Genomic DNA, 57,671 nt, shown 5'->3' on the forward strand with positions numbered 1-57,671 from the left:
AAGGCACACGATCTCGCAATAGAAAACTTCAAACGTTTCAACGGCACACCTCTCGATCTCTTCTATCGTCAGCAACTTCCACATCGACCAGTCGAATGCATGGGTCTTACGTTTAAAAATCCAGTCGGTTTAGCGGCTGGTTTGGATAAAAACGGTGAGTGTATCGATGCGTTTGGTGCCATGGGTTTTGGGTTTGTCGAAGTAGGGACTGTTACACCCAAACCTCAACCGGGTAACGACAAACCTCGTTTGTTCCGTTTGGTCGAAGCTGAAGGCATCATTAACCGCATGGGCTTTAACAACCTTGGTGTGGATCACCTTGTCGAAAACGTAAAAAAATCGACTTATGATGGCATCATTGGAATTAACATTGGTAAGAACAAAGACACTCCAATTGAAAAGGGAAGTGAAGACTACCTGATCTGTATGGAAAAAGTTTACCAATATGCGGGTTATATTGCGGTGAACATTTCGTCTCCAAACACGCCGGGGCTTCGTTCGCTTCAGTATGGTGAAGCACTTGACGAATTATTGTCTGAGTTGAAATCCAAGCAAGCTGAACTTGAAGTTAAACACGGCAAATACGTTCCACTCGCATTGAAGATTGCACCTGATCTCAGTGATGATGAAATCGTTCAGATATGCGATTCATTGGTCAAAAACAAAATTGATGGCGTAATCGCAACTAACACAACGTTAGATCGCACGATTGTTGAAGGAATGAAAAACGCTAACGAAGCGGGTGGGTTAAGTGGTCGACCACTTCAATCACGAAGCACTGAAGTCGTTCGCAAACTTTATGAAGAGCTAGGCGACAAATTACCCATCATTGGGGTTGGTGGTATTGATTCATATGTTGCCGCAAAAGAAAAAATGATGGCAGGTGCTAAGTTAGTTCAAGTGTATTCAGGTTTTATTTACAAAGGTCCTGGTTTGGTCAGAGATATTGTAAAAAACCTATAAATTATGTTCTGAAAATCACATCATATTCACAAAAACGAAAGGGGACTTTTCCCCTTTTTTTTTGTCGATCGCTTTGTAGAATAAATGAGTAAGTGGATTTTGGTTCAGTGAATTGACGGCTAATTTACTGATCACTATGAAGATTGAAGAGACGGAACATGTTGAAACCAAGCGACAACTGGAAGTGGTACTTTGATAAAGAAGTAAGCGCCCTAGTATTAGGGCTTGATGAAGGCATGGCTTTTAAAGTAGAAATTCCTCAAAAGTTTTTAGTGGATTGCGCATTCAAAGATAGCGAGTTTTCTGTCGATGATGCATCCGCATTCCAGCAATTTAAGGAATCCATACAAACTCTTCCTCTTACTGAGCCAAGACAGGCTCAACTTGTACTCAATTGTGTTGCCACACACCGTTATCATAAGCCAGTCCAACCTAAAAGTTGGTTCTTTGACCATCAGGGCGAAGGGCATAACCCCGTGCAAGGTGAATTGGTTTATCTAAAGAATGAGCTAAATAGCGGCTTGTTCGTTGTTGTTGAAGTGTGCGATAACGCCAGCGTATGTACATCAGTGGAGTTAGAAGGTTTTCAACTTACTGCATCAAAATCCCTCAGTTTTTGTCAGTCTGTCAAAGTGATGCATGATCGTATTGCTAGGGCAGAAGCATTTGACAACTATGCGCCGATAGCTCTGGTAGGCTAGTAAGCGTTTTTACACCCTAATGAAATCGTTCCTTCGAGCTGTTGGCATCGCCAATAGCTCTTTTTTTGTCTCCAAACCATCAAACTATCTTGCATTTATTTATCTCATCCCGCTATCGCCAATATCAGTTATGAGAAATTTGAGCGTCGTCATATAAAAAGTGTACTTATTTGAACGGCAGCTTTTACACAAATTCCTGCTCCTGAAGCAAAAAAATTCCCGTTTTAGCCTCAAATGAGGCTTTATTACCGCCAATATTTCAGTCTGGTATATACCAAATTTAGATTGAATAAGTATGCACTATCGCTTTAAGTCCTTTAAAAGCGTCACAAATATTGTCACTAAGTACTTACTGACCAAATGGGGAGCCATTTCTTGAGAGGAACGAAAAAATCGATTGAAAATTGTTCACTTAGACTGTTGAGATTAATCTTTGGAAAGATTGGGTTCGGTTTGTGCTTCTCGCTCAGGTATAATCGAGCTCATTTTTGTTACCAAAAGACCAGTATGAATCAGTATTTAGCCGTTACTTCCAACGGACTTGAAAACCTACTTGCAGAAGAATTGAAAAATTTGGGGATTGAAGACCCAAAACCAGTTCAGGCAGGGGTAAAATTTAAGGCGACCAACGAGCAAATCTACAGAATATGTATGTGGAGTAGGTTGGCATCACGTTTCGTTCGTATCCTTTCCGAATTCAATTGTCAGGATGATATGGATTTGTACTTATCGGTTACGGCGATTAACTGGTCATCGCATTTTACTAGCAGTAAAACGTTCGTAGTGGACTTCAATGGTACAAACCGAGAAATTCGCAATAGCCAATACGGTGCTTTGAAAGTCAAAGACGGCATCGTTGACTCATTTAATAAAAAGAACCTTCCTCGACCGTCGATCCAGAAAGATCATCCAGATCTGCGTGTGCACGTACGCCTTTATAAGGACAAAGCATTGATAGGCTTTGATATGGTTGGTTCTGGACTGCACCACCGAGGTTACCGAACCGAAGCAGGTAAAGCGCCACTTCGTGAGACACTGGCAGCGGCGATTATTTCACGCTGTGGCTGGCAGAAGGGGAATAACTTACTCGACCCTATGTGTGGTTCAGGTACTTTATTGATTGAAGCAGCGATGATGGCAGCCAATATTGCACCTGGCGTTAATCGTAAGTATTGGTGTCTTGAGTCACTTTCTGATTTCGAGCCAGAAACATGGGCAGAGATTAAGTCTGAAGCCAATGTACAAGCACGTAAGGGTGTTAAAAAGGTTGAATCTAAGTTTTATGGATTTGATAACGATGCACGCGTTCTGAAGACTGCCCGTGAAAATGCTAAACGAGCGGGTGTTGAATCACTGATTCGTTTTGCGAAAGAGGACGCTGCGCAGGTTAAACGCCCTGAAGACTTTGATGGCGGCGTTGTTGTTTCAAACCCTCCTTACGGCGAGCGTTTAGGAACACAACCAGGTCTCATCGCATTATACACTGCATTCGGAGCACAATTAAAAGCCGAATTTGGTGGCTGCCAGGCGTCTATTTTCTCTTCTTCTGATGAATTGTTGGCATGTTTACGCATGCGCGCTGAGAAACAGTTTAAGCTGTCTAATGGTGCGTTACAATGTCACCAGAAGAATTACAATATCAGTGAAAGAAGTCACGCTCCTGCGTCTGAATCGAATCAAGAGACGAAACAAGAATCTTCGGTTGCCCCTGCTTTTTCGAATCGTCTGAAGAAGAATTTAACCAAACTGAGTAAGTGGGCGAGAAAAGAGAAATTAGATTGTTACCGTGTATACGATGCGGATCTACCTGAATACAACGCGGCAATCGATATTTACCAAGATCATATTGTTATTCAGGAATATGCAGCACCTAAAAATATACCTGAAGAAAAAACCAAACGCAGATTGACCGATATTATCCGCGCTACTATTCAGGTAACAGGCGTTGAAGCGAATAATGTTGTACTTAAGGTGCGTGAGAAGAAGAAAGGAAATAGCCAGTACCAAAAACTCAGTCAAAATTCTGAGTTCATGCAGGTAACGGAATACGGCGTGGATCTTTTAGTGAATCTTCACGACTACCTAGATACTGGTTTATTCCTCGATCACAAGTTGACACGTCGAAAGCTTGGCCAGCTCGCAGGCGGTAAAGATTTTCTTAACTTATTTGCTTACACAGGTTCTGCGACAGTGCATGCCGCTTGCGGTGGTGCTAAATCGACAACCACGGTAGACATGTCCAAAACTTACCTAGAATGGGCTCAAGAAAACTTGGCTATCAATGGTATCTCTGGGAATGAGCATCAATTTATTCAAGCTGACTGCCTTCAATGGCTAGAGCAAGCAACTGGTGAATTTGATCTTATCTTTATCGATCCTCCAACGTTTTCGAACTCTAAGCGTATGGAGCAGTCTTTCGATGTACAACGTGATCACGTTCAGTTAATGAAACATTTAAAAAGGCTGTTACGCGGTAACGGCACTATTGTCTTTTCTAACAATAAACGGCATTTTAAAATGGATTTAGACGCGCTGGCTGAGCTTGGGTTACAAGCAGAGAATATTTCTTCTCAGACGTTGCCTCAGGACTTTGCGCGTAACAAGCAAATCCATAATTGCTGGATCGTCACTCATCAAGGATAAGGGTGTGATAACTCTCTACAGTACAGAAGGGTGCCATTTATGTGAGATGGCATATGGCTTGTTAGGGCAGGCTGGCGTGACTGAACACGTCGAAGTTGTTGATATTGCATTTGACGACAACCTATATAAACGTTACGGGGTCACAATTCCAGTTGTTGCGATTGCAGGTTCAGAGCCTTCAGAATTGGGGTGGCCTTTCGATTTACAAGAATTACAACAATGGTTAGAGAAACATGGCATTAATTACCATTCATAATGGACAACTTGCGTTCGGTGATCACCCATTGCTTGATCGCGCAGATTTTGTACTTCAGGAAAATGAACGTGTTTGTTTAGTTGGACGTAACGGTGCTGGCAAATCGACACTCATGAAGATTCTGGCGGGTGAAGTCGTTCTGGACGACGGCAAAATGCAAGTCACCCAAGACGTTGTTGTTTCTCGATTAGAACAAGATCCGCCGCGTAATGAATCTGGCACAGTTTTCGATTACGTTTCTGAAGGTTTATCGGGCGCGGGTGAGCAACTTAAGATCTATCAAGATCTTCTTGATCTCGTTGCTGTCGACCCAAGCGAAAAAAATATAAATAAGCTTGCAGCGACGCAAGAGCAACTTGAGCATACTGGTGCTTGGCGATTTGAAGACCGAATTAAGAATGTTTTGGACGCTTTAAAATTGGACGGACATACGCTCCTTTCCAATTTATCTGGGGGGTGGCAACGAAAAGCAGCCCTAGCTAGAGCATTGGTCTGCGAGCCTGACGTCTTGCTGCTCGATGAACCGACCAACCACTTAGATGTAACAACCATCGAATGGCTAGAAGGCTTCCTGAAAGACTTCCGTGGCTCCATCATTTTTATCTCGCACGACAGAGCGTTCATTAAATCCATGGCAACGCGAATTGTCGACTTGGATCGGGGTCAGCTGGCCAGTTTCCCAGGTGACTATGAAAATTATCTGGTTGAAAAAGAAGAAATGCTTCGCGTAGAAGAGATGCAAAACGCGGAATTCGACAAAAAGCTCGCTCAGGAAGAAGTTTGGATTCGCCAAGGCATTAAAGCTCGACGCACTCGTAATGAAGGGCGCGTAAGAGCCTTAAAAGCATTGCGAAGGGAAAGAAGCGAGCGTCGGGAAGTGCAAGGCAAAGCGAATATTCAAATAGATGAGGCGTCGCGTTCAGGGAAGATCGTTTTTGAAGCTAAAAACGTTCACTTTGGTTTTGAAGGCAATACCATTGTTGATGACTTCACCTTTAACATTATGCGCGGCGATCGAATTGCGTTGATTGGTCCAAATGGGTGTGGCAAAAGTACGGTATTAAAACTGCTTTTAGGGACGCTTGAGCCGGATTCCGGCAAGCTTCATTGTGGAACGAAGCTCGAAGTGGCTTATTTTGATCAGTACCGAGAAATTTTGGATCCAGAGAAATCCGTTATCGATAATCTAGCGGATGGTAAACAAGAGGTTATGGTAGGTGGTCGTCAGCGTCACGCATTGAGTTACCTCCAAGATTTCCTTTTTTCTCCTAAACGAGCTCGAACTCCCGTTAAAGCGTTGTCTGGTGGAGAGAAAAACCGTCTTCTGCTGGCCCGTATTTTCCTTCGGCCCAATAATTTATTGGTGCTCGATGAACCAACCAACGATTTGGATATTGAAACTCTGGAACTTTTGGAAGAATTGCTTGCCAACTATCAGGGTACTTTGCTGTTAGTCAGTCACGATAGAGAGTTTGTAGACAATACCGTCATGACAAGCTGGATTTTTGAAGGCAATGGTCGGATAGAGGAATTTGTTGGTGGCTATCATGACGCGCAGCAGCAAAGAGCTCAAGCTAGGTCTTTAAGATCAGCAGCACAACCAACTGAGGGCAGTGGTGCGAAGGTTAAAGATGAGAAACAGGTTGAGGAAAGTCCCAAAAAATCAGCCGATCGCCCCAAGCCTAAGAAGTTATCGTATAAGCTACAGCGAGAGCTTGAAACGTTACCGCAACGGTTAGAAGACTTAGAGCAAAAGATTGAAGATTTTCAGGCGCAGATAAATGATCCGGAATTTTTCTCGCAACCGGTCGATACTACGCAATCTGTATTGGATAAGTTATCCGCTGCGGAACAGGAATTAGAAATTGCTTTTGAGCGCTGGGAAGAGCTTGAAGCAATGCAACAGGAATAAGAATTAACTATGAGTCGTAATAGAGTATTTAAACTTTCGGCAATAACGTCACTGATCATAGGTTCAACAACTGCTCATGCCGCGTTATACAGTATTGAAGTTGTTAGCAGCTCAGAGAATGAGAATTTTGGCTCAGCGATCAGCGAATCCACAGGTGTGACTAACTGCTTCGCAGAAGACTGTGTGAGTAACAACGCGAATCCTATTGTTGCTTCAAGAGGGCGGCTTGGTGAATCAGGTCAGTGGCTCAATGATGAAATGGATTTTCTTTTTGATAACCGCTTTCGGTTTGTTGATCAAGCAAACAGTCGTAGTGAATATCGTAAATATTGCGATTACAATTTACGCTATAACACTTGTGATGCATGGGCTGATCGCTTTTTCTACGGAACGAACGGTTCTGGCGGTAGCCAACGCGTCTTGAACTCCTTTACGTGGTCGACGCCATTCTCTGCGGAGAATAACAATACCAAAGCATTTTTATCCAGTGGTCCGTTGATTTCTGAAGTCCCGGGATATATTTCTGGCACGAATGAAGTTGTGGTGAACAGCTTTGATGGTGAGACGCCTATCGGTAATTCAAGTAGTGGCTATCTTCATACTGGTTCAAGTAATTATGCTCGCCAATATAAGAGCAGAGGATTCTATGGCTCTACCGTGCTTGAGCCTATAGTGACATCCCAGCCACTGGATACAATGGGCGTGACTCGGGCATTCGACTCATTTGAATATAACGGCAAGACATATGTCGTCGGTTCGTCTGCATTTTCTATCTACGGTGATAAGTCGAATTGCGATACGGTATCTGACCCGCATACGCGATCTCAATGCCAAAATCTTCGTTTTAATAATCAAGCGGTGATGTGGGACGTAACCAATGCTTCTTCGGTGAACGTCACTAAAGTTACGGATGCGTCCAGTGGTAACCAATCAAGCCAAGCGAGTGTTAGAGCAGCAGCAGTTGACCCTAACAATTCATATAAACCGGTGCTAGTTGGTTTCTACAATCGTAAAAACTCGTCAGACATGCTCCCGGAAGCCGCGATATTTTTACCGACGTTCAATGCTGATGAAATAGACGGTTGGACAACGAAACCAATCAGTGGCACAACGTTGAACCCTGATGGGTACATCTATCACAGTTCCATTGCGACAGACATTAATCAGAATATGCTGGTTATTGGTTCCACCAAGCGTGGTAATTACGATTACAAGCGTAGCCGAACAGATGTGCCTGTAGAAGAGGGGGCATTAAACAATCGTTTGTGGGTTGCGAATGCTTCTACTAGTAACCCTACCGCCACTTACTTAACCGAAGGCATCTTCTTTGCTGGTTCTGGTGGGGACATGCGCGCCGTGAACGATTTTAATGAAATCGTAGGTCGTATCGATGCTGAAAATGTTCGTGAGGTGGATGGTAAGATCCGACGTAAGCGTGGCTTTATCTACCCATACAACGCAGGAAGCATTGCAGATAATCGTGGGGATATTTTCCAAAGCAAAGCTTGGTGGCTTGATGATCTTACTAACGATGGATCGGTTTCAGGTCACAATAACCAGTTCAGGATCATTGATGCAAACGACATCAACAACGCTGGCATCATTTCTGCTTCTGCAATGATGTGCGTTGGTGGCTATAAAACGACGAGTCACAATGCGTCGTGTCGTGGTACGGAAAAGCTTGTTTCTGTTAAGCTTACGCCTAAAAATGGTGCGACAGCTGCAAATATTCAGCCACGTTCGGCGGATAAAGATCCTGTAGAACGTAATGGTGCAGGGCTAGGGATCCTTATGCTGGCAGCCTTATCACTGATTAGTTTCCGCCGTAAATAAAAATATTGTTAATACTGGGCATGGGTTCACAAAAATGGATCCGTGCCTTTTTTGAACCTTGAGGATCGCGGCGGATTGTACAATTCTTATTAACGGAGTCATAAAAACTCCACGCAACAGTAATAGTAGTAATATAACGAATTACATTGTATGAGGACTGTACTATGAAGAGACAGAAGCGTGATCGCCTTGAAAGAGCTCAATCTCAGGGATATAAAGCGGGTCTGAACGGTAGATCTCAGGAGGCTTGCCCTTATCAGCAGATGGACGCGAAATCGTATTGGCTAGGCGGTTGGCGTGATGCCAGAGATGACAAACAAGCTGGTCTCTACAAATAAATTTATCCACCCATACACTTTACTCTTTATAGACCCCACATTTTGGGGTCTTTTTAATGAGTCTTAATGCACTATAACTAAATTTTTTGACGAAAAAAATACAGTGGGGCAGCCACTGTATTCGAAAAATCAAACGTCAATCTTAGAAAGAAGAGGTGTCTTGGAAAAGACCAACTTTCAGATCTTTCGCGACATAGATTTCCTTTCCGTCTACCAGAACTCGACCATCCGCTAAGCCCATTACCAGCCTGCGGTTTACAACACGCTTCATATCAATTTGGTAGGTCACTTTTTTCGCCGTTGGAAGAATTTGACCGGTGAACTTCACTTCACCGACGCCAAGAGCACGACCCTTGCCTTCGCCACCAACCCAACCGAGGTAGAAACCAACTAGCTGCCACATTGCGTCTAGACCAAGACAACCAGGCATAACTGGGTCGCCAGGAAAGTGGCAGTCAAAGAACCAGAGATCAGGAGTAATATCTAGTTCTGCTTCAATACGTCCTTTACCATATTCGCCTTCGGTTTCAGACATCTTAGTGATGCGATCCATCATGAGCATGTTTGGGGCAGGAAGTTGAGGACCGTTAGGACCAAACAGCTCGCCGCGGCTAGAAGCTAGAAGTTCTTCGCGATTATACGATTCACGTTTATTTTGCATTATTTATTACTCCAAAAATACGTAGAGGCATCTTAGTGAACAGGTGTACGCTAAACAAGTCGGATCAGTTATGGTCGAACCACTGTTTTATTCGATCAATCAAACGATTACCTTGCTCTGGCTTTTCAAAATTTTCCAATCTTTCAATGATTTTTGCCAATATTGTGTCTTCACCGTCACCTCTGAATTCCTTACCAGTCAATAATGGTAAGGCTTGATCAACCGATTCAACGGTCCAAATATGGAATTTATTCTCTTTAATCGCGTCCACAAGCTCATCCTTTAAAACAAGATGTTTAAGGTTTGTAAGCGGTAAAATAACGCCTTGTCCGCCAGTCAGACCTTGGTGAGCGCATACGTTATAGAAACCTTCAATTTTTTCATTCAACCCGCCTACGGCCTGTACGCGACCAAATTGATCAACGGCACCTGTCACAGCGATTTGCTGGTTTATAGGGACTTCTGAAAGCGCACTTAAAAAAGAGCACAGTTGCGCCAGCGAAGCGCTGTCTCCGTCTGTTTCGCAGTAAGACTGTTCAAACACAATCGACGCAGAGTATGGCAAAGGTTCCTCAAGATCCAACGCTCTGCTTACAAACGCTTGCATGATCATCATACCTTTGGCATGGATGTTACCAGCTAAATCTGCTTTGCGTTCTACATCCAAAATGTCGCCATCGCCAAAGTGCATAACACATGAAATGCGCGCAGGTTCGCCGTAAGATGTAGGGTGACCTGCAATGTCAACGACGGTTAGCCCGTTGACTTGCCCAATTTGTTCACCCTCAGTTTCAATAACGACCTGACCATCGAGAATATCTTCAAGTGCGCGTTTAGGTAGATAAGATTCGGAAAAATATTTTGATGCTAACGCGGCTTTAATATGAACACCTTCAATGATGCCTGAATCGGATTCGATAGCAGCTTCGCTGATAAGTCTATTATGCCAAAGTGGGCTTAGTGGGAAAAACTGTTGGTCTTCACATTCGCGGGCACCCGCTCGGAGTAGCTCCTGTATTCCTGAAGGGCTTAGAGAAGGGAGAGAATAGAGTGATATTAAGTACTTGACATAGCCCAGATACTTTTCTAGCGAGCCGTTATCTATACGGCATTCAGGTTCTAACTCGGAAAACATGCAGAAATCACTTCCCATATCTGCGTCCATGTAATCCAAATCACCCATTTGGGTCCTGTCGCCAAGCACTATTAGCTTAACGTCAACAATGCGTTCTGGAGTTTCATTTGGCAAATACTTTGAAGCACAAGGGACTAAGCTAAATGCTTCTCCCAAGAGTGCCGATTTTAATTTCAGCCAACTCGAAGGGTTTGCAAGCAAAAGATTTGCCGAAACCAATAGGTATCCACCATGCGCTTGATATAGCAAACCTTCATTTACGCGCGAGATTTCTCCGTTTATGGACTCAAAAGAGCCAAAAATTGCCTTTGGATCGACTGTTTCTGTTTTTAGGACGGGTTTGCAATCGAAATCTCCAGACTGTTGTAATTCTTGAAACGAACGAACCAATATTTGGCGATAAATCGCGTTGTCTGGACCATTAACTAGAAGGACACGAGTTAAATTGCTAAGTTTATCAAAACGGGCTAAAGCAGAAGAGAAGCGAGGCTGCATTGTTAAAAAAGAGCGTGAGTCTAATGTCTCAAACTGTTTGAACAGCGATTTATAGTTGTCGTATTGTGGGGTGGCTTTCTGCCAAGTTTGCTGCATTTTCTGCTTTTCATAAATTTCAAAAGAGCCAAAGTATATAAAAATTCCCCAGCTCGAGATACAGAAGAATGCCAATTCAAATTAATAAAAGTGTGATCGCTAGAAGATTGTAATTCATTAGGAACTGGGTTACGCTGTAACACGAGTTTAAATTAAGGACAGGTTCATGAAATATCAACAGCTTGATAACCTTGAGTGTGGTTGGAAGTGGCAGTACCTCATCAAGAAATGGAAGGATGGTGAATCGATCACGAAACATCTCGATTCTAGCGAGGCAGATCAAGCCGTTGAGCAGTTGAAACGTATAGAGCATGAACCAACATTTGTTCTGGAATGGATCGATCGACACATGTCTTCTGAGCTCGACAATAAGATGAAGCAGGCGATACGAGCTAAGCGAAAACGTCACTTCAATGCTGAGCAAGTTTATACCAAAAAGAAGTCCATTGATCTTGATTACCGCGTATGGGAAAAACTGTCCGGGCGTGCGAATGAATTAGGCTGTACGCTGTCTGATGCGATTGAATATTTGTTAAGTGAGGCATCTCGCAGTGAAAAAGCGAGCAAAACGGTAAATAGCCTAAAAGAAGATTTAAGTAAGTTATTGTCGGGTTGATATCAAGGAGATAAACATGTTGTGGCTTTTGTTGGTCGCTGCCGTTGTAATATTTTGGTTAATTGGCGTTGACCGCCCAAAACTCAAAGCTGAGTTTAGAGATGGCGAGATAGCTACATTTAAAGGTCATTTCCCCGCGGGCTTTAAACATAACTGCCTAGAAATTGGTCATAAAATGCCATTTTCTGGTGTTGTAAAAGTTTACTCAACTCGTAATGGTGCAAGGCTGACCTTTAGCAAAAATATACCGAATAAAGTTCAACAACGAATTAGGAACGTATTTCCCCATCAAGGTTTTAAGCACGACTCATCAAAAAAATCTGCGTAACGTTTTGTATTGTCTCTCACCTAAGCACCAAGCCGTTTTGGCTTGGTTCAAATCCCTCTCCATAGGCTTAATTCCTTCAAATACAGTTAGATTTAGGTCGTAAAAATCACTCTATTCATTAGGTCAATAACCATTTTAAGCGTTAATTTTTAACCAACGCAAAAGGGGAGAGTGATGAACCTGAGAATATTGTTGCTAGTAAGCTGCCTTGTCACACCTGTTTATGCCGATGATTCACAAACCAACAACGTTGCCGCTAAAATAAAAGCAAAAGTTGAAAAAGTAATACGAAATTACAAGAAGCCACTACAAGGCTATTGCAACTACATGATTGAAATGGAACATAAAGGCAAATATGCCTATATCAAAAGAGTGAGCTATACCGGAGATAGAAAGATATGCAAGTTGGGAAGGCGAGGTATTAAGAAAGGGATGCGATTCAAATACCACGTACCCGAAAAACTGATTAGGATTCACGTTTCAGAGTAGTCACATCCCTAAGCTAAGGGCGCAATATATCAATGGTATTGATTAACGCACTATAACTAAATTGAATGTAAATATAACTCAACCAACGTCTTAAACAGTTTTGACTTCAACAGCCTATAAGATTCAGTTTACCTACTAAAATTAAGCCTTCTTGAAATAACCGTCCAGATAGCAAAAAGGAGCCTTAAAAAGGCTCCTTAACCCCAGTGCAGCAAGCAAAGGTGTGAGGTCGTGGTAATAATGCAATCGATTACATTTGTGTGTAAACCATTATTAACCAATATTGGATATTGATCTCATAAAAATATATATCTTTCATCTAGTTACAACTCTTGTTCTCATCTGATACCAATATTTCGAAAAATACTGTGAACTGAGAAAGATATCGATCAATGCATAAGCCTCATACGCACACTGCCAATTTGTAGAATATGACTGTCTTGATTCAATGCTAGGTAAACGTAGGAATGGTAAAACTTGGTAGGTGTGCTGTGCTTATGTGATTTGCAAATACAGTGAAGAGACGATGGTGTGGCCACCGTCTTTTCATTTCAATTACCGTTATATATTGGCAATTCTTAAGATGCAGCGATGTAAGGTGACATAGATTGAATTAACCCTTTCATGTCCTTATCCTCTCTAACAATAGAGTAATGATCGCCACTCAGCTTTTGTACTTCCATATCTTTAAGGTAAGGAGCCCAGGTTTGTGGGTTAGGGTACCACGCCATTGGGTTTTCAACGCTAGGCTGAGCATGCAAGTAAAGAATTTTGCCTTGAATACTTAAAGGAGTTGGTATGTACCCATGGACGGCATCTTTTGTCGTATTTTCCATAGCCAATAATCGAGCGAAATAGTCACTGGTTAGAGCAGGGGGAAAGATGCCCTTTAATTGTCCTTTGCCCACGATGTAGTTGAGCCTATCCATCTGGTTGTGAAGTCTACGTAACTTTTGGGTTGGGATGTCTAACTTAAACGCGTATTTGAAGAAAAGATGCAAAGTTTCAACAGAGTCTTCTTGCTCTGGTTCATACATAACGCCATTTAACGCATTACGAATTTGAACTTTGTCGTTTTGAGTCACTTTCCCTTGCTGCATCGCATGTTCGAATAAGAGTTCGAATTGTGCTTCGGGATCCTTGTGCTCTCTAAGTTGCTCTGCTGAAATGTCTAAGCTGTACATTTGTTTGAAAAAGGTAGAGAGCCCTTGAGCAATGTCAGTGTTCTCTCGCAGGTGATACCCATTCGGTAAATCGACTAGGGCGAGCATCCCCACTTTTCTATCTGATTTTTCTAAAATACGAGCTATTTCTATGGAAATTGGTGCTCCTGCACAATACCCCATAATGAATACGTCACCCTGTGGTTGTTGCTTCATTATTAGATCTGCGTAGCGTTGTGCATAGTCTGGCACAGAGAGTCGAGCGATTTCTTCTCCTGCTTCAGCACCGGGTGCTCTCAATCCATAGACATTCAAAGTTTCTGGAAGTAATGGCACCATCTTTTGGTACACCTGCACGTGACCATCTCCTGGATGCACCAAGAACAGATGTTCATCGCTGTCAGATGATTTCATCTCAATCAGAGAGTTGATTTCAGAAGGTGCTAATAATGCTTCGGGTTGCGGGTTACTTATAGCGCGTTCAACCGCAGTTGATAAACTCAGCAGCGTATCGTTATGCATGAGCGTGTCCGATTTAATTTGGATAGTAAACTCTCGATTCACTTCCGATAGCATGGATAACAATTGTAGTGAACTACCGCCTAAATCCGTAAAGCTATGTTCCAGATAAACGGGAGCACTCATTGAAAGAATATGCTGCCAAATACTCGCGATACCTAATTGCGTAACGGTTTGCGGTGCCGTTTGAGCCATCTGAACACGTTTGGAATCCTGAGCATTTGATTTGATTAAAACCGTATCTAACTTCCCACCCACTTTTATCGGGAAGCGCTCCAACCAAGCATAACGCTTAGGGAGCATATAAGAGGGAAGCTGTTTCGTTAAATATCGGCTGAGCTCACAAGCGATTCTATCAGCATCTTGCGGGGTTTCTGCGGTGTGGTATGCCGTTAATGAAACGGGGGTACCTTGTGAGTTCCGCTCCACATCTATGTGGATGTCGATGTGACGAGTACTAAAAAGGAAGGCACAAGCTTCTTTTAATTGGTTCGCCACTTCATCGGTAACGACAAGCTGCCCAGCAATCTTGATTTGATTATCCTGCCGACCAACAAAGATCAGTTCATTCTCATTGGAAATCTCGACAATATCGCCTGTTCGGTAAAAGCACTCAATATTATCGGTGAGAGGATCGGGGATATACAGGTATCGGCTTTGGTTGTTTTTCTGATCTTTATACACGTTTTGAAGTCGATTGCTAACTAATAACTCACCTTTTTCGCCTGTTCCGCATAGTTGCCAGTTGCCCGTGATTGTACACAGCCTCATAACACGAACATCGACCCCTCGAACCGGCTTGCCAAGGGTAGTTGGTAAAATTTCTTTCGATAATCCTGAATCGAAAAGTACCGAGCTCATTACCCAAATGCCGGCTTCTGATGGACCATATCCATTAACTACGCGAGATACGCCCGCTTTTGCAAGGCGAGGGGGAAGATCGTCACTAAATGCCTCACCAACCAACATTACAGTATTCAAGGGGGCGAAAATACGCGCCGGGTTACCTTCATGAGTTTGAAGCAAATGGTTAACGTGTGACGGTGTGATTGTCATATGTGACACTTGTTGTTCTTCGATAAACTTCACAAAGCCTTGATGGCAAAACATGGTTTGCTCATCTATCAACACTAAACATGCACCGTTTCCTAGAGATATTGCTAATTCATTAACGACGGCATCAAAGTTACGTCGAGAAAGTTGTATTAGACGGCTTTCAGGGCACAAATGAAGCTCCTCGCTGGCAGAGCGAGTGAGGTTCGATAGTGGAAGCATTGGCATCGCTATCACTTTAGGTTCCCCCGTTGTCCCTGAACTACAGAATACGCAAGCGTTGCTACGAGATCCTACCGCGGCAATACGTGTTTTAGCGGTGTTATCAATATTGTGCTGATGCTCGCTCAGCACGAGTGTTTCAAATTCATCCATACCTTGGGAGAGATGAGCATTGTCTTCGTCAAGGAGAATGAGAGTAGGGGCGATTTTTCTTAAACGTTTGTTGTTAACTTCTAGTCCCAGTTTCGGCTCGACGAAATGAATTGCCGCACCCAGTTTAAGAACCGCTAAAAACGCGGTTGCAACATCTATGTTAACTCTAGAAAAACATACGGCGACAACTTGACTCGTATTCCCTGTAGGCAACTTCCCGAGAACACCTTGCAAATAGTTTGCGAGTTGATTCGCTTTGTTATCCAATTCTTGATAGCTAAATGAGTCCCCTGAAGGGTTTAAAATGGCTTGATGACTGGGAAACTGACGCGTAATTAGCTCGAACTGTTGTAGCCACGGCAAAGACACATGATCGCTTTTAGCAGAGAGTTTGTGGTGATGAATTGAAGCATCCATATCTGAATTGATCCATTGAAGACAGGCGAATTGAAAACGCTCCTCATAGATACCCTTGCGCTCAAATTATTTATGCTTAAGTCAGCAAGGTAAAACAGTCTTTACCCTTTATATAAAGAGAAGAGGCAGCCTAATAAAAATTGCCCGTAACCTATCAAAACATTGTGAATAGTTTTACCGATTAATATTCTCTTAAATGAGATATTGCACCAATTTTGAAAAAATATGAAATGAAGAAATAAGTAAATTACATCAATGAGTTAAGCCATTATTCAATGGCAAAACTATCAATGTTGATTTTGTTATTTCTTGTGGAGAAATGGGATACGAAATATTGATTCGCCTCTACAACGTCGCAAAATTGGTCTGCGGCAAGGCTCCACAGGGCTCACGCTACAAAAAACCACTGGCACAAAATGCTTATGTAAGAAGTCATCATGTCATACAGCCAAGGCAGTGTTTAGCAGTTAAACGTCGGTGATAATCCGCACACGAATTCAGATGATGTTCACTGTATCCGTTCCGTTCAAAGTCAAATAGGATAACGTTGTTGACTCGTTTTGGCTTGGATCGGTGAAGCATATTCTAGGCGAGCGACGTCATGTTAGTTCAATGTCTTGGTCACTCATAAGAGGTATATTGGTTAAGGGGTTTCAAAGCTCGTATGTATGAGAATACTTTTAATTTCTCAAGCTGGATATTAGTATCTGGAATACATACCTTGGTGCGCATTATTTATATTATGTTAAATACGATTTAAGCCTGCGTAAAATCTTCGCCTCTTCTTTGTGGTATTTGTGGTAGCACTGCCGAAATTCGTGCTATTTAACCATAATCCTATTTACCATAAAATAGCTAATAATCATTAATTTAATCAAAGATTAAGACATGATTATTAGCGTTACGATAAGTTCGTATTTCGAGTCTTCGCCATGTAGCTGACATGTAACGCTTTCATCGGTATCTCCTAAGAGTATTCTACCGGACAAATACAAGTATAAAGTATCTGAAGTTAAATCCACCTAATTACTTTACGGCTTTACGAGTACGCCTTTAAAATTTCTTGTATGTCTTTAGCTCGGATGGGTTTGGCGACAAATTTGTCCATGCCTGCTTCTAGACATTTGTCTTTGTCTGTCGTCATTGCGTGCGCGGTTAGTGCAATGATTGGAAGCGTCACCCCTTTTTTTCGCAAAATTTTGGTTGCCGCTAGTCCGTCCATTTCTGGCATGGAGATGTCCATAAATATAACGTCGAGTTTTTCTTGATTCGTTTCAACAAACTCTATGGCTTTTACACCGTTTGGTACGATGTGCACTTTATGCCCTAGATTCGATAACATCAATTTGATGACCATTTGGTTTGCTGGGCTGTCTTCGGCGACCATCACTTCCAAATTTTTTTGTGGCACTTTGCTATGACTGTGTTTGTTATCGATGTTCTCATCAGTTTTTATGCTACCGATCGGCAGTGTGACAGTAAACGTACTTCCCTTATTGGGTGTGCTCGAAACTTTTATATCGCCGCCCAAAAGCAAAGCTAATTGTTTTGAAATGGCTAAACCAAGACCTGTACCGCCAAACTTGCGAGTGATCGAACTGTCGGCCTGAACAAAAGGTTTGAACAGCTTTTCGATTGCTGCTTCATCCATTCCGATTCCGGTGTCTGAGACTTTAATGATCAAAGCTTGGCTATTTTGGGTTGTCACTTCTACGTTAATTTCACCAGTATGGGTGAACTTAACGGCATTCCCAACTAAGTTGAACATGATTTGAGACAATCGAGTTGCGTCTGTATGGATTTCTTCAGGTAAATCTTTACCAAGGGTTATTTTCAGCGAGAGCGATTTCTGATTTGCTAGCTCTTGGTAATGTTGAAGATTACTAGTGACAATGTCACGTATGTTGACGTTCTTAGTATCTAAGTCAAAGCTCCCCGACTCTATTTTTGATAGATCTAAGACGTCACTGATGATGGCAAGCAGCAGTTCTGCGGATGATTCCATCATTCTTAATACATCGATATTGCTTTTATCGGAACACTTGGAAAGCTGGACGTCAATAAGACCTAAAATAGCATTCAGAGGGGTTCGAATTTCATGGCTCATCATTGCAAGAAATTGAGACTTGGCGATGTTGGCTTTTTCGGATTCCATTCGAGCACGTTTTAACTCTAAGTATCTTTTCTTACTTTGCGATATGTCTTTTATCGTGCCTCTGTAGCCAAAGAACTCGCCTTCTAGATCGAATAACGGAGCCCCACTGATGCTTAGCCAGACACCTTTTTCAAGGTCATAGCACCATTCAAGATCCCGCACAGGGGATCGTGTATTCATGGCTAAAATTAAAGGGGTGAGTGCTGCATTGCTTTGAACAAGTTCGTAAATTTTTTTGTTATGAAAGTCTGTTTTAATGGCGTCAATCTGCGAGATGTAGGTGAGATGGAAATCAGCGTCGGTTTCCCATAGACAATCCCCTACACTACTGGCGAAATCTCGAAAACGCTCTCGGTTTTGTTTTAACTCATTGGTTCGTGTTGCCACGAGGGTTTGAAGCTTCTCTTTATAATCAATATCTATGACGGCCCGTTCTATCAAAGGTCGCAAGCGTGCAAGAATCCCTTTACAGTTTATACAGAACTGCCCTTTTTGCTTGCCTATAAACAAGATCACGGACTGGCTGGCTTCAGACTCGACCCCGATAAGCAGGACGGACTGAATTTGGTTTTTTAATATGGAATTGAACTGCTTAAATTGTTGAAGAGATTCTGGTTGATAGACGATGATGCTTTCGCCGCAGAGGGCACGGTTAAATTTGTCGTCGTTAGCCCACACCTTATCTTTAAAGACTTTATTGGTGCTTAATAATGTTTGGAAATTGGAATCACCCAAGTTTCTAGATAGTACGATGGCGTCTTCGAATTTGATGTACTTTCTAAGTACGCACAATAATCCGTTGAAGATTTGATGTTTATTGCTTGCGCCGGTCATCGAAGAGAGCGAAGCAAGGATAGCTCGGTTCTCATCGAGGAGTTTTTGTTCTTTTTCTTTGCTTTTTTGAAGTTCAAAAAGAGCTTCTTGCAGTTGCTCTTTGTCAAATGCGTTCATTAGGCTCTCTTGTTTTCATGGAATACAACCGACGAAATCATTAAATTTCCGTGAGCATTGATGGCGTTTTCGAATCGACCTTGTTCACCATAAGTGAATGGGCAAATAAACGGTTGTTTCTTCAAAGCTAAATGTACTTGTTCACAAACAGTGTCCATTGCACTCTCTATATGCAACATTGATCCGGCACAGAATATGTTGATGGCCCCAAGCGGCTCTCCCATGTCAATGCATGAGTCACCAGTCAGTTGAATGACACGCCCCGGCCTATTTATCAAACGCTCTTTGGAGCCTGTCATTAAATGGATGCGCTCACCTATTGCTATTTCAGTAAATAGCTCAATACCTTCGCCATTAGCGGATCGCCTAACTGGATGAGAGAGTTTGTAGATAGGTTGGTAGTCAACGCTGCCAACAATTCTACCGAGAGGGTAAAGATTTGTAGTGGCAAATAAGCTGGTTTCATCAACAATATGGTTGCCAAGTGTTGCGCACCAACTTTGATATACCTCCAATGCCGGTTGACTATCTATTTCAAGAATCGAACGGTGCTCAACTTTCGTCACCTCACCACTGATACCCGTTGTGGAGTACCCAGTATGAAACCCAGTTTCACATGGCGAAGAGGGGTAAAGGACGGAAATAGAGACCCCTTGATTAGAGATACCTTGCGACGTGAAAATTTGCCAATTACCTTTCAGCGCGTTATCTGCTGCACTGCCTCCAATTAAAGGAACCAGCGTACCAAATTCTTGATGGATAGCGTCAATAATAGATTCTTCAAAACCGGGAGTGGCGTGCAGGATAATCAAATTAGGCAACTCACCTACTCTGCCGCTGTTTACAATAGCCTTTCTCAGTGTCGCTTGTGTACTGCTTAGCGCATTTTCAACTGTGGTATCGGCAATCGCTGTACCGTAAGCCGAGATAGAAGCGCTGTCTTCAATCAACATAATACCAACTACGGGACCTCGGTGGAATCCTTCCTCAGTGAGTATTCCTTTACAGGATGTGCAGCCTTGAATAGGTGTGTTTGGAAATCGTGCTGACAAAGCCATTCGCAATGTTTCGGCTGAATACTCTTCAGTGAAATAACAAAGCACCAGAGATGGGTTGAGTTCCGATGGGATTCGCGAATTCAACTCTTGAATCACTTCTGGTACGTCTCTTTGGTGGGAAAAAGCAGTAATCAACTTCATTTTTGGGACTATGAAACAAGTGACAAGTTTTAAGTTGTTTTATACATCAATAAATCACTCATCGCACCTATTTATTACCATTTGCTCAATAAAGAGTGCCTCCTATTTTCCTTTACGAATGATCTTCACATAATCACCATTCTGTTTATTTGTAATTAAAATGTGATCGTATTTAGTACGTTCATTAAATATCCAGTTTTTTGTATTTATATCCGGATTAATAATAGTGTTATTAATGGATACGCGAAAATGTTCAGAGTCGCCTACAATATAGTTGTTATGATCGGCGAAATGTATTTCGAACGCCTGATTGTTTAATGAGAAACGACAGGTCTCAGCCATACATTTGACAATGTTACCTTGATCTTGATCAAGTGTACGCCAAGTAAATGCTGCTATTAAAATCAATAGCATGAGAACAATTTGAGCAATTCGAGCTGGCGTTAATTTTTGCGCAGGCATTGGGAGGTTTCCTCTATGTACAAACTTCAAATTTTTAACAATTAGTTGAATGACCGGAGTGTAAGTGAGGTTAATTTCCTGTCATTGAATTGTTAGTTCCAGTATAGTGGCACATTGAAAATGCCGCTTTTTTATTAAAATCGTTAAAAGGAATTAACAGTATGAAAAAACGACCATTCCTTGACCGATTTGGTGGCATTGCGACATATGTCGTGTTGGAAGTAAAAGTGTAGTTAATTAAAATATTTGGAAGCATGCAAATGAGCCAAGAAAAGCAGCTAGAACAAAACTACAACTATACAGTCGTTCGTCAGTTTACCTTAGTTACCATACTTTGGGGAATTGTCGGAATGGCTGTTGGTGTTTTGATTGCCGCTCAATTAGTCTGGCCACAGCTAAACTTTGATACGCCGTGGTTGACGTACAGTCGCTTACGTCCCCTGCATACTAATGCGGTTATTTTTGCGTTTGGTACGAGCGCACTGTTTGCAACGTCTTATTACGTTGTGCAGCGTACGTGTCAAACTCGTTTATTCGGTGGTCCACTTGTCGCCTTTACCTTCTGGGGATGGCAGGCAATTATTTTATCCGCTGCAATTACTTTACCTTTGGGTTACACCTCTGGTAAGGAATATGCAGAGTTAGAATGGCCTATCGACATCGCAATTACCCTGGTTTGGGTGGCTTATGCGGTGGTCTTCTTTGGTACGCTTATCAAGCGAAAGACCTCTCACATTTATGTGGCGAACTGGTTCTTCGGTGCCTTTATTATTACCGTAGCGGTTCTTCATATTGTAAATAGTATGGTTGTCCCAGTTTCCTTGGGTAAATCCTATTCTATTTACTCGGGTGCGGTCGACGCCATGGTTCAGTGGTGGTACGGTCACAATGCCGTAGGATTCCTTCTTACAGCTGGCTTCTTGGGAATGATGTATTACTTTGTTCCTAAACAAGCTGGGCGACCAGTTTACTCATACCGTTTATCTATCGTTCACTTTTGGGCGTTAGTTTCCCTCTATATCTGGGCTGGTCCTCACCATTTGCACTACACTGCTCTGCCTGACTGGACTCAGTCTTTAGGTATGGTGATGTCTTTGGTTTTGTTTGCTCCATCTTGGGGAGGCATGATCAACGGTATCATGACGCTTTCTGGTGCTTGGCATAAACTTCGGTACGACCCAATTCTTCGATTCTTGGTTGTTTCACTGTCTTTCTATGGTATGTCAACGTTTGAAGGTCCTATGATGGCAATCAAGACGGTTAATGCACTGTCTCATTATACCGACTGGACTATCGGTCACGTGCACTCTGGCGCATTGGGTTGGGTTGCCATGGTATCGATTGGTTCGGTATATCACTTGATTCCCAAACTGTTTGGTCAAGAGCGTATGTACTCCATTAGCCTGATCAATACGCACTTCTGGATGGCGACGATTGGTACGGTTCTGTATATCGTTGCAATGTGGATCTCTGGTGTTATGCAAGGTCTTATGTGGCGTGCGGTTAACTCAGACGGTACTCTGACTTACAGTTTCGTTGAATCTGTAGAGCAGTCTTACCCCTTCTACTTTGTTCGTTTCCTTGGTGGTTGCATTTTCTTGTCTGGCATGTTCCTTATGGCATATAACGCATATAAGACAATCACTGCCCCTAAAGACAGTCTAAAAGCTGTTGCTCAACCGGCATAAGGAAATTAACTAATGAGTTCGAATTCAAATAACCGTCATGAAATTGTTGAGAAGAACGTGGGTCTTCTTGCGATTTTGATCGTATTTGCTATCAGTCTTGGCGCTTTGGTTGAAATTACACCGTTGATTTTCCAAGAACAGACAACCAAGCCTGTTCAAAACCTGCGCCCATATACTGCGTTGGAAATGGAAGGTCGTGATATTTACATCCGTGAAGGCTGTAATGTATGTCATAGCCAGATGATTCGCCCATTCCGCTCGGAAACAGAACGTTATGGTCACTACTCTGTGGCAGGTGAGAGTGTTTGGGAACACCCTTTTCTTTGGGGTTCAAAACGTACGGGACCAGATTTGGCTCGTGTCGGTGGTCGTTACTCGGATGAATGGCATCGTGCTCACTTAATTAATCCAAGAGAGCTCGTCCCTGAATCTAACATGCCTGGCTTCCCTTGGTTGGAAGATAATGTTTTAGACGGCAAGCTGACACAAAAGAAACTGACCGTTTTCCGCGATAAATTTGGTGTTCCTTACACGGATGATCAGATCGCCAATGCAAAACAAGATGTAGAAGGTAAAACAGAGATGGATGCCATCATTGCTTACCTTCAATCTCTTGGTCACGCGATGAAGTAAGGGGGAATATATGGATATCGTTACTATTCATAGTATTTGGACCGTAGTGTTGTTCGTCAGCTTTCTCGGTATTGTGTGGTGGGCTTTTGGTAAAGGTCGAAAAACACGCTTCGACGAAGCCGCTAATCTCGTGTTTTCTGACGAACAGGATCCCTCTGACAATAAAGAAGGAGTGACCAAATAATGAGTACTTTTTGGAGCCTCTGGGTAATTACGATTACCGTAGGTACATTGCTAGGTTGTGCCGCCCTTCTTTACTGGTGTATTAAAGATAAGATGGGCGTGGAAGAAGGTGCGGACATGGGGCACGAATACGATGGTATTCGTGAACTGAATAACCCTCTTCCAAAGTGGTGGACATATTTGTTTGCGAGTACCTTTGTGTTTACCGCAATCTACTTGGCGTTATTTCCAGGTTTGGGCAACTTCAAGGGGTTATTGGGGTGGCAAAGCTCTGATCAAACGGTTACCACTGTTCAACAGTCCCGTGAGCGAATTGCTAAAGCACAGGAAGAGAAGCACCTTGATCAATATGCAAAGGAACTGAGTGATGCAGACGCCTATTTTGGCGAAGCATTCCGTAAGCTTGCCTACAATGATGCTGGTGAACTGAATGACATTACTGAAATTGCTAAAAATGAAGAAGCAATTAAAGTGGGTCAACGTTTATTTTTGCAAAACTGTTCCCAATGCCATGGTTCGGATGCTCGTGGTCAAAAAGGGTTTCCTAACCTTACTGACAATGCGTGGTTATATGGCGGAGAGCCTGCTGCCATCGTGAACACGGTTATGAACGGTCGTATTGGTGCTATGCCAGCTTGGGGTGAATCTTTTGGCGAGCAAGGCGTACGTGAAGTGGTAACTTATACGTTGAGCCTTTCGGGCCGCAAGGTGAATGCCCGTGAAGCCGAAGCAGGTAAGGTTCGTTTTGCAGCTTGTGCCGCATGTCACGGTACAGATGGCAAAGGAAACCCTGCGTTTGGTGCGCCCGACCTAACAGACCAAGTTTGGTTGTTTGGTGAAACGCGCGCTGACATCACCGAGACGGTTATGTACGGTCGTCAAGGCGTGATGCCTGCATGGAAAGACATTCTAGGTGAAGACAAGATTCAACTTGTTTCTGCTTACGTTTGGAGCTTGAGTAACTCAGGCAAATAGTGCATGTCTATACAGCCCCTCTCCAGGGGCTGTCTTTTCTATAAGTTAATTCTGATTTCTGTTATTGAGAACTTTTCTATGGTACAGCCTTGGTATAAACAATTTTGGCCGTGGTTTCTGATCGCGCTTCCAGCTACCGTCGTTGTGGCAAGCTTTGTCACACTTGGCATTTTTTCAAAAAATTCTGTTTCATTGGTTACCGAGGATTACTATAAAAAAGGCAAAGCCATCAATATTGATATCTCAAAGCAGAATGTGGCGCGAGACCTCAGTTTGTCGGCTACTGTCTCTACCAGTTCGAACCGCATTATTATTGATTTCAATAAAGGTCAGCTTGAACAATTCCCCGCTTTAGTCGTGTCATTTTCACACCGAACGTTAGCAGACAGGGATTTTTCTCATACATTGTCTGCTAATGGTTTAGGGCAGTATGTGATCAGTCTAGAGAATGAGATTGACGGTCCTTGGTTTGTTAAAGTAGAGCCGCACGATAAGAAATGGTTGATTCAAGGTAAAGTGACATTCCCATTACAATCACCAACGCAATTGGGTAATTAAATTAATGATAAAAGAGTGTTATCACTGTGGTGAAGACGTACCAGCCAACACTGATTTTAACGTTGAAATTTTAGGGCAAAAGCGTGAAATGTGCTGCCCTGGTTGCGAATCTGTCGCTCATACTATTGTTGAAAGCGGTCTTGTTTCCTACTATCAATATAGAACCGCTCCAGCCGAGAAAGCGGATCTGGTTCCTGAGCAACTGCGTAACCTCATTCACTATGACAACGAAGATGTGCAATCTGAGTTTGTCCGTCAATATGATCATCAATCAGAGGTGACACTGTCACTGGAAGGCGTATCTTGTGCTGCTTGTGCATGGTTAATTGAGAAGCAATTAATTCATCAATCTGGCGTGCTTTCTATTCGAGTGAATACCACAACGAATCGTGCCATTTTAGCATGGGATAAATCCCAAGCTAAGTTGAGTGAACTGTTGGCGACTGTACACCAATTAGGATACAAAGCCGCCCCATTCGAAGCTGACCAACAAGAAGCCTCTTATCATCGTGCGATGAAGCAGTATCTATATCGGCTTGGAATCGCTGGCTTAGCCACCATGCAGGTGATGATGTTAGCCGTCGCACTGTACTTGGAAGTGTTTGGTGACTTAGATTCAGAGTTTAAGCAATATTTCCGTGTGGTTAGCTTAATCTTTGCAACACCTGTTCTGCTGTATTCCGCACTCCCTTTTTACTTAAATGCTTGGCGCAGCTTAAAAGGACGAACGCTGGGTATGGACGTCCCTGTCTCTATCGCGCTTATTTTTGCTTATGTGGCAAGTTTAGTCGCCACAGTGACCGAGCAAGGTGAAGTCTTTTTTGAATCCATCACCATGTTTACTTTTTTCTTACTGCTTGGACGATTTTTGGAAATGCGAGCCAGAAGGAAAGCGGCGGCGGCCAGTGCCAATTTGCTGAAACTTATCCCTGCGATGGCAACGAAACTCGATGGCTCACAAGTTCCAGTTAAAACGTTAATGATCGGCGATATGGTAAGAGTTTTACCCGGCGAACACATTCCTGCAGACGGCATAATCTTAAAAGGGCGTGTACACATTGACGAGTCCATGTTAACTGGTGAATCGATTCCTGTCGTCAAAAAACAAGGAGATACGGTATTTGCTGGTACTTTGAATGGTGATGAGTCATTTGAGCTAGAAGTGAACACCAGTAAAGCAAACTCAATGATCTCTAATATTGCAAGGCTACAAGATGAAGCACAAATGTCTAAGCCAAAAATTGCTCAAGTTGCCGATGTCGTCTCTCGATACTTTGTAGCGGTAATATTAATTGTTGCTGCTTGTACTTGGGCATATTGGCATCAAACCAAACCAGAGGATGCGTTTTGGATTATGCTCGCCGTGCTTGTCGCCACTTGTCCTTGCGCTCTATCACTTGCTACCCCGACGGCCATTACTTGCGCTACCTCGCGATTGGGAAATTTGGGTATTCTCCTACGAAAAGGACATGTATTCGAAACTTTATGTAAAGTGAATCACTTAGTTGTTGATAAAACAGGTACGCTGACCGAAGGGAATATTCAGATTGATAGAACCGAAATCAACAGCCAAAGCTTTTTAGAAGAAGAATGCCTTGCGATAGCGGCCTCTCTAGAGAGCCATGCAAACCACCCCATTGCTAAAGCTTTTAAAGTGTTTGCCAACACAAAAATTGAAGTGGACCAAGTCGAAAATAAAATCGGCTTTGGTATTGTTGGCCAATACAATGGTCAACCCTGCAAAATAGGCAGTGCGATTTTTGTATTAGGGAAAGAAGTTGAATCGCAACAACCGTGCGTGTATCTCTCCATTAACGACTCTCACGTGGCGACGTTTTACTACCACGATCCTATTCGTGAGCAAAGCCAAGTGTTCATTTCCAAACTGGCAGAGGCGGGAATTAAAACGACTCTGCTTACGGGTGACTCTTTGAATAATGCCCAACCCGTTGCCAACGCGATGGGCATTGAATCTGTCGTGGCCAGCGCGAGCCCGCAAGAGAAACTTGCGTTCTTGTCAACGCTCAAGGATCACGAAGTCTCTCTGATGGTCGGTGACGGAATAAATGATGCCCCTATTCTTGCAGGTGCTCACCTATCAGTGGCGATGGGAGGAGGCGCCGATGTGGCAAAATCTTCCGCTGATATGGTGTTACTAGGAGACAGGCTCGATAAATTGATTGAAGCACGTTCTCTTGCTCTCAAAACGCGTAAAATAATTATGGAAAACCTCGCATGGTCGCTAGGATATAATTTATTGATATTGCCTTTAGCGGTAGCAGGGTTGGTGGCGCCGTATATTGCGGTTGTCGGTATGTCCGCCAGTTCAATCATCGTTGTTACCAATTCACTTAGGTTACTAAAAGAAAATGGCTAGTCTCTATATTCTGATCCCTATCGCAATATTGCTCGTCTGCTTAGCGGTGGCTGTTTTTCTATGGGCAGTAAAAAGCGAACAATTTGAAGATTTGGAGCGCCAAGGCCATAACATTTTATTTGATGAAGATGACATGAGTGAAAAGACCGCTCGAAAACCGAACGACAATAACGTTGAGTGAACTGTAAGTGACGGACTGGTTAGGGGCATTATTGATTGGAATTCTTGGCGCGGGCCATTGCATGGGAATGTGTGGTGGTATTGCCTCTGCTGTAGCGATAGGAAATTCAAGTTCCCATCGAACGTTGTTCATCACACTATTTTATAATTTGGGGCGTCTCTCCTCCTACGCGTTTACAGGGGCACTTATCGGGGGAGCCATTTCATCGATTGCCCAGTTTTCTGATTTCAACCTTGCACTGACCTACCTTCGGCTAGTTTCCGCCTTGTTCATGATTGCGCTGGCACTGTATATTGCAAAATGGTGGCAAGGTTTGTTGGTAATAGAAAAAGTGGGGCAAGGTCTTTGGAAATTTGTTTCACCTGTAGGGAAAAAACTTCTACCATTACGCTCGCCGCTTCATGCGTTTCCATTTGGTTTTTTATGGGGATGGTTGCCTTGTGGCTTAGTGTACTCAACTTTAACTTGGGCGGCGGTTTCTGGTAGTGCATTGGACGGTGCTATTATCATGTTTGCATTTGGTTTGGGTACCCTGCCTGCCATGCTATTGGTTGGCTTAAGCGCGACTAAGTTTCAAAAGTGGCAAAGAAACAGCACCTTTCGACAGTGTGGAGCACTGCTCTTGTTAGCGTACGGAGTGTATACCGGTTACAGTGCCCTCACACTACTTACATAAATTGTCACATCTCTATGTTTCTGTGCGTCTTTTTTCACTACCTTTTAGTATTAGGAAGTGGTAAAATATTGATGTATATCAAAATAGTGTTTGGGTGTTATGATTTCAAATAAGCCAGCAACAAATAGAGTTCAGTCCGGTGGATGTGCAATTCACTGTCAAGATTGTAGTATTAGCCAACTTTGTATTCCTTTCACTCTCAATGAATCCGAGCTTGATCAATTAGATGAAATCATTGAAAGAAAGAAACCGATCCAGAAAGGTCAAGAGATTTTCAAAGCGGGTGATGAACTAAAATCACTGTATGCAATACGCTCCGGAACCATCAAAAGTTACACTATTACTGAACAAGGCGATGAGCAGATCACTGCGTTCCACCTTGCCGGTGATTTGGTTGGTTTTGATGCCATTAACGACAACTCTCACCCTAGTTTCGCTCAGGCACTTGAAACATCGATGGTATGTGAGATCCCATATGAAACGTTAGACGATTTATCGGGTAAAATGCCTAAACTTCGTCAGCAGATAATGCGCCTAATGAGTAATGAAATTAAAGGCGATCAGGAAATGATTCTGCTTCTCTCTAAGAAGAATGCTGAAGAAAGGCTTGCCGCATTTTTATACAACCTTTCTACTCGTTTCTCTCAACGCGGATTCAGCCCTAGAGAGTTTCGTTTAACAATGACTCGCGGCGATATCGGTAATTATTTGGGCTTAACAGTTGAAACCATTAGCCGTTTGTTAGGGCGTTTTCAAAAGGCGGATATGCTTAGCGTAAAAGGCAAATATATTACGATTTTGGATCACGATGCGATGAAAGAACTTGCTGGCGTATCAAGTGATTAATCCTACGGTTGGGCTATAGTTTCCTCTTAGTGGCTCAGTTCTGAGCCACTTCATATTTCTCTCTTATATATTCCAGTTTTCCTAAAAATCTTTGCTCATTTAAGCTACAGTTATCTTAAGATTAGCCTCTAACCTTTTGGTTTCTAAGGAGCTGTTATGAGTATTTATAACAAGATTCTCGTCGTTGCAGATGTCAATAATGACCAGCAACCAGCGCTAGCCAGAGCAATTCAACTGAGCGAAAGCAGTCGCTCGGAAAGCCATATTACTTTCTTCCTTTCTATTTATGATTTCTCTTATGAAATGACATCAATGCTATCGATGGACGAAAGAGATGCAATGCGACGTGGCGTGATTCAGCAGCGAGAAGCTTGGATGGAAGAAGTCGCGCAACCTTACCTAAACGATTCGGTGAAGTTTGATATTAAGGTGGTTTGGCATAATCGTCCTTATGAAGCCATCATTGGTGAAGTGTTTGCTGGATCTCATGAAATCGTAGTGAAAGCGACCCGAAAGCATGATGTGCTTGAATCCGTGATCTTTACACCGACAGATTGGCATATTTTGCGTAAGTGCCCTTGCCCTGTCCTTCTAGTCAAAAATCATGATTGGCCCATAAATGGTAATGTAGTGGCTTCAGTGCATGTTGCTTCGGAAAACCCTACTCACCAAGATTTAAACGATACGATGGTGGAGCAACTGCAAGATATTAGTCGACGGCTGAACGCAAAATTCACACTGGTAAACGCTTACCCTGTCACACCGACAAATATCACCATAGAATTACCCGAGTTTGATCCGACCACTTACAGCGATGCAGTTCGGGGGCATCACCTAACGGCAATGAAAGCGCTACGACAAAAACATGGTATTGATGAAAGTGATACTCGAGTTAAGCAAGGTTTGCCTGAAGAAGTTATCCCCAAAATAGTAGACGAGCTTGACGTTGGTCTTGTCATTTTAGGCACAACGGGCAGAACGGGTTTATCTGCCGTATTCATTGGCAATACCGCTGAGCACGTCATAGATAAGATTAACTGTGATGTGCTGGCTTTAAAACCCAGTGGCTACATTAGCCCGCTCGACCCAAACCAGTGAGTGCTAACTGAATTTTCACCGACGTATTTTGTCGGTGCAGTGAAGTCAGTGTCAGATCCAAATATAATTTGAATTCCGTACCTTATGATGACTGGGGTATGTAAACAGGCAAGCATCGGCTTGCCTGTTTCGTTTGTCTGAGCAAGTGATTTAATCACCACCGTGAATAGCACTTAAAATACTGGTATCTATCTTGGATATCCGTATTATACGCACTTCAAATTATTGTCGGAATAACAACAGAAAAGCGGGATATGACTGAGCAAAGTAACGAGCGCACAAAAGCTCAACAATACAACTTTAACAAGTTGCAAAAACGCATTCGTCGCAACACTGGAAATGCCATCAAAGACTTCAATATGATTGAAGAAGGTGATCGCATTATGGTGTGCTTGTCAGGTGGTAAAGACAGTTTTACGATGCTCGACATTTTAATGAGTTTGCAAAAAAGTGCCCCAGTTAACTTTGAGCTGGTTGCCGTTAACCTCGATCAAAAACAACCGGGTTTTCCGAACCATATCTTGCCTGATTATTTAGAAGGCTTAGGGGTTGAATATAAGATCGTTGAAGAAGATACTTATTCGATCGTTAAAGACAAAGTGCCTGAAGGAAAAACAACGTGTTCGCTCTGCTCACGTCTACGCCGTGGTATTTTGTATCGCACAGCGAAAGAGCTAGGCGCAACCAAGATCGCTTTAGGTCATCATAGAGACGATATTCTTGAAACCATGTTCCTAAATATGTTCTACGGTGGAAAGATCAAAGGCATGCCACCTAAACTGGTGTCTGACAATGGTGAACACGTCGTTATTCGTCCACTGGCCTACTGCCGCGAGAAAGACATCATCAAATATTCAGATATGCGTGAATACCCTATCATTCCATGCAATCTGTGCGGTTCTCAGCCTAACCTTCAACGTCAGAACGTTAAGCAGATGCTGAATACTTGGGATAAGCAATTCCCTGGACGCATCGAGACCATGTTTACCGCGATGCAAAACGTTGTGCCTAGCCATCTAGCCGATTTCGAATTGTTTGACTTCAAATCAATCAACCGCGATTCTGGTGTGATCAATGGTGGCGACATTGGCTTTGACAAAGAAGATATGCCTACCGCTCCGCAGAATAATGAAGATGCCATAGAGTTTGACCCTAAACTGCAGCTAGATGTGACCAATATTTAGTTTGAAGCGCCATTGAATAGCAGGGGCTCATTTTGAACCCCCTTTTTATGGGGTCTCTTTATTTTCTCGCCCATTCAGGTAACCAATCGCCGTGAGCCACTCTGAGTTCGTCGACTAATTGCCATATCTGGTCTAAATCCAATTCAGCCGCAGTATGTGGGTCCATCATCGCGGCATGGTAAATATGCTCGGGATTTTCTGTCATCAACGCTTCAACGACGAGCGATTGAACGTTTACACTACTTTGAATTATGGCGTTAAGCTGTGGTGGTAGGCTTCCTATTTTGGTGGGTTGAATCCCCACAGCATTGACCAAGCAAGGGACTTCTACAGCGCAGCCTTGAGGAAGCGAATCAATTAAGCCATGATTCGGAACATTCCCGTAGATGACTTCAGGAACATTGGTCCATGCTGCATTAATAATGGCTGAGGCATATTCGTTACTTTTTATCAGGTCAATACTGTTTTCAGACAGCAGTTTTTGGGATTGCTCCTGCCATTGCTCAATTTGTTCAATGCATCGTTTTGGGTATTCGTCTATTGGGATCTCAAATTTTTCAATGAGATCATCCCTACCCGACTTAATAAACCATGGTGTATATTCCGCAAAATGCTCGGAACTTTCGGTCACAAAATATCCCGTACGCTTCAGCATTTCATAACGGACAATATTTTTGCAACGTGGCATCTCTTGGCTCTCCGGTCTCGGATACACGCCCGACTCGTAACCTTCAAGCAATTTTGGATACAAATCGGCGTATTCGCCACTCTCTAAACGCTCTTCAAGGGTCAGGAAAAATGCAATGTGATTGATGCCCGCGCAGCGGTATCGAATATTCTCTAGCGGTATTTGTAAGTCAGATGCCAAAGCCTCGGAGGTATGTTGAACAGAGTGACAAAGCCCAACTTGCTTAATTTGTGGGTACTTCTCAGCAATCGCCCATGTATTGATTGCCATTGGGTTTACGTACTGAAGAAGTAACGCATTTGGGCACACTTCAAGCATATCCTCACAGACTGACCACAGGTGAGGTACAGTACGCAAGCCTCGCATGATGCCACCAATTCCTAATGTATCTGCGATGGTTTGGTCAAGCCCAAATTTTTTAGGAATGTCAAAATCGGTCACAGTACAAGGTTCATAGCCGCCTATCTGAAAAGCAACGATCACAAAATCAGCACCATCTAAGGCTTCTTTCTGGTTGAGATGAGCCGAAAAAGTCGCATCACATTTCAGTGTGAACACCATTCTTTCAGCAACAACTTTCGACTCACTGAGGCGGGTTTTATCGATATCCATTAAGGCTATGTGAGCGCCTTGTAATCGGTCGCGTTGTAAAATATCGCCCACCACGTTTTTCATAAAAACCGTAGATCCGGCACCAATAAAAGTGATTTTTGGGTAATTTTTCACCGTGGTCATCCTTGTACATGTAGGTATACCTCGATTATTGGTTATCGAACTTACAGATACTTCCTAAATTACAAACAAAACTTCCAGAAAGTAACATTATCCTTGCTGATAAGCTGAATAAGTAGCACAGTGTCATTAGGATTATTGTTAGTTCTCAACTGAGTAGGTTTTATTTAGTGAAACAGTCGACCCCTTCCCATGAATATTCCAGCACCTACCGGGTGGAAGATCCTGATTATCCAAAAGATTGTGGAATAGTGGTTGAAGATATCAAACCACGAGCCTTTGAAGTGTCTTACTATCATCATCATGCCTCTATCGAAATGAACTATTTGCATGATGGTTCAATGACCTACTCCTTTTCGGGAAAAGAAGTTAAATTAAAGAGTGGCTGTTTTACTCTATTTTGGGGCGCAAACCCTCATCGAGTGGTGTCTGTTGACGGGGCAACTCGAATAACAAACGTATACATATCGTTGTCTCAATTACTGCAATGGTCACTTCCCCCTGAGTTTGTTGATGCGTTGTTAAGTGGATCCGTGGTATCCACACAAGAACCTAAATCGCTTGATCTTCATCTTGTACGGCGCTGGGCGGAGGAACAAAACCGAAATGCAAATTGGCGAAGGCTACACGGGCTAGAAGTCGAGTCTCGATTGTTACGTCTTGCCCATGAAGGGTGGCATACAATGTTACATCGTAACAAAGTTGATAGTGAAACCATTGTTGGGGGAAAAGCCATTCTTCACTTCGAATCCATGTTGCGGTTTATCAGTGAGCACTTTTCATCCCCCATTGGTTTGCAAGACGTTGCGCAGGATATTGGGGTATCTAAAGGTTATGCTATGACTCTTTTTCGCAAGTTGCTTGGTAAAACCATCAAAGAGCACCTTACCGATCTTAGGATGTACCATGCAAAAATGCTGTTGGCGGAATCGGATACAAAAATTGTAGCAATAGCGTTAGACAGCGGTTTTGGTTCGCTCTCTGCTTTCTATGACGCCTTTCAAAAGCAGGAAGGAATATCACCAGCCGCCTTCAGGAAGAAAAGCATGGTAGGACAGAGATTCCACTCCAACTCGTAAGCTGGAGTGAATATACTCTTAACTTAACTAATCTGCTTTAGGAAGGTAAGGCAATACTCTTGTGGTTTGCACTGGTAAAGTCAGACTTTCCCCTTTCTCGAGGTTGTTCAGCGCTAGGTATGCTCTGCCATTGGCTATCTCAACCGTTTTACCATTAGAAAGTTTAATTTCACTATTGAGGTTATTAGCAAACTCCAACGTTACGCCCTCGACATCTGGAGTAAACCAGCTCGAAAACATGCCGCCTAAATCTTCCAACATAACTTGCATTTGAGGCAGCAACCTTTCAATGTCTTCGTATTTTACTGACCCACTAAGCTGCTCTTTTGTCATGACAACCAAAGAAAAATCACATCGTTTGTCTTTTTCCGTACGAACAAAAACCAAAGGATTCGCGGATTTTAAATTCTGATCGATGGGCACTTTTAATTCATAACCTGAGGTATCAAACTCTTCGTAATGCTCTTCTTTTTCCATCCACGCTTTTTCGAGTCGGCAAAGCTGTTTGGAATCAGCGTCGACAAAGAATAGACCAACTTTTACATCATCGTGCCCTTCACTCGCGTTACTCTTCATTTGAGAGTACAACTTCGAATAAGTAAACATGTATTCTTGTGCTTGAAGCGGCAATGCCAAACCTAATGAAACAGAGAAAGCAATTAGAGAAGTAATTTTCATTATTGAATTCCGAACTCAGACCAATATTTATTGTTGTGGCGGATCATAGCTTGTAATTCATCAACATAGGCTTGACCACGCTCAGAATAGTGACTTAATCCTTGTATTAATGCGAGTGCTGCCTTCTCACTTTGCAGATCTTGTCCTGATTGTTCAAGTTGTGAACGAATGGTGCGAAGTTCCCTGTATGCTCGGTTGCGGTTTACGTTCATAAAGTAAGCGAAAACCGAATCCTGAACAGAACCAAATGTTGCCACCTCGTGGGTCGCATCATTATTTCGTCTTAGTGGCACAAGCCCACAACCTTTTCGATAGCACCACTGGCCAAAAAAATTGTTCGCTTGAGTCGCGAAACGAGATGTTCCCCAAGCAGATTCATTGGCAGCTTGTGTTAACACAAGACTAGGAGGAAGGACATTAACACGCAGCAACATCGAGTTAAGCCAATCTTCAGTCATGCCTTCTGAAGGAATGTCGTAGTGATAATCTTTTGCTAATTTTCTTGCTCGCTTCATATGGCTTGCTGTATTACGGAATGCACTCTCTTGATGTTTCATAGAAAGTAAAAACAAGCGTTCTTGCGACACACGATGGTTTTCTATCGCAATGGCAGAGTTCAAAAAACCAAAAAACGTCAACTTCCTTTCGTTCACATTGGTTATCGCGGCGAAATTGGGCTTTACTCCAACGGTTGGTAAACGCTTTGATACACGATTATCAGCTCTAACACTGGATTCGATTTTGGGATCTTTTTCCAAGAGTGGAATCAAAAACGCTGCGGCAAAAAAAGCAGCAGCGGCAAGTTTAAAAAGGAGTTTAAGCATCAAACGTACCGGCGTTATCTGAACCTTGTTGAGGTTTAGCAGGAATGTCTGAAGCCACAATTTTAAGTTGAATCCCGAACATATTGCGATACAAAATGCCTTTTACATGGAAGAAAAAAGGCACAACAAAAATCAGACCGATGCCGTAAAAAAGCACGGCAACAAAGAACATAAAGCCAACCACAAGATAAATGCCAAAGATTGGAAATAATTTTTTGTTTACGGCTCTAAAAGACAACAGCAAAGATTGCATCGGCGGAACGCGTTTCTCACAGATAAGCAAAATAGAGTGGCTAAATGCAATCGTTAGATAAATAGAAAGAAACGGCAGCAACTGCCCGATAACGCCTTGCAACAGAAGGCTAAACATCGTTGCGAGAATGATAGGGACAGTGTACTGGAGCCCTTTAGCCATATGGCGCCATTTAGTGCGTAAGCCAGCCGAGTGGCTCATCGCCATCAAACTGATCCCTGCATAAAGCGGCGCACTGATTAACTCATAGCTAAAATTGGCAAAAAAAAGAGACTGAAATATTTGAGGATCAGCCTCTTGAGGATTGTGCACCAATGTGAGCAAAATGGTTGGATCACCCAGCTGCATTTTTAAGGCGATAAAGAAGATTACCGCTTGTATTGCAATCAAAGCGACAATCGCGGGCGAAAATGAAAAGAAGTTTTTCATTGTGTACTTCCAAGCTTCTTGAATCACTTCGCCTGGTTTAAGTTCGTATTGACCGGAAAGAGCCTGTTCGATACTCCCCCCTAAGTTGAAATCTTTTACTATTTCATTATTCATATGTACTTCCGGGTCAAAAGTGTGACCAAATAACGTCTTCAGTATTCATGTCACCCACTCGTTGGTGAGTGCTGAAACATACGCTGATTATACGTGGGAGTTGCACCGTCTTAAAAGCAAGATGACAACATCTATTTAATTTTAGAATCAATTGCCTAATAATTGCACATTCTTGTTCACTCTTTTATGCAGATTCCATAAAAACATGAAAGGTCCAGCGGTATTTGGCTGTGATTTCAAATAACGAGGTTCAGAAATTCACATGTCTGAAGACAGTGTTTTCTTTTCAGGTAGGGTATCGAGTGGACTATTGTATGAGGACGTGAATATGCTCTGAAAAACTGGATAAAAAGCGTACGAAGAACCGCAAAGTAAACAACGCATTTTATTACCGAAAAAACTTGGTTTTTTTATAAGAAAATACTTTGAGAACACCCCAGAGAGGCATATGATGCGCTCCCTACTCCATCAACGTTCTGGGTGTGCCAGTACTGGCTTTTAATAGGAGAAATACAGACATTGAAAAAGCCAACTCATGTTGTTCAGTTAGCGTCCATTGAAAAAAGCTTCGATGGCAAAAAAGTCATAAATGGATTCAACTTAAACGTGAATCACGGTGAATTCCTGACCATTTTAGGTCCTTCTGGCTGTGGTAAAACAACGGTTTTAAGAATGATTGCGGGCTTTGAAACCTGCGATCAGGGAAGCATCCAAATTGATGGTGTGGACGTAACGGCAATACCCGCAGAACAACGGCACGTAAATACGGTATTTCAAAGTTATGCGCTGTTCCCCCACATGACCGTGTTTGACAACGTTGCGTTTGGGCTACGTATGCAAAAAGTGCCAGTTTCGGATATCGAACCAAGAGTGACTGAGGCATTGAAAATGGTTCGCTTGGATCATATGGCCACACGCAAACCGCATCAGCTTTCGGGTGGACAGCAGCAACGTATAGCGATGGCACGCGCTGTCGTCAATAAACCGAAAGTGCTTTTGTTAGACGAGTCCTTGTCTGCGTTAGATTACAAACTGCGTAAACAAATGCAGGTTGAGTTAAAACAGCTTCAGCGTCAATTAGGCATTACGTTTGTCTTTGTTACGCATGATCAAGAAGAAGCGTTATCCATGTCTGATCGAATCATCGTGATGAAAGACGGAAAAATCGAACAAGACGGTTCGCCACGTGAGATATACGAAGAACCAAAAAACCTGTTCGTTGCTAAGTTTATTGGCGAAATCAACGTGTTTGATGCAGAAGTGATCGAACGCATCGATGACATACGAATTAAAGCGACGATAGAAGGTGTGGAGTCGGTCATTTACTACGATCAGGTCGTGGCAACTGGCGACAAGCTCCAAGTGCTGCTTCGCCCTGAAGACTTAAGACTGGAAGAAATCAAAGAAAATGAATCGAAAGGCATTGTCGGGCACGTAATAGACCGAACCTACAAAGGGATGACACTGGATTCTGTTGTTGAACTAGAGTCCGGCATGCGTGTGATGGTGAGCGAGTTCTTTAATGAAGATGATCCAGATGTGGATCACTCATTGGGGCAAAAAGTCGCCGTAACTTGGGTTGAAAGCTGGGAAGTGGTACTGGCAGATGAACAAGAAACTGAATTGGCATAACGCTCTAAATTTACAAAATGTGATCATCGGTCTGATTGTAGGATGGCTGGCCATTTTTGTGCTGATTCCAAATGTCATGATTATTGGAACCAGCTTTTTAACGCGTGATGAAGTCAACCTTATCGAGATGACCTTCACACTGGAAAATTACGCCCGCTTGGCGGATCCACTTTACCTAAAGGTATTATGGCATTCGTTCTACATGGCGATTGTTGCGACACTACTGTGTTTAGTGATTGGCTACCCGTTTGCGTACATCGTGGCAAAAATGCCCGAGAAATGGCGTCCATTTATGCTGTTTCTAGTCATTGTGCCATTTTGGACCAATTCATTGATTCGCACATACGGTTTGAAAATTGTGCTAGGTACACAGGGGATCTTAAATAACAGCTTGTTAGCGCTGGACATTATCGATAAGCCCATTCGTATTATGTACACCGAATCTGCGGTGATGATTGGTTTGGTATACATCCTACTGCCCTTTATGATTTTGCCTTTGTATTCCGCGATCGAAAAGCTGGATGATACCTATTTAGAAGCAGCGCGAGATCTTGGCGCGAACAAGTTACAAACGTTGTTAAAAGTCGTATTGCCCTTGACCATGCCGGGCATCATTGGTGGCTGCTTATTGGTCCTGCTTCCTGCATTAGGGATGTTTTACATATCTGACTTACTCGGCGGGGCGAAGAACCTTCTGATCGGAAACGTCATCAAGAGCCAGGTACTCAATGCGCGTGATTGGCCATTTGGTGCTGCCACCAGTATCGCGTTAACCGTCGCCATGGCGATAATGCTGTATGCCTACTATAGGGCGGGGAAACTCTTGAATAAGAAAGTGGAGCTAAGCTGATGGGCAAGTCGATTAAGTTTAGCTTTATGACCTTGGTGTATGCGTTTTTGTATTTACCAATCATTGTGTTGATCGTTAACTCCTTCAATGCCAGTAAGTTTGGTATGAAATGGGGTGGCTTCACCACAAAATGGTACGAAGCGCTAGTGAACAACGACAGCTTGATGCAAGCAGCTTGGCACTCGCTGAACGTTGCCGTATTCAGCGCAACGGCAGCCACAATGATTGGAAGCCTCACGGCCGTTGCCCTATTCCGTTACCGCTTTAAAGGAAAAGGGATGGTGAATGGGTTGCTGTTCATTGTAATGATGTCGCCAGACATTGTGATGGCGATTTCATTGCTGGCACTGTTTTTAGTCATTGGTGTGCAATTGGGTTTCTTAACCCTATTTTTTGCGCACATCACTTTTTGTTTGCCATTTGTGGTTGTTACCGTGTATTCACGTTTGAATGGCTTTGATGTAAAAATGCTCGAAGCGGCGAAAGATCTCGGCGCAAGCGAATGGGTGATCCTAAAGCAAATCATCCTACCTCTGGCGAAACCAGCGGTCGCGGCAGGCTGGTTACTGAGCTTTACCTTGTCTTTGGATGACGTCATCATCAGCTCATTCGTCACTGGTCCAACGTACGAAATCCTACCATTGAAGATTTACTCAATGGTGAAGGTCGGCATCTCGCCAGAAGTCAATGCTCTGGCAACGTTGATGTTGGTGGTCTCTCTTGTGCTGGTTGTGATTTCACAATTGCTCGCAAGAGAAAAAGTGAAATAAATTGAGGTGAAAACACCTCGGTTTAAACATTCGGCAGCGCAGAATAAGACTGCGCTGTCTTCTTATTCCGTTTAGTTTGGAGCTAACGTTAATGAAAAAATGGGCTACTTTTTTAGCTGGTAGTGCATGTGCGCTTTCTTTACTGACTCAATCAGTGCAAGCGGACGAAAATAAAGAATTGGTATTCATGAATTGGGGGCCCTACATTTCCAGCGACCTCTTAAAGCAGTTTACCGATGAAACTGGCATCAAGGTGATTTATTCGACCTACGAATCGAATGAGACCTTGTATGCCAAGCTGAAAACTCACAACAAAGGTTATGACCTAGTGGTTCCGTCGACGTACTTTATATCCAAAATGCGCGACGAAGGTATGTTACAGAAAATTGATAAATCTAAGTTAACCAACTTCAACAAACTGGATACTAATTACCTAGACAAACCTTACGATCCAAACAACGAATACTCGATTCCTCATGTAATAGGAATTACGGGGTTAGCGGTGAATACCGATATGTATGATGCAAGCCAGTTCACTAGTTGGAGCGACCTATGGAATTCCGATCTTAAAGGTCAGTTGATGCTGATGGATGACACCCGTGAAGTGTTCCATATCGCACTACGCAAACTGGGTTATTCCGGTAATACCACCGATGAAAAGCAAATTGACGAAGCGTATGCAGAATTGCAAAAACTGATGCCAAATGTGCTTGTATTCAACTCCGATAACCCAGCCGCACCTTACCTTTCTGGCGAGGTTGGCGTAGGAATGCTCTGGAATGGGTCTGCTGCTGCGGCGCAGGCTGAAGGCTTACCGTTGGAGCTTGTCTTCCCGAAAGAAGGGGGGATTGGCTGGGTGGATAACTTTGCTATATCTTCCGGTGCAGCAAATGTCGATGCCGCTCATAAGATGATCGACTTCCTGCTTCGTCCTGAAATCGCAGAGCGAATCTCGAAGAACGCTGGCTATTTGACGGCGGTAAAAGAGTCTAACGAAAAATTTAAAGATGTGTCGCCACTCTTCCCTTCTCAAGAGGATTTAAACCGAGTGGAATGGCAAGCTGCGGTTGGCGATAAAACCGTGAAGTACGAAGAGTACTTTATGAAGCTAAAAGCGGGTTTATAACCTATCATTTAAACGATCTTAAAGGGCAATGTCGGTTGCCCTTTTTCTTTTCCATTTTTCATAAACTGGAGTACAATTCTGCCACCTAATTGTGAGAGATTGGGCGCAGAAGTAGAAAGGTAGCCTACACCATGTGCTATAACGCTCTCCCACTAACAGATAAAGGGAAACAATGAAAAATTACTCTAAACTGTTTGCTGGTCTAATCAGTGCTGCATCCATCATTTCTTTTAACGCTTATGCTGCAGACAAAGAACTGTACTTTTACAATTGGTCAGAATACATTCCGAGTGGTGTTCTAGAAGACTTTACCAAAGAAACGGGCATCAAAGTTATCTATTCAACCTACGAGTCTAACGAGAGCATGTACGCGAAGTTAAAGACTCAGGGTTCTGGTTACGATTTGGTTGTGCCTTCAACGTATTTTGTGTCGAAAATGCGTAAAGAGAAGATGTTGCAAAAAATCGATAAGCAGAAGCTTTCTCACTTCGCAGATCTCGATCCTAATTATCTAAATAAATCGTTTGATCCAAACAACGACTATTCCATCCCTTACATTTGGGGGGCAACTGGTATTGGTGTCAACTCCGACATGTTAGATAAGTCGAAGATCAGCAGCTGGAATGATTTTTGGGATCCCAAATGGGAAGGTCAGCTGATGATGATGGACGACTCTCGCGAAGTCTTTCACATTGCGTTAACTAAGCTGGGTTACTCCGCGAACACCACCAACCCTGATGAAATCAAAGCGGCATATGAAGAGTTGAAAAAGCTGATGCCAAATGTGCTGGTGTTCAACTCAGACTTCCCTGCCAATCCTTATTTAGCAGGTGAAACGTCTTTAGGCATGCTGTGGAACGGTTCAGCTTACTCAGCCCGTCAAGAAGGTGCAGCCATTGATATCGTTTGGCCAGCAAAAGGCACTATCTTTTGGATGGACAGCTTAGCGATTCCATCTGGTGCGAAGAATATCGACGCTGCACATAAGATGATCAATTTCCTTCTTCGTCCCGAGAACGCTGCAAAAATTGCCGTTGAAATTGGTTACCCTACGCCTGTCAAAACAGCTTATCCGCTGTTGCCTAAAGAATTTGCAAATGACCCGAGTATTTTCCCACCTCAGGAGGTGATGGAAAAAGGGGAATGGCAAGATGAAGTAGGCGAAGCAAGCACACTCTATGAAGAGTACTTCCAAAAGCTCAAAGTCAATATGTAAGATTTGTTCAATAAGAAAGCGGGCGTTGTCCCGCTTTTTTGTGGCTTGTTGAATGGGGTTATTCTTCAAATATCACGCGGTTTTGAATAAAAACTACGCTTGCGCTCTTATTGCATCGGGTGCACTCAGTAATTCCTCGACCAACTTGGGTACTTCAATGCTTGCTTTACCGTAGCGTTTTTCTTCGAACTCACTTTCTACCGCGCTTGGCTCTAAGTTAATTTCGATAGTATGTGCGCCATGCATCCTCGCATCATGCACAAACCCAGCGGCAGGATACACCACGCCAGAAGTCCCAATAGAAATAAATAAGTCCGCTTCTTCTATGGCGGCGTAGATCTCGCCCATTTTTAATGGCATTTCACCAAACCAAACAATATGAGGGCGCACTTGGGAAGGGATTTGGCAGCAATGGCATAGATCACCTGTCAAAATGTCATCTGAGCAATCCACAACTTGGTTTGATTCGCTACAGCGTGCTTTAAGTAACTCCCCGTGCATGTGAATAATGTTTTGTGTACCCCCGCGCTCATGGAGATTATCGATATTTTGAGTGATCACGGTGACTTTCCCATCGAGGCGCTTTTCAAGCTTTCCAAGTGCTTGATGTGCTGCGTTTGGCACAATGGATGGATCTTGCAGCTTTCTACGTCTTTGATTATAAAAATCCTGCACGAGCTCAGGATCACGTTGAAAGCCTTCTGGTGTTGCAACGTCTTCTATTTTATGGTTTTCCCACAAACCATCTTGCGCTCGAAACGTTTGAATGCCCGACTCAGCGGATATTCCTGCTCCAGTGAGAATAACAATGTTTCTATAAGGGAAGTTCATACGACTCACATCCTTGCAATGATATACCTTTACCTTAGCATTAAAGACACAGTGGTAAAAAGGGTATAGCGCTAGACCATAGTCGTAAAAAGAGCGACCTAAGTCGCCCTTCTAAAGATTGATATCGTAATATCGTGAACTGATTATTAGGAGTCGGTGAACACAGGAGTGCAGTGAATCCTAGTCTTCGCTGGTGGAGCTGATCTTATGGATCGCCAGATCCGCACCATTGAATTCGTCTTCTTCAGATAACCTGAGTCCAGTAATCAGGTTTAACATGCCATAAACAGCCGTAGCCCCCACGACAGCGACAATGATTCCAATAAGGGTGCCCAGTACTTGAACGGTGACACTTACTCCCCCTAGGCCCCCCAGTGAATTTTGACCAAATATACCTGCGGCAATGCCTCCCCATGCGCCACACACCCCGTGCAGAGGCCACACACCCAACACATCGTCTATCTTGGTTTTGTTTTGTAAATAGGTGAACAAATAAACAAATACCGCACCAGCGACGCCGCCTGTGATAAGCGCACCAATCGGATGCATAAGATCAGACCCAGCACAAACCGCCACCAGCCCCGCTAAAGGACCATTGTGAATGAAGCCAGGATCGTTTCGACCCGCAACAAGCGCAGTAAGAATACCGCCCGTCATCGCCATTAAAGAGTTCATTGCCACTAACCCACTAATGCCATTTAGGGTTTGAGCCGACATCACGTTAAACCCAAACCACCCCACACAAAGGATCCACGCCCCTAACGCCAAAAATGGAATGTTTGATGGCGCAAAGTTTGTGTGTTTTCCAGCACGCACACGACCTTTACGCATACCCAGGAAAATAACCGCGATTAATGCAATCCAACCCCCCACACCGTGAACAACGACGGATCCAGCAAAGTCATGGAATGCGGCGCCAAACGAAGCTTCAAACCAATCTTGCAAGCCGTAGTTTCCATTCCATATGATCCCTTCAAAGAAGGGATAGACCAGCCCCACGGTAAAGAAAGTAGCGATAAGAACAGGGTAGAAACGCGCACGCTCGGCTATACCGCCAGACACGATAGCGGGTATTGCCGCTGCAAATGTCAGTAAGAAAAAGAATTTAACCAGTTCGTATCCGTTACCTGCCGACAGTGTTTCTGCATCGGCAAAGAAATTCGCGCCGTAAGCCACCCAATACCCAATGAAAAAATACGCGATGGCGGATACGCCAAAATCAGCGAGAATTTTCACTAATGCATTGACTTGGTTCTTCTTACGCACAGTCCCTACTTCAAGAAATGCGAAGCCTGCATGCATGAGAAACACCATGATGGCACCAAGTAGAAGAAACAAGGTATCTGAACTTTGAGTGAGTGTGTGAACGGCTCCTTGCACATTCGCAACGGATTGACTCATCTTTAATTACTCCTTTTTGTATTTTCTGCACGCTTCCTGTGCAATTTGTTTTTCATTTCCAAAAACTTGCGAAATGAACTAGAGCTGACTACGCAAAGATCGTTCCAGAGAGAAAAAGGCAAGAAAAAAACCTAACACCATGTTATTTAAGGATTAAATCAGTGTGGATTATTTGTTGATAAACAGCGCACCATTTCAGCGCACTAATATGGTGAGAATGCACCGATTTGGGTTATCTCGATTGGTGCATTGAGATGAATCACTAAGTCAACGATCCCTAATAAGTCGCGTTTAATATTAAACAGACCTTAATCACACTATTTTGGTGTATCAGCATAAAAATTGAGGATTTTTTATTTTCTTATAGGCGCACTGAAATAAGTTGAACTATCCTATAAAGTAGCCCAACTCTATGAATTTAATAATTTATGCCTATTAAAATTTTAATATCAGAAGAGCTCAGAGAGCCATTGGAAAAGTTATATAAAAGCAAAGTGGCTGACGTAAAATTTACTGATCTCGAGCAAATCGTCCCTTCAATTCATCTATTTGACCCTGATTTTATTATTCTGTATTGCTCAGACTATACATTCGAGGACATTTTTGAGTTAACTCGGTACGCTCGAAATACCCTAAATAAGCTCTCAGCAACAATTTGGGCCGTGTTTGACGGTGAGATGAAGCCCGATTCTTCCTTGCCAAGTATTGACCGCTGCTTCAGTTTAAAAAATACGCCAGAAAACGAACTAACAATACATTTCGAACGAGCAATACAAAGGCATAATGCCATCAATGACGATCAGGCTAATATCAATAACCAGGTTAACATGTTGATGCACGTTGAGCGCTCGGACATTACCCATGCTGATGACACTTTGTTCGTCGCTGATATGACGAATGCTATCGGTCAGTATTGTAATGCCAAGATATCCTTCCTATTTGATGTGTCCCAAGACCCCAAATCACCCAACGTGTATCGATTAAAGCAAGGAGCACTTACAGAACTGGATGAGTCCTTGAAGGTTATGCTATCGAAAAGCATTCCATTAGATAGTACGTTACAGCACCCAGTAATCAACCGAGAGCCATCCAATGCGATACAAACTCTATTTAGCGGCGCGTCGCTGCTACTCTTCCCTATTTGTACGTATGGGACTCTTAGATACAACATTGTGTGTATTATTGATAACCAGCAACCAGAATTGATCAACGCTGCGAATTTAAAAATACTGGAACAAGTATCAATTCAATTAAATTACAGCTTCGAAAGGCGTTATGCCATTGCAGATACAAACCATGCGAATGAGGTTGCGCAGGATTCAAGTCACCTTCCATCAGATAATGAAGAGCAAATCCAATCTGAAAAAATGCATTCATTAAGTAGCATTGCTGTAGGGTTGTTGCATGAAATGAATAACCCTATTAGCTCGACTCTTGGAAACTTCGAGCCTTTAAAGCAATACATCGAGTCAATTTTGGCTTTGTTAGCGCTTCATAAACAGTTATTCATCGAACCCCACAATGAACAAAAACATGAGACAGTTGCCACCTTCTATGAAGAAACAGACATTGATGAAGTACTCGAGGACATACACGCAGTCATTCAAGATTCTGAAGCTGGCTTACTTCGCGTGAAAGACGTGCTACTCAGCTTACGTATTTTCGCTGACAAAGCGCTGGACGAAAAACAGACCCCATTTAAGCTTCTAAGCGTGTTTTCTGACGATCTGTTCATGAACCCAGAAGGGATTGAAGTAACCAAGCAAATAGACGAATCTCTTGTCGTCGTAGGTAATCGAAATATGGTTCGCAAAGTGCTGGAGCTGGTTTTTAGGAACGCCATAGAAGCCATCGATAACAAGGGAGATCAAGATAATGCATGCATTGAAGTTACATCGTCATCTGACCACCAGTTTGTTCGATTATCGATTCGGGATAACGGGACGGGAATTGATGAAGAAACCCTCAATAAGGTGTTTGACCCTTTCTACACCAACAACGGAAAGAAAAATGCTTCTGGGCTGGGATTAACTATTGCGCAATTTATCATGCAAAAATTGCGCGGCTCAATCCATATCGAATCGAAGCCGAATGAATACACCTACGTAACGCTAAAAATGCCCAAAGCTTAGGCCAACGGTTCTTGTTCAATGATTGTCACCAGCATCGATAATTCATACAGACTGCGGCGGTGCCTGATAAATCGCTGCATAGTTCCGATTTGGAAAGAGCAGTCCGCTCTCAAAAAAAGCGATCCCTATTTGGGGACCGCTTTTTTGTTGATAAGCATAAAAACATGAGCAAGCTAACGTTAGGCGTTAACTGTCACTTTCCTGTTTCTCCACTTTTTTATACCAAAGGTTGTGATGTTGCTTTGCCCATGTTTCATCCACATAGCCCGTTTTCATGCCTTCTAACGCCCCTTCTGTCCCTACGGTACCAATATAAATATGCCCTAACGAAGCAGCAATCAGCCCTAAAGAAGCAATAGCATGAATCACATTAACAACCTGCATAACATCTCGCGTTTGGTTGAACATAGGGAAATCCATGATCAACCCCGTCACACAAATGGTAACGCCTGCTGTCGCGAGCATCCAAAACCATATTTTTTCACCGCCGTTACAAAAATCGGCTTCTGGGTGTTTACCATTAGGTAAGATACCGCCGCCTTGCTTAAACCACTCAAGATCGACTTTGTTGAAGAAATTGTTTTTCATCCACTTGATGAGCATACCAGCCAAGCCCAACACAAACAGTGGTCCTAAATAGTTGTGCGAGATCTTTGCGGCACTAATGAGAAACCCCCAAACGCTAGTGGACACAACGGGCATCATAATGTATTTCCCATACATCAGCATAAGCCCAGATAACGCCAAAATAAGAAATAACGAAGCAGTATACCAATGCAATGCACGTTCAAAGGGTGTCCAGCGCAGTACCTTGTTACCGGTTCTTTCTTTAGCCAGTTTAATTTGACCGGCCCAAAGATAAAACGCTAACAGTACCCCCGCGGCTCCTAAGATCACGTACCCACCCAAAGGCGTGATCCATTTGTTTCTGATTTCACGCCAACGTTGTCCCGTGGTGTTGATGAGTACACCCTGCTCCAATCCCTGAGAGGTAGTGTACCCTTCTACACCATCTTTAACCTGTCGCCAGTAATCGGCACCAGCTAATTGGATCATTTCCTTTTCCGCGCTCGCGGATTCGTCAGCAAAAATGGGGTTGCTGACGAACACCAGAAACAGCGCAAAAGTAGCGATCAATATGCGATGTAACATCTTGCCTCTCTAACTTTTGGTCGCGTCGAATGCCAAATCTTCGCCACTGCTCCAGCCTGAGGCTCTACCGCCCCGTTCTACTATTCGTTGACGGAAGATATCCGAAACCGTATTGGCATCGCCCGCCAGTAAGGCTTTGGTGGCACAAAGCTCGGCACACATGGGTAATTTCCCTTCCGCAATGCGGTTTGCACCGTATTTTGCACGCTCTTCTGTCGATCCATTTTCCGTTTCTGGGCCACCCGCGCAGAACGTACACTTGTCCATCTTCCCTCGTTCGCCAAACGCAGACTTGCTTGGGAATTGCGGTGCGCCAAATGGGCAAGCAAACAGGCAGTAGCCACAACCAATACACAGATCTTTATTGTGCAACACAATGCCATCTTCCGTTTGGCTGAAACAATCGGTTGGGCACACCGCCAAACACGGCGCATCGGTACAGTGCATGCACGCAACCGAGATGGAGTTTTCGCCCGCTTCACCATCATTTAGCGTGACAACGCGTCGGCGTTGAATACCCCACTCAAGGGCATCGTCGTTTTCATTTTTACAGGCGGTGACACAACCATTACATTCAATACAACGCTTGGTGTCACATAGGAATTTCATCTTAGCCATTTTATGGCTCCTTACGCTTTACTGATGTTACAGAGAGTCACTTTACTCTCTTGCATTTGAGTCACGGGGTCGTAACCATAGGTAGTCGCGGTATTCGCGGCCTCGCCAATAACATAGGGATCGGAACCTTCTGGGTACTTATCGCGTAGATCTTTCCCTTGGAACTTGCCACCAAAGTGGAAAGGAAGGAATGCCGTGCCGGGTTTCACGCGGCGCGTAACCATGGCTTTCACATGAACTCTTCCCTTCTCCGCACCTTCAACCCAAACCATGTCGCCATCTCTAAATCCGAGGTCGTTTGCATCTTTCGGGTTCACTTCTACGAACATCTCCTGTTGAAGCTCTGCAAGCCAAGGGTTTGAACGTGTTTCCTCTCCCCCTCCCTCATATTCGACCAATCGGCCAGAGGTAAGGATGATGGGGTATTCCCCAGATTTATCTTGATCTTGAATCGATTTGTACATCGTCGGTAAGCGATAAATGGATTCTTTGTCGTCCCACGTTGGGTAGTCGGCAACCAGATCGCGGCGTGGTGTGTAGAGAGGTTCTCTGTGCAAAGGCACTCTATCTGGGAAAGTCCAAACCACCGCTCGCGCTTTTGCGTTACCAAAAGGAATACACCCATGATTAATCGCAACACGCTGAATACCGCCAGAAAGGTCGGTTTTCCAGTTTTTTCCTTCCGCTGCCGCTTTTTCGGCGTCGGTCAATTCATCCCACCAACCTAAAGACTTGAGTAGCTTGTCACTGAATTCTGGGAACCCATCTTCCAGTTCACACCCTTTCGAATAACTGTCTTCAGCCAGTAAGTTTTTACCTTCAAATTCGACACCGAATCGAGCACGGAAGTTACCCCCCCCTTCCGCAACGGATTTGGACGTGTTGTAAAGGATATGCGTACCAGGGTGTTTCATTTCTGGCGTCCCCCAACATGGCCAAGGTAACCCGTAGGTTTCACCATGAGCGGGACCGCCTTCGGCTTCCAATGAGGTTTTATGGAAGGTGTGCCAGTTCTTCTGGTGTTCTTTCAAGCGCTCGGGGCTTTGTCCGGTATAGCCTATCGTCCACATACCACGGTTGATCTCGCGGGTAATGTCTTCCACCAAAGGTTCGTTATTATTGACTTTGATGTTTTTGAACAGCTGATCAGAGAACCCTAGCTTTTTGGCAAGCAAATACATGATTTCATGATCGGGTTTGGATTCAAACAAAGGCTCAATCACTTTGTCACGCCACTGCAAAGAGCGGTTAGACGCCGTCACGCTTCCGTAAGTTTCGAATTGTGTGGTGGCGGGCAACAAATAGATGCCATCTTTACGATCATTCATGACAGCGGCAACGGTTGGGTATGGATCCACAATAACCATCATGTCCAACTGTTCCATGGCTTTTTTCATTTCCACACCACGCGTTTGGGAGTTCACAGCGTGCCCCCAATAGAACATGGCGCGAAGGTTGTCTTTTTGCTCGATCGCCTCTTTGTTTTCCAACACCCCATCAATCCATCGAGAGACGGGTATCCCCATGTTATTCATTGGCTTTTTGCCACGATATTCATCTTGATCGAAGCGTTTTTGTACCCAGTCAAAATCCAAATCCCATACTTTAGACCAGTGTTTCCAAGAGCCATTAGACAACCCGTAATAACCCGGCAAAGTATGTGAAAGTACACCCAAATCGGTCGCACCTTGTACATTATCGTGGCCACGGAAGATATTCGCTCCGCCACCACTTTTCCCGATATTGCCTAACGCCAGTTCAAGTACACAATAAGCGCGGGTGTTGTTGTTACCTGTGGTGTGCTGAGTTCCCCCCATACACCATACAACGCATCCAGGCCTGTTTTCTGAAAGCAACTTAGCGGTTTTGTAGACATCTTCTTCGCTTACGCCTGCCACGCGTTCCACTTCTGACGGGGTCCAGCGAGCAACTTCTTTCCTAATTTCATCCATGCCGAATACGCGTTGGCGAATGAATTCTTTGTCTTCCCAGCTATTCTTGAATACATGCCATAAAATGCCCCAAATGAACGCGATATCAGAACCCGGACGAATGGATACGTAGTGATTGGCTTTCGCGGCAGTTCGCGTACGGCGAGGGTCTGCAACCACAATTTTGCAGTTATTTTTTTCTTTTGCGATAAGAATATGTTGCATGGCAACGGGGTGGGCTTCCGCTGGGTTAGAACCAATAAACAACATGGATTTGCAATTATGCATGTCGTTAAAAGAGTTGGTCATTGCCCCATAACCCCATGTATTCGCCACTCCGGCTACCGTTGTGGAGTGACAGATACGCGCTTGGTGGTCGACGTTATTGGTGCCCCATAAAGACGCCATTTTACGAAACAAGTAGGCTTGTTCGTTGCTGTGCTTCGCGCTACCCAAAAAGTAAACAGAATCGGGGCCCGACTCCTTGCGGATTTCGAGCGTTTTATTGCCAATTTCTTCAATGGCGTCTTCCCAGCTCATTTGCTTCCATTTACCGCCTTCTAACTTCATGGGGTATTTAAGGCGTCTTTCCCCATGTCCGTGCTCACGCAGTGCTGCCCCTTTCGCGCAGTGTCCGCCCGCGTTAAATGGGTGATCAAATGCAGGTTCTTGCCCTGTCCAAACCCCATTTTGCACTTCAGCGTAAATGCCACAGCCCACAGAACAATGAGAACAGATGGTGCGCTTAATCTCTGTTGGTACGTTAGAGGTCACATTTTTCGCATGCGCCTTACGCATCATACCCGGTGCAAACATAGAGGCACCAACGGCGGCACTCCCGGCAGCCAGTGTGGAGTTCTTCATAAAAGAACGACGGCTTAATCCGATTTGGCTTTCTTCCTTGTTAACGCTCTCGGAACGCTTGGTCAGTTTCATTCCATTGCTCCTTATAGGGTGTCGTAGTAATCACGGATATGTTGAGTTTCTTGATATCCAGTGGTTGTATCTTCCACCTTTGGCACGGCTTCTTTCGCAGAAGCGACCGTAGATGTCCCTGCGGCAAGCGTGCCGGCTACTGCTGCCGTGCCTAATCCCTTAAGCAAATCTCGGCGGCGGGTGTCGATGGCTGGTTTATCTTTCATACATTGCTCCAGTTGTCTAAAGTGGATGCTTTGCATCTCTGCTTTATTATTGTTTGGCTGAGGTTACTGCTTGGTTGAGATCATATTCCATTGAGATCACTGTTCCGTTGCGATCATTCTTGTTTCTCTTACCGGTACGCGAGCAAAGCGCGTTTGTTCTATCAACAAAAATTGATTCATAACGGTGGCCAATGCCGCGTAAAATCGGGCATGATCTGCCTGCGATATTTGCGTGGTGAGTTTTTCAAACCAAGGTTGTATGTGTTTGTTAAAGAAAGCGTTTTGTTCAACTTCAGAATCCAGAAGCGACATCACCTCGCACAGCGCGGCAAAATGATCTTCCGGTTCCTTAGTCCCTTCATTACGGGTAAACCCCATTCGCATAAGATCTTGCCGAATAGCCGCGAGCGGTTTTTCCATCAAAGACCCCGTTAAGTGCCATGATGCAAAAGGCATCACTTCGCCTCGCCCGATTCCGATAAACAGATCTTGGTATTCCTGAGAAATGTCTTCATGGGAATACAAGTCAGCCATCTTTCTTAAGTTGATCCACGCCTCCGCCATTTGGCTATCGGCGTGCTCACTGACTTCCAGCTCTTTTAGCCAATCCAGTACGTCTTGGCGAGGCGCTGCTCGAAGCACCGTGGCAAACAGCGCGTAGATATCAGACCGCATTGATGGGTGAGAGCGTCCTGATAGCTGAGAATGCACTGATGTGTGGCTGTCGTTCATTCGTTTCTCCTACACGTTGAGTTGTTTTTCTGGATGGTTAACCAAGTCGCTAAACATATCGACGACCCGACAGTCTTCACACATAGCGATTCTGTTGATGGCCAATTCATCGGAAAATTGGGGGTGACCGCGTAACTTATCTTGAAGCATGTCGATCATAGATTGAGGGGCAAACGGCTTACTGCAGCGTAAACACTCCGCGGCTTTTTCTTGGTGAATCACTTGAACTTGCTTGCGTTGCTCTGAGTCCCAATTAAACCTAGGGGTAAGCGTTAACGCGTTCTCAGGACAAGCTTTTTCACACATGCCGCACTGAATGCAATCTTGTTCCACAAAGTTAAGTTGAGGTGAAGCACCATCATTATGCAGTGCTCCGGTTGGACAAACGGCGACGCAACCCATGCATAGGGTGCAATCTTTGCCAACGCAGGTCACATTACCAAAGGGGGCACTGTTCGAAATGCTAGCAAGCGTTTTGATAGGAATATGGTTCGCCGCCAGCGTATCGAGTGCGAAAAAGAGGCGCTCTCTTTTCGAACCATTCAATACACCAATAGGTGTACTTAATGGAACTTCTCTTAGAGCAGATTTGGCGCTTTCTATTGCTTCCAGATACACAATTTGGATGCATGAAGGATCTAAGTTCAGGTGGCTAAGAAGCCTTTGGGCGGTATCGACTTCCTGCCTCAACACTCTTAAAACCGTTGGTGGCATCGTTTTGCTGGCCGCAAACATCACTTGACACGCCCCATTAACCAAGGCGGCAAACCACGTATCCATCCCTACAGAGGGCAGCTCTTCCAGTTCAACTGGGATAACGTTGTCTGGGAGCGCATTGAGCGCCATCACGTTATCGCTTTCGTGTTGGCGACTGCAAAACAAAATGATGGGGTTCGATCCCCCCGCTTCTTTATAATTGGCAAGTAACTTTTCAACGAAAGATTGAGTCTGCTGTGGCTCCGGAATGGCGTAATGGATCGCTTCTGTTGGGCACGCTGTTGCACAGGTGCCAACACCTTGGCACAAGTATGGGTTTATTTGAATTTTATGCCCGATTTGCTCATTGCCATCACTGGTCAGCGCGCCCGTTGGGCAAGCGTCTACACAACGATCACATCCTTTGATGCCACGTGAGCTGTGTGCGCATTTGTCGGTGTCCAAACGGAAAAACTTGGGCTTATCAAATGTCCCCATTAAATCGGGTATGGCTTCTAACGCATCAGGTAACGTTGGGTTCCCTCGTCCACATGGAAAATAGCCGGGTGCTGGCACTTCTTCCGTCATAATGCCATTGAGCGTCATATCCAAAACAATATCGAAGCAGTCATGCCCAATGGCTGCGGTGGCTAAATTCACATGATCGCCATTACGATTCACCGTGACCTTAAAAGCGCCAAGAAAACCGTGAACCTGAGGTTGATGACCGAAATACAGGCGAGCCGGATTGATCAGTTGGCTGCTATCGGCATCTTGTTCGGTACAGAGCAGCGTAAGAGATGAGAGCGAGTTGAGCTGCGTTTCTATCTCAGAAAGGATCGAAAATGGACCAATCACAAGCGTGTGACCCCCACTGTGGTAGCTGACCGTTGGGGGGATGAGGTTGGTCAGCTCCACAGTGTTGGTTAACGCTGTTGCTCTTGCGCGTCCATTTACGCTAGAAGCGATTTTTTGAAGGGTTTGTTTTAACGTAATCGTTGCGTTCGGTTCTAACATTGATTTTGGTTCTAACATTGCTTTGGTTCCATGTGTGAACGTGTATTCCGTTCATTTAAGAAGCAATAAAGCAATTAGCGATCCAACCGCGCACAAGCTGTATTTTTCAGGGTTCCAAAACACGATTATGTGCGCAATGTTAACAAGTTGTGACATTTTGTCGCAAGTGAATGATCCGATACTTAGTCAAAATGTACCTACTTTTTATGTGGTATATTTTGTCTCGTTCATTTCCGAGTCGGGTTGAATGTCTTCAGATCGAGGCTCATTAGATTCTGTGTTTGACTCTTCAGAATGCTGCAACTGTTCTTCAGGGGCTTCTTTTTCATCGACTGTTTGGCTTTGATTCGCCACTTCTTGGTGTTCGTCTTCGCTTGGCTGTTCTAACTTCTCTTTCACCCAGCCCCTGAGTTTTTCCGCTGCTTCTTGCGTTAAGTTCCCCACTTTCGAATAGTCGTGGTCGTAATCGTTCAAAGCGTCGACTTCACTGAATTCACCACTGAGAAAGAGCTTACGTAATGCCGCTTTTTTCACAGCGGTTTCTGCCCCTTTGCTCAATAGCGTCGCCACAGAAGGCTCCTCCAACGGCGCCTCACCTACTGATGTCAGTGTTTGGTGTGCTTCCTCTTCGTTGACGTGAGCCCCTCCACCAGCGTTATCAGTGGCTCTAACTGCCGTATCGTCAGCAACATCCGTATTCGAGGCATATGCGTTGATCTCTTCAACATGCTCCTCATCATCTGCCATGTCCGTGGCTTCGTTGGTAAGCGACGTTTGTTGCTTATCGTCTTCTTGTAATTTGCGCTGCGACCAACGCTTGAAAAAATCACTTGCCACTGGCTCTGCCCGCCCCTTTACGTTTTTTGCGTTTCTGTTCTAGAAGTTCGCCGTGTCGCCCTATGAATGCTTCCATCCAAGCTTGAATGGGCAAAGGCATGTCGATAGACAGCACCCAATAATCGCCATCCAGATAACTGCCGGCCACCGATTGAGACGCCGTGAGCTTTACGGGTTCTAAACTGTCTAAATTTTCCAAGGCGAGAAACAGCTTGGGTTGAATGGAGCTTAGGTTAAATCGATAGTCTGTGCGTTCGTCTTTATATAGCTCTAAAGGTAACGTTAACGGATTGGGTTCGATTGGCTTTAGATTCACTCCTACCCACTCCCATTGCTGGGTAACCCAACGCCCCTCTCCTACGTTTTGGCTTTCGAGCTGGCATTCAATCGTCCAAAGGTTTTCATTTTTTTCCAATGACATTTCTGTTCTCATCTTTTATTCAAACGTCAATACTCTTCGTCGTTCAAGCAATTCTTACGCCAGAGTCGAAATCAGAAATTGGAAATGAGATGGCAGGGTTATTGCTTTAACCCGTTAGGAAGAAACGTTGTTAAGGAATCTCTGTGTCTTACCAGCCAAAAATAATAAAAACGGGGCATAGCCCATCTCCGACTCAAAAAGTCGAAGTCTTTGACGAGTATGGCGAACGCATGGTGAAAGAAATCGCCTGTGAACGCCCTATTACCGTGATGCTGAATTGGAAGGAAATCGTCACACTGATGACGTTAGGATCGCGCCCAGAAGCGTTGGTTCTAGGTTACTTAAAAAACCAAAGTTTTATTGAGGATCCCTCCGCCATTGAATCGATCATCATTGATTGGGAAACCCATACTGCCGCGGTGATCACTCAAGAGAACACCGATCATTTGGAAAAGGCATTGAAGAAGAAGACGGTCACATCGGGTTGTGGCCAAGGCACAATGTTCGGCAATGTAATGAAAAAGCTGGAGAACTACCGAGTGCCTAAGGTGATGACAAAACAATCCGATATTTACGCCTCACTTGAGGCGCTAACCCACCACAATGATACGTATAAAAAAGCGGGCGGTGTTCATGGCTGCGCAGTGTGCCGGCGAGAAGAGATACTCTCCTTTGTTGAAGATGTTGGTCGCCACAATGCGGTCGATACGTTGGCCGGTGAAATGTGGTTAAACCAAGTGCCAGGGGACGACAAAATCTTCTACACCACAGGTCGCCTAACGTCGGAAATGGTCATCAAGGTGGCTCAAATGGGGATTCCTGTTTTGCTCTCTCGTTCTGGAGTGACTCAAATGGGGCTCGATTTGGCGAGGCAATTTGGCATTACGACCATTGCCCGAGCAAAAGGATTGCGCTTTCAAGTGTTTACGGGGGCAGACAACATGGTATTCGATGTAAAAGGACACCCGTAACCCCGAGTCTACACATCCTAGAACCTATCTGAACGCAATGCACTTGCTTGCGGAATTTAGAAGGGGCTATTTGGCACCTTCTTGCATTCTATAAATATCATGCTATCTGTTAATAGTACTGCCTGTCATAAAAAGTACACAAAACTGTAACATTAAGTAAGCAGTAGCTTATTTGATTTAACGAATCATGCCGTATCGTTTTATTTAACGTCAGTCCAACCAACGAAAACGACGTCTCCTGTGCGATCGCTTACAGGATAAAATCGCGTTTTCCGAGTAAGGAGCTAGGTATGTCACTGAAAACACAGAGCGTAAGTGCGCTCTCACAATTCAAGATAAAAACAAAACTTCTGGCGGTATCGGTCTCGCTATTGGCTTGTATTGTTGCCTATGCGGCTTATGAAAGCCGCATTACTCAGGAGCTAGAAAACCTTCAATTTGCCGCTGATCAAAATGCGCAAAGTGAAACGGAGCTCCTCCTATTGCGGCGACATGAAAAAGATTTCTTAGCGAGAAAAGACCCAAAATACATTAAGAAATTTAAAAGCAGCTATGAGTCACTTCTATCGCGAGTGAATAACTTGGATCAACAATTGGTTCACTACGCCAACCAACATAATACCAATTTCGATCACATTGAAAGCACCTTGGAACAGTACCTGAATCAATTCAATCGTTTGGCAACTCAAATAGCTTATATTGGGCTCGATGAATCCTCTGGATTGCTTGGAGAACTGAACGCAAGAGAAGACAAGCTCAACAACCTGCTTATTTCGGCGGATCGCCCTAGTTTATCTAATGAATTCTTACGCTTAGTCGACAGCCAAAATCGATTTTTCCTAACGCAGCGTGACGAACAATTTCAACAAGTTCAGACGAATTGGCAGGCGTTTCATCAAAAAATACAAACGCAATCCCTCACTTCTGAAATGGTCGATGCGCTTAGCTTGGCATCAAACGATTATCGTGAGGCATTTGATGAGCTTTATGAAGCGTGTAAAGCCTTAGGGTTGGATCACAACAGTGGTATGCGCGGCGAACTGCGAAAAAATGTGCATGGAACGGAAGAGAGCTTAAACAAAATGCAAGAGCAAATTGGCACACTGGTCAACGAACTACGCAGTGAAGCGAAAATAAAGCTGCGCAGTTTTGGGATTGGGATCGGGCTGTTTATTTCTTCATTACTGATTTTACTCAGTTTTCAAATTTCCAATCGCCTGATTAACGTTAGAAACGTGATGCGAAATATTGCCGAAGGTGAAGGCGATTTAACCGTTCGCATGAACGATGATGGTAAAGATGAACTCGCCCAACTTAGCCAATCATTTGATAAATTTGTTGGTAAACTTCAAGACAGTATCCTTGAAATGGCAGCAGTGACGGTACAGCTCGCTCAAGCTGCCGAGTCTTCACAAGTCGCGGCCAATACCAGTTTGGATAACGCGGAACAGCAGCAGTTAGAATCCTCATCGATTGCTACTGCCGTCAACCAGATGTTAATGACGACAAATGAAATCGCCTCCAACATTGAAAATGCGGCCAGCACGGCTCACAAAGTCAAGATGGATGCGGAAGAAAGTATGCGCCTGAGTCACATTGCAGGCGACAGCATTCAGGGGCTCACCGACAGCATCACCAATTCTCAGAACCTTGTATTGCAACTGGAAGAGCAAAGTATCGAGATTCAATCGGTTGTGTCGGTAATCAGTGACATTACCGAACAAACGAATCTACTGGCACTCAATGCGGCAATCGAAGCGGCCAGAGCGGGCGAAAATGGACGGGGGTTTGCTGTGGTGGCAGACGAAGTCAGGCAACTTGCAAAGCGTACCACCGATTCCACCAAAGTCATTGAAGCGACGATAAGCGGTTTGTCGACGGGGGTTAAAAATACCGTCAATCTCATGCAAGAAAGCTTAGTACAGGCTGGGAATACCAATCAACAAACCATCAATGCTGTTAAAGCCATTCAGCGTATTGTTGACGAAGTAAGTGCGATATTTGACATGAACTCTCAAATTGCGACAGCCTCTGAAGAGCAGGCGATGGTTTCTGCGGATATCGACCGAAACATCACTCACATTGCCGATTTAGCCAACAATACCAAAACAGCGGTGAATGTGTCTGTTCAAAACAGTGGCGAGGTAAGGCAGGCTGCTGGACGTTTGGAGATGATCGTCGGGCAGTTTAAGTATTAGAGCAGATGGTGCTTGGTGGTTAGTGCTTGGTGGTCGATGGTT

49 protein-coding genes and 1 pseudogene (1 of these 50 only partly in view) are annotated in these 57,671 nt (G+C 43.9%); 30 read left to right on the forward strand and 20 right to left on the reverse strand.

Going from position 1 to position 57,671, the window contains the following annotated elements:
• The 7 genes from pyrD to rmf all read left to right on the forward strand — a co-directional run.
• Positions 1-963: the 3' portion of a quinone-dependent dihydroorotate dehydrogenase gene (gene pyrD, locus HC752_RS07695; protein WP_190334556.1), read on the forward strand. 48 nt of this gene lie to the left of the window's left edge; 963 of the gene's 1,011 nt are visible here — the last part of the coding sequence; its start codon lies off the left edge, out of view; it ends in the stop codon at positions 961-963.
• Between the two features lie 158 nt (positions 964-1,121).
• On the forward strand, positions 1,122-1,664 hold the full coding sequence (locus tag HC752_RS07700) for a cell division protein ZapC (RefSeq protein WP_190334557.1): 543 nt from the start codon (positions 1,122-1,124) through the stop codon (positions 1,662-1,664).
• Positions 1,665-2,171: 507 nt separating this feature from the next.
• The gene (gene rlmKL / locus HC752_RS07705) at positions 2,172-4,307 is read left to right on the forward strand and encodes a bifunctional 23S rRNA (guanine(2069)-N(7))-methyltransferase RlmK/23S rRNA (guanine(2445)-N(2))-methyltransferase RlmL (protein ID WP_190334558.1); all 2,136 of its coding nucleotides are present in this window, start codon (positions 2,172-2,174) and stop codon (positions 4,305-4,307) included.
• A 4-nt stretch (positions 4,308-4,311) separates the two neighbouring features.
• Positions 4,312-4,563 carry a glutaredoxin family protein gene (locus HC752_RS07710; RefSeq protein WP_190334559.1) on the forward strand — a complete coding sequence of 84 codons (252 nt, stop codon included), beginning with the start codon at positions 4,312-4,314 and terminating at the stop codon, positions 4,561-4,563.
• A complete protein-coding gene (locus tag HC752_RS07715) occupies positions 4,541-6,475 on the forward strand; it encodes an ABC transporter ATP-binding protein (RefSeq protein ID WP_190334560.1) in 1,935 nt (644 codons plus the stop codon). The genes HC752_RS07710 and HC752_RS07715 overlap by 23 nt, the downstream gene beginning before the upstream one ends.
• 9 nt (positions 6,476-6,484) lie before the next feature.
• Entirely contained in the window at positions 6,485-8,308 is a 1,824-nt protein-coding gene (locus HC752_RS07720; protein ID WP_190334561.1) for a DUF3466 family protein, read from the forward strand.
• 164 nt (positions 8,309-8,472) lie between these two features.
• Positions 8,473-8,646, forward strand: coding sequence for a ribosome modulation factor (gene rmf / locus HC752_RS07725; RefSeq protein WP_004409177.1), 174 nt, complete (start codon positions 8,473-8,475; stop codon positions 8,644-8,646).
• Positions 8,647-8,788: 142 nt separating this feature from the next.
• On the opposite strand, the gene fabA is transcribed toward rmf, so the two are convergent.
• Together fabA and HC752_RS07735 are read right to left on the reverse strand one after the other, a co-directional pair.
• Positions 8,789-9,307 carry a bifunctional 3-hydroxydecanoyl-ACP dehydratase/trans-2-decenoyl-ACP isomerase gene (fabA, locus tag HC752_RS07730; RefSeq protein ID WP_104399798.1) on the reverse strand — a complete coding sequence of 173 codons (519 nt, stop codon included), beginning with the start codon at positions 9,305-9,307 and terminating at the stop codon, positions 8,789-8,791.
• Between the two features lie 64 nt (positions 9,308-9,371).
• On the reverse strand, positions 9,372-11,033 hold the full coding sequence (locus HC752_RS07735; RefSeq protein ID WP_190334562.1) for an AAA family ATPase: 1,662 nt from the start codon (positions 11,031-11,033) through the stop codon (positions 9,372-9,374).
• Between the two features lie 166 nt (positions 11,034-11,199).
• Between HC752_RS07735 and matP the strand changes: the two genes are divergently transcribed.
• From matP to HC752_RS07750, 3 genes are all read left to right on the forward strand, one after another.
• Positions 11,200-11,649 (forward strand): macrodomain Ter protein MatP, encoded by a 450-nt coding sequence (gene matP, locus HC752_RS07740; protein WP_190334563.1) that lies wholly within the window; start codon positions 11,200-11,202, stop codon positions 11,647-11,649.
• 16 nt (positions 11,650-11,665) lie between these two features.
• Positions 11,666-11,977: a DUF3634 family protein gene (locus tag HC752_RS07745; protein ID WP_190334564.1), complete on the forward strand. Its 312-nt coding sequence runs from the start codon at positions 11,666-11,668 to the stop codon at positions 11,975-11,977.
• 174 nt (positions 11,978-12,151) lie between these two features.
• Positions 12,152-12,466 carry a hypothetical protein gene (locus HC752_RS07750; RefSeq protein ID WP_190334565.1) on the forward strand — a complete coding sequence of 105 codons (315 nt, stop codon included), beginning with the start codon at positions 12,152-12,154 and terminating at the stop codon, positions 12,464-12,466.
• A 578-nt stretch (positions 12,467-13,044) separates the two neighbouring features.
• On the opposite strand, the gene HC752_RS07755 is transcribed toward HC752_RS07750, so the two are convergent.
• The 4 genes from HC752_RS07755 to HC752_RS07770 all read right to left on the reverse strand — a co-directional run bounded on the left by HC752_RS07755 (position 13,045) and on the right by HC752_RS07770 (position 20,760).
• Positions 13,045-15,993 carry a non-ribosomal peptide synthetase gene (locus HC752_RS07755; RefSeq protein ID WP_190334566.1) on the reverse strand — a complete coding sequence of 983 codons (2,949 nt, stop codon included), beginning with the start codon at positions 15,991-15,993 and terminating at the stop codon, positions 13,045-13,047.
• A 1,039-nt stretch (positions 15,994-17,032) separates the two neighbouring features.
• Positions 17,033-19,099, reverse strand: a complete 2,067-nt coding sequence (locus HC752_RS07760; protein WP_190334567.1) for a PAS domain-containing hybrid sensor histidine kinase/response regulator — start codon at positions 19,097-19,099, stop codon at positions 17,033-17,035.
• On the reverse strand, positions 19,099-20,298 hold the full coding sequence (locus HC752_RS07765; RefSeq protein WP_190334568.1) for an FIST signal transduction protein: 1,200 nt from the start codon (positions 20,296-20,298) through the stop codon (positions 19,099-19,101). The genes HC752_RS07760 and HC752_RS07765 overlap by 1 nt, the downstream gene beginning before the upstream one ends.
• Positions 20,299-20,400: 102 nt before the next feature.
• The gene (locus tag HC752_RS07770) at positions 20,401-20,760 is read right to left on the reverse strand and encodes a hypothetical protein (RefSeq protein ID WP_190334569.1); all 360 of its coding nucleotides are present in this window, start codon (positions 20,758-20,760) and stop codon (positions 20,401-20,403) included.
• Positions 20,761-21,020: 260 nt separating this feature from the next.
• On the opposite strand from HC752_RS07770, the gene ccoN reads away from it, so the two are divergent.
• The 11 genes from ccoN to ttcA all read left to right on the forward strand — a co-directional run bounded on the left by ccoN (position 21,021) and on the right by ttcA (position 31,159).
• A complete protein-coding gene (gene ccoN / locus HC752_RS07775) occupies positions 21,021-22,448 on the forward strand; it encodes a cytochrome-c oxidase, cbb3-type subunit I (protein WP_190334570.1) in 1,428 nt (475 codons plus the stop codon).
• Between the two features lie 12 nt (positions 22,449-22,460).
• Positions 22,461-23,081 (forward strand): cytochrome-c oxidase, cbb3-type subunit II, encoded by a 621-nt coding sequence (gene ccoO, locus HC752_RS07780; RefSeq protein ID WP_190334571.1) that lies wholly within the window; start codon positions 22,461-22,463, stop codon positions 23,079-23,081.
• A gap of 10 nt (positions 23,082-23,091) precedes the next feature.
• Positions 23,092-23,265, forward strand: coding sequence for a cbb3-type cytochrome oxidase subunit 3 (locus HC752_RS07785; protein ID WP_190334572.1), 174 nt, complete (start codon positions 23,092-23,094; stop codon positions 23,263-23,265).
• Positions 23,265-24,239: a cytochrome-c oxidase, cbb3-type subunit III gene (gene ccoP / locus HC752_RS07790; protein WP_190334573.1), complete on the forward strand. Its 975-nt coding sequence runs from the start codon at positions 23,265-23,267 to the stop codon at positions 24,237-24,239. Before HC752_RS07785 ends, ccoP begins: the two co-directional genes overlap by 1 nt.
• Before the next feature lie 78 nt (positions 24,240-24,317).
• Positions 24,318-24,797, forward strand: coding sequence for a FixH family protein (locus HC752_RS07795; RefSeq protein ID WP_190334574.1), 480 nt, complete (start codon positions 24,318-24,320; stop codon positions 24,795-24,797).
• 4 nt (positions 24,798-24,801) lie between these two features.
• Positions 24,802-27,174, forward strand: coding sequence for a heavy metal translocating P-type ATPase (locus tag HC752_RS07800; protein WP_190334575.1), 2,373 nt, complete (start codon positions 24,802-24,804; stop codon positions 27,172-27,174).
• Positions 27,167-27,355, forward strand: a complete 189-nt coding sequence (gene ccoS / locus HC752_RS07805; protein WP_190334576.1) for a cbb3-type cytochrome oxidase assembly protein CcoS — start codon at positions 27,167-27,169, stop codon at positions 27,353-27,355. Before HC752_RS07800 ends, ccoS begins: the two co-directional genes overlap by 8 nt.
• Positions 27,356-27,362: 7 nt before the next feature.
• The gene (locus tag HC752_RS07810; RefSeq protein ID WP_342029460.1) at positions 27,363-28,031 is read left to right on the forward strand and encodes a sulfite exporter TauE/SafE family protein; all 669 of its coding nucleotides are present in this window, start codon (positions 27,363-27,365) and stop codon (positions 28,029-28,031) included.
• Positions 28,032-28,130: 99 nt separating this feature from the next.
• Positions 28,131-28,877: an FNR family transcription factor gene (locus HC752_RS07815; RefSeq protein ID WP_190334577.1), complete on the forward strand. Its 747-nt coding sequence runs from the start codon at positions 28,131-28,133 to the stop codon at positions 28,875-28,877.
• Positions 28,878-29,033: 156 nt separating this feature from the next.
• Positions 29,034-29,975: a universal stress protein UspE gene (gene uspE / locus HC752_RS07820; protein WP_190334578.1), complete on the forward strand. Its 942-nt coding sequence runs from the start codon at positions 29,034-29,036 to the stop codon at positions 29,973-29,975.
• A 254-nt stretch (positions 29,976-30,229) separates the two neighbouring features.
• Positions 30,230-31,159 carry a tRNA 2-thiocytidine(32) synthetase TtcA gene (gene ttcA, locus HC752_RS07825; protein WP_190334579.1) on the forward strand — a complete coding sequence of 310 codons (930 nt, stop codon included), beginning with the start codon at positions 30,230-30,232 and terminating at the stop codon, positions 31,157-31,159.
• Between the two features lie 58 nt (positions 31,160-31,217).
• Here the strand turns inward: ttcA and melA are convergent, their stop codons facing one another.
• The gene (melA, locus tag HC752_RS07830) at positions 31,218-32,573 is read right to left on the reverse strand and encodes an alpha-galactosidase (RefSeq protein ID WP_190334580.1); all 1,356 of its coding nucleotides are present in this window, start codon (positions 32,571-32,573) and stop codon (positions 31,218-31,220) included.
• A 176-nt stretch (positions 32,574-32,749) separates the two neighbouring features.
• Between melA and HC752_RS25260 the strand changes: the two genes are divergently transcribed.
• Positions 32,750-33,658, forward strand: a complete 909-nt coding sequence (locus tag HC752_RS25260; protein ID WP_202987891.1) for a helix-turn-helix domain-containing protein — start codon at positions 32,750-32,752, stop codon at positions 33,656-33,658.
• Between the two features lie 27 nt (positions 33,659-33,685).
• Here HC752_RS25260 and HC752_RS07840 read toward each other — a convergent pair whose 3' ends face one another.
• Genes HC752_RS07840 through HC752_RS07850 form a run of 3 tightly spaced genes read right to left on the reverse strand, consistent with a single transcriptional unit; the run spans position 33,686 to position 35,956 of the window.
• Entirely contained in the window at positions 33,686-34,336 is a 651-nt protein-coding gene (locus HC752_RS07840; RefSeq protein WP_190334581.1) for a DUF2987 domain-containing protein, read from the reverse strand.
• Positions 34,336-35,160 carry a glucosaminidase domain-containing protein gene (locus HC752_RS07845; protein ID WP_190334582.1) on the reverse strand — a complete coding sequence of 275 codons (825 nt, stop codon included), beginning with the start codon at positions 35,158-35,160 and terminating at the stop codon, positions 34,336-34,338. The genes HC752_RS07840 and HC752_RS07845 overlap by 1 nt, the downstream gene beginning before the upstream one ends.
• Complete coding sequence (locus HC752_RS07850; protein WP_190334583.1) at positions 35,153-35,956, reverse strand: hypothetical protein; 804 nt, start codon at positions 35,954-35,956, stop codon at positions 35,153-35,155. The genes HC752_RS07845 and HC752_RS07850 overlap by 8 nt, the downstream gene beginning before the upstream one ends.
• 501 nt (positions 35,957-36,457) lie before the next feature.
• Here HC752_RS07850 and potA point away from each other — a divergent pair.
• The 5 genes from potA (at position 36,458) to HC752_RS07875 (ending at position 41,550) form a co-directional block, all read left to right on the forward strand.
• A complete protein-coding gene (gene potA, locus HC752_RS07855) occupies positions 36,458-37,588 on the forward strand; it encodes a spermidine/putrescine ABC transporter ATP-binding protein PotA (protein WP_190334722.1) in 1,131 nt (376 codons plus the stop codon).
• The gene (gene potB / locus HC752_RS07860) at positions 37,563-38,438 is read left to right on the forward strand and encodes a spermidine/putrescine ABC transporter permease PotB (RefSeq protein ID WP_190334584.1); all 876 of its coding nucleotides are present in this window, start codon (positions 37,563-37,565) and stop codon (positions 38,436-38,438) included. The genes potA and potB overlap by 26 nt, the downstream gene beginning before the upstream one ends.
• On the forward strand, positions 38,438-39,208 hold the full coding sequence (gene potC, locus HC752_RS07865) for a spermidine/putrescine ABC transporter permease PotC (protein WP_190334585.1): 771 nt from the start codon (positions 38,438-38,440) through the stop codon (positions 39,206-39,208). The genes potB and potC overlap by 1 nt, the downstream gene beginning before the upstream one ends.
• A gap of 91 nt (positions 39,209-39,299) precedes the next feature.
• Positions 39,300-40,334 carry an extracellular solute-binding protein gene (locus HC752_RS07870; RefSeq protein ID WP_190334586.1) on the forward strand — a complete coding sequence of 345 codons (1,035 nt, stop codon included), beginning with the start codon at positions 39,300-39,302 and terminating at the stop codon, positions 40,332-40,334.
• 172 nt (positions 40,335-40,506) lie between these two features.
• Positions 40,507-41,550 (forward strand): extracellular solute-binding protein, encoded by a 1,044-nt coding sequence (locus HC752_RS07875; RefSeq protein ID WP_190334587.1) that lies wholly within the window; start codon positions 40,507-40,509, stop codon positions 41,548-41,550.
• 93 nt (positions 41,551-41,643) lie between these two features.
• Here HC752_RS07875 and cobB read toward each other — a convergent pair.
• Together cobB and HC752_RS07885 are read right to left on the reverse strand one after the other, a co-directional pair.
• A pseudogene (cobB, locus tag HC752_RS07880) lies at positions 41,644-42,399 on the reverse strand (Sir2 family NAD+-dependent deacetylase); the annotation flags it as partial.
• A gap of 162 nt (positions 42,400-42,561) precedes the next feature.
• Entirely contained in the window at positions 42,562-43,782 is a 1,221-nt protein-coding gene (locus tag HC752_RS07885; RefSeq protein WP_190334589.1) for an ammonium transporter, read from the reverse strand.
• A 470-nt stretch (positions 43,783-44,252) separates the two neighbouring features.
• Between HC752_RS07885 and HC752_RS07890 the strand changes: the two genes are divergently transcribed.
• On the forward strand, positions 44,253-45,914 hold the full coding sequence (locus HC752_RS07890) for a sensor histidine kinase (RefSeq protein ID WP_190334590.1): 1,662 nt from the start codon (positions 44,253-44,255) through the stop codon (positions 45,912-45,914).
• A 186-nt stretch (positions 45,915-46,100) separates the two neighbouring features.
• Here the strand turns inward: HC752_RS07890 and HC752_RS07895 are convergent, their stop codons facing one another.
• From HC752_RS07895 to HC752_RS07930, 8 genes are all read right to left on the reverse strand, one after another.
• Positions 46,101-47,066, reverse strand: a complete 966-nt coding sequence (locus HC752_RS07895; RefSeq protein WP_190334591.1) for a formate dehydrogenase subunit gamma — start codon at positions 47,064-47,066, stop codon at positions 46,101-46,103.
• Between the two features lie 9 nt (positions 47,067-47,075).
• Positions 47,076-47,684, reverse strand: coding sequence for a formate dehydrogenase FDH3 subunit beta (fdh3B, locus tag HC752_RS07900; RefSeq protein ID WP_190334592.1), 609 nt, complete (start codon positions 47,682-47,684; stop codon positions 47,076-47,078).
• An 11-nt stretch (positions 47,685-47,695) separates the two neighbouring features.
• Entirely contained in the window at positions 47,696-50,551 is a 2,856-nt protein-coding gene (locus tag HC752_RS07905) for a formate dehydrogenase subunit alpha (RefSeq protein ID WP_190334593.1), read from the reverse strand.
• An 11-nt stretch (positions 50,552-50,562) separates the two neighbouring features.
• The gene (locus tag HC752_RS07910; protein WP_190334594.1) at positions 50,563-50,757 is read right to left on the reverse strand and encodes a twin-arginine translocation signal domain-containing protein; all 195 of its coding nucleotides are present in this window, start codon (positions 50,755-50,757) and stop codon (positions 50,563-50,565) included.
• A 96-nt stretch (positions 50,758-50,853) separates the two neighbouring features.
• Positions 50,854-51,489 carry a TorD/DmsD family molecular chaperone gene (locus tag HC752_RS07915; RefSeq protein WP_190334595.1) on the reverse strand — a complete coding sequence of 212 codons (636 nt, stop codon included), beginning with the start codon at positions 51,487-51,489 and terminating at the stop codon, positions 50,854-50,856.
• Between the two features lie 9 nt (positions 51,490-51,498).
• Positions 51,499-53,220, reverse strand: a complete 1,722-nt coding sequence (locus tag HC752_RS07920) for a 4Fe-4S dicluster domain-containing protein (RefSeq protein ID WP_238930456.1) — start codon at positions 53,218-53,220, stop codon at positions 51,499-51,501.
• A gap of 186 nt (positions 53,221-53,406) precedes the next feature.
• Positions 53,407-54,039 carry a DUF3306 domain-containing protein gene (locus HC752_RS07925; RefSeq protein ID WP_190334596.1) on the reverse strand — a complete coding sequence of 211 codons (633 nt, stop codon included), beginning with the start codon at positions 54,037-54,039 and terminating at the stop codon, positions 53,407-53,409.
• The gene (locus HC752_RS07930) at positions 54,029-54,460 is read right to left on the reverse strand and encodes a DUF3305 domain-containing protein (protein ID WP_190334597.1); all 432 of its coding nucleotides are present in this window, start codon (positions 54,458-54,460) and stop codon (positions 54,029-54,031) included. Before HC752_RS07930 ends, HC752_RS07925 begins: the two co-directional genes overlap by 11 nt.
• A gap of 143 nt (positions 54,461-54,603) precedes the next feature.
• Here HC752_RS07930 and HC752_RS07935 point away from each other — a divergent pair, with 143 nt between their 5' ends.
• Together HC752_RS07935 and HC752_RS07940 are read left to right on the forward strand one after the other, a co-directional pair.
• Positions 54,604-55,431, forward strand: a complete 828-nt coding sequence (locus tag HC752_RS07935) for a formate dehydrogenase accessory sulfurtransferase FdhD (RefSeq protein ID WP_190334598.1) — start codon at positions 54,604-54,606, stop codon at positions 55,429-55,431.
• Between the two features lie 290 nt (positions 55,432-55,721).
• Entirely contained in the window at positions 55,722-57,629 is a 1,908-nt protein-coding gene (locus HC752_RS07940; RefSeq protein WP_190334599.1) for a methyl-accepting chemotaxis protein, read from the forward strand.
• The last annotated feature ends 42 nt before the right edge of the window (positions 57,630-57,671 follow it).

This window comes from Vibrio sp. S9_S30, from assembly GCF_014694455.1.
Lineage (GTDB): Bacteria > Pseudomonadota > Gammaproteobacteria > Enterobacterales > Vibrionaceae > Vibrio.

What these genes read in the sequence shown, in the direction of transcription:
- HC752_RS07700 (WP_190334557.1), top strand. Translation starts at nt 1,122, where the DNA reads ATGTTGAAACCAAGCGACAACTGGAAGTGGTACTTTGATAAAGAAGTA.
- rlmKL (WP_190334558.1), top strand. Translation starts at nt 2,172, where the DNA reads ATGAATCAGTATTTAGCCGTTACTTCCAACGGACTTGAAAACCTACTT.
- HC752_RS07715 (WP_190334560.1), top strand. Translation starts at nt 4,541, where the DNA reads ATGGCATTAATTACCATTCATAATGGACAACTTGCGTTCGGTGATCAC.
- HC752_RS07720 (WP_190334561.1), top strand. Translation starts at nt 6,485, where the DNA reads ATGAGTCGTAATAGAGTATTTAAACTTTCGGCAATAACGTCACTGATC.
- rmf (WP_004409177.1), top strand. Translation starts at nt 8,473, where the DNA reads ATGAAGAGACAGAAGCGTGATCGCCTTGAAAGAGCTCAATCTCAGGGA.
- fabA (WP_104399798.1), bottom strand. Translation starts at nt 9,307, where the DNA reads ATGCAAAATAAACGTGAATCGTATAATCGCGAAGAACTTCTAGCTTCT.
- HC752_RS07735 (WP_190334562.1), bottom strand. Translation starts at nt 11,033, where the DNA reads ATGCAGCAAACTTGGCAGAAAGCCACCCCACAATACGACAACTATAAA.
- matP (WP_190334563.1), top strand. Translation starts at nt 11,200, where the DNA reads ATGAAATATCAACAGCTTGATAACCTTGAGTGTGGTTGGAAGTGGCAG.
- HC752_RS07745 (WP_190334564.1), top strand. Translation starts at nt 11,666, where the DNA reads ATGTTGTGGCTTTTGTTGGTCGCTGCCGTTGTAATATTTTGGTTAATT.
- HC752_RS07750 (WP_190334565.1), top strand. Translation starts at nt 12,152, where the DNA reads ATGAACCTGAGAATATTGTTGCTAGTAAGCTGCCTTGTCACACCTGTT.
- HC752_RS07755 (WP_190334566.1), bottom strand. Translation starts at nt 15,993, where the DNA reads ATGGATGCTTCAATTCATCACCACAAACTCTCTGCTAAAAGCGATCAT.
- HC752_RS07760 (WP_190334567.1), bottom strand. Translation starts at nt 19,099, where the DNA reads ATGAACGCATTTGACAAAGAGCAACTGCAAGAAGCTCTTTTTGAACTT.
- HC752_RS07765 (WP_190334568.1), bottom strand. Translation starts at nt 20,298, where the DNA reads ATGAAGTTGATTACTGCTTTTTCCCACCAAAGAGACGTACCAGAAGTG.
- HC752_RS07770 (WP_190334569.1), bottom strand. Translation starts at nt 20,760, where the DNA reads ATGCCTGCGCAAAAATTAACGCCAGCTCGAATTGCTCAAATTGTTCTC.
- ccoN (WP_190334570.1), top strand. Translation starts at nt 21,021, where the DNA reads ATGAGCCAAGAAAAGCAGCTAGAACAAAACTACAACTATACAGTCGTT.
- ccoO (WP_190334571.1), top strand. Translation starts at nt 22,461, where the DNA reads ATGAGTTCGAATTCAAATAACCGTCATGAAATTGTTGAGAAGAACGTG.
- HC752_RS07785 (WP_190334572.1), top strand. Translation starts at nt 23,092, where the DNA reads ATGGATATCGTTACTATTCATAGTATTTGGACCGTAGTGTTGTTCGTC.
- ccoP (WP_190334573.1), top strand. Translation starts at nt 23,265, where the DNA reads ATGAGTACTTTTTGGAGCCTCTGGGTAATTACGATTACCGTAGGTACA.
- HC752_RS07795 (WP_190334574.1), top strand. Translation starts at nt 24,318, where the DNA reads ATGGTACAGCCTTGGTATAAACAATTTTGGCCGTGGTTTCTGATCGCG.
- HC752_RS07800 (WP_190334575.1), top strand. Translation starts at nt 24,802, where the DNA reads ATGATAAAAGAGTGTTATCACTGTGGTGAAGACGTACCAGCCAACACT.
- ccoS (WP_190334576.1), top strand. Translation starts at nt 27,167, where the DNA reads ATGGCTAGTCTCTATATTCTGATCCCTATCGCAATATTGCTCGTCTGC.
- HC752_RS07815 (WP_190334577.1), top strand. Translation starts at nt 28,131, where the DNA reads ATGATTTCAAATAAGCCAGCAACAAATAGAGTTCAGTCCGGTGGATGT.
- uspE (WP_190334578.1), top strand. Translation starts at nt 29,034, where the DNA reads ATGAGTATTTATAACAAGATTCTCGTCGTTGCAGATGTCAATAATGAC.
- ttcA (WP_190334579.1), top strand. Translation starts at nt 30,230, where the DNA reads ATGACTGAGCAAAGTAACGAGCGCACAAAAGCTCAACAATACAACTTT.
- HC752_RS07840 (WP_190334581.1), bottom strand. Translation starts at nt 34,336, where the DNA reads ATGAAAATTACTTCTCTAATTGCTTTCTCTGTTTCATTAGGTTTGGCA.
- HC752_RS07845 (WP_190334582.1), bottom strand. Translation starts at nt 35,160, where the DNA reads ATGCTTAAACTCCTTTTTAAACTTGCCGCTGCTGCTTTTTTTGCCGCA.
- HC752_RS07850 (WP_190334583.1), bottom strand. Translation starts at nt 35,956, where the DNA reads ATGAATAATGAAATAGTAAAAGATTTCAACTTAGGGGGGAGTATCGAA.
- potB (WP_190334584.1), top strand. Translation starts at nt 37,563, where the DNA reads ATGAACAAGAAACTGAATTGGCATAACGCTCTAAATTTACAAAATGTG.
- potC (WP_190334585.1), top strand. Translation starts at nt 38,438, where the DNA reads ATGGGCAAGTCGATTAAGTTTAGCTTTATGACCTTGGTGTATGCGTTT.
- HC752_RS07870 (WP_190334586.1), top strand. Translation starts at nt 39,300, where the DNA reads ATGAAAAAATGGGCTACTTTTTTAGCTGGTAGTGCATGTGCGCTTTCT.
- HC752_RS07875 (WP_190334587.1), top strand. Translation starts at nt 40,507, where the DNA reads ATGAAAAATTACTCTAAACTGTTTGCTGGTCTAATCAGTGCTGCATCC.
- HC752_RS07885 (WP_190334589.1), bottom strand. Translation starts at nt 43,782, where the DNA reads ATGAGTCAATCCGTTGCGAATGTGCAAGGAGCCGTTCACACACTCACT.
- HC752_RS07895 (WP_190334591.1), bottom strand. Translation starts at nt 47,066, where the DNA reads ATGTTACATCGCATATTGATCGCTACTTTTGCGCTGTTTCTGGTGTTC.
- fdh3B (WP_190334592.1), bottom strand. Translation starts at nt 47,684, where the DNA reads ATGGCTAAGATGAAATTCCTATGTGACACCAAGCGTTGTATTGAATGT.
- HC752_RS07905 (WP_190334593.1), bottom strand. Translation starts at nt 50,551, where the DNA reads ATGAAACTGACCAAGCGTTCCGAGAGCGTTAACAAGGAAGAAAGCCAA.
- HC752_RS07910 (WP_190334594.1), bottom strand. Translation starts at nt 50,757, where the DNA reads ATGAAAGATAAACCAGCCATCGACACCCGCCGCCGAGATTTGCTTAAG.
- HC752_RS07915 (WP_190334595.1), bottom strand. Translation starts at nt 51,489, where the DNA reads ATGAACGACAGCCACACATCAGTGCATTCTCAGCTATCAGGACGCTCT.
- HC752_RS07920 (WP_238930456.1), bottom strand. Translation starts at nt 53,220, where the DNA reads ATGTTAGAACCAAAATCAATGTTAGAACCGAACGCAACGATTACGTTA.
- HC752_RS07930 (WP_190334597.1), bottom strand. Translation starts at nt 54,460, where the DNA reads ATGTCATTGGAAAAAAATGAAAACCTTTGGACGATTGAATGCCAGCTC.
- HC752_RS07940 (WP_190334599.1), top strand. Translation starts at nt 55,722, where the DNA reads ATGTCACTGAAAACACAGAGCGTAAGTGCGCTCTCACAATTCAAGATA.